The 57,671-nt window shown below is 46.0% G+C and carries 38 protein-coding genes (2 of these 38 cut by a window edge); 27 read left to right on the top strand and 11 right to left on the bottom strand.

The window, feature by feature from the left end:
* The 3 genes from F569_RS0105300 to F569_RS0105285 all read right to left on the bottom strand — a co-directional run.
* Positions 1–254, bottom strand: partial view of a relaxase/mobilization nuclease domain-containing protein gene (locus tag F569_RS0105300; RefSeq protein ID WP_026941357.1) — the 5' portion only. The gene continues 745 nt to the left of window position 1, outside the view; the window shows 254 of its 999 coding nt (coding positions 1–254); the start codon lies at positions 252–254; the stop codon falls past the left edge of the window.
* Positions 244–834, bottom strand: coding sequence for a MobC domain-containing protein (locus F569_RS0105295; protein WP_026941356.1), 591 nt, complete (start codon positions 832–834; stop codon positions 244–246). Before F569_RS0105295 ends, F569_RS0105300 begins: the two co-directional genes overlap by 11 nt.
* 347 nt (positions 835–1,181) lie before the next feature.
* Complete coding sequence (locus F569_RS0105285; RefSeq protein WP_084168805.1) at positions 1,182–1,559, bottom strand: DUF3768 domain-containing protein; 378 nt, start codon at positions 1,557–1,559, stop codon at positions 1,182–1,184.
* A 299-nt stretch (positions 1,560–1,858) separates the two neighbouring features.
* On the opposite strand from F569_RS0105285, the gene F569_RS0105280 reads away from it, so the two are divergent.
* From F569_RS0105280 to F569_RS0105270, 3 genes are all read left to right on the top strand, one after another.
* Positions 1,859–2,962 (top strand): toprim domain-containing protein, encoded by a 1,104-nt coding sequence (locus tag F569_RS0105280; RefSeq protein ID WP_026941353.1) that lies wholly within the window; start codon positions 1,859–1,861, stop codon positions 2,960–2,962.
* A 51-nt stretch (positions 2,963–3,013) separates the two neighbouring features.
* Positions 3,014–3,490 carry a hypothetical protein gene (locus tag F569_RS0105275; RefSeq protein ID WP_026941352.1) on the top strand — a complete coding sequence of 159 codons (477 nt, stop codon included), beginning with the start codon at positions 3,014–3,016 and terminating at the stop codon, positions 3,488–3,490.
* A gap of 86 nt (positions 3,491–3,576) precedes the next feature.
* Complete coding sequence (locus F569_RS0105270) at positions 3,577–6,882, top strand: SEL1-like repeat protein (protein ID WP_026941351.1); 3,306 nt, start codon at positions 3,577–3,579, stop codon at positions 6,880–6,882.
* Positions 6,883–7,231: 349 nt separating this feature from the next.
* Here F569_RS0105270 and F569_RS0105265 read toward each other — a convergent pair whose 3' ends face one another.
* From F569_RS0105265 to F569_RS16600, 3 genes are read right to left on the bottom strand one after another with little or no spacing between them, the layout of a single operon-like run.
* Positions 7,232–9,892, bottom strand: coding sequence for a toll/interleukin-1 receptor domain-containing protein (locus F569_RS0105265; protein WP_233353599.1), 2,661 nt, complete (start codon positions 9,890–9,892; stop codon positions 7,232–7,234).
* Between the two features lie 28 nt (positions 9,893–9,920).
* Positions 9,921–10,382, bottom strand: coding sequence for a hypothetical protein (locus F569_RS16605; RefSeq protein WP_051279345.1), 462 nt, complete (start codon positions 10,380–10,382; stop codon positions 9,921–9,923).
* Positions 10,379–11,458, bottom strand: a complete 1,080-nt coding sequence (locus F569_RS16600; protein WP_051279343.1) for a DUF2235 domain-containing protein — start codon at positions 11,456–11,458, stop codon at positions 10,379–10,381. Before F569_RS16600 ends, F569_RS16605 begins: the two co-directional genes overlap by 4 nt.
* Positions 11,459–11,693: 235 nt before the next feature.
* Here F569_RS16600 and F569_RS0105245 point away from each other — a divergent pair, with 235 nt between their 5' ends.
* Positions 11,694–12,854, top strand: coding sequence for a toll/interleukin-1 receptor domain-containing protein (locus F569_RS0105245; RefSeq protein WP_026941349.1), 1,161 nt, complete (start codon positions 11,694–11,696; stop codon positions 12,852–12,854).
* An 11-nt stretch (positions 12,855–12,865) separates the two neighbouring features.
* Here F569_RS0105245 and F569_RS0105240 read toward each other — a convergent pair whose 3' ends face one another.
* Entirely contained in the window at positions 12,866–15,205 is a 2,340-nt protein-coding gene (locus F569_RS0105240) for a toll/interleukin-1 receptor domain-containing protein (RefSeq protein ID WP_026941348.1), read from the bottom strand.
* Between the two features lie 220 nt (positions 15,206–15,425).
* Complete coding sequence (locus F569_RS16595; RefSeq protein ID WP_084168802.1) at positions 15,426–17,666, bottom strand: peptidase domain-containing ABC transporter; 2,241 nt, start codon at positions 17,664–17,666, stop codon at positions 15,426–15,428.
* A gap of 378 nt (positions 17,667–18,044) precedes the next feature.
* Between F569_RS16595 and F569_RS0105225 the strand changes: the two genes are divergently transcribed.
* The 6 genes from F569_RS0105225 (at position 18,045) to F569_RS16590 (ending at position 22,951) form a co-directional block, all read left to right on the top strand.
* The gene (locus tag F569_RS0105225) at positions 18,045–18,419 is read left to right on the top strand and encodes a hypothetical protein (RefSeq protein WP_026941347.1); all 375 of its coding nucleotides are present in this window, start codon (positions 18,045–18,047) and stop codon (positions 18,417–18,419) included.
* Positions 18,420–18,615: 196 nt separating this feature from the next.
* Positions 18,616–19,074, top strand: coding sequence for a hypothetical protein (locus tag F569_RS0105220; protein WP_026941346.1), 459 nt, complete (start codon positions 18,616–18,618; stop codon positions 19,072–19,074).
* A gap of 57 nt (positions 19,075–19,131) precedes the next feature.
* The gene (locus F569_RS0105215) at positions 19,132–19,872 is read left to right on the top strand and encodes a hypothetical protein (RefSeq protein ID WP_026941345.1); all 741 of its coding nucleotides are present in this window, start codon (positions 19,132–19,134) and stop codon (positions 19,870–19,872) included.
* A gap of 305 nt (positions 19,873–20,177) precedes the next feature.
* Positions 20,178–21,413 carry an HlyD family secretion protein gene (locus F569_RS0105205; RefSeq protein ID WP_026941343.1) on the top strand — a complete coding sequence of 412 codons (1,236 nt, stop codon included), beginning with the start codon at positions 20,178–20,180 and terminating at the stop codon, positions 21,411–21,413.
* A gap of 267 nt (positions 21,414–21,680) precedes the next feature.
* Entirely contained in the window at positions 21,681–21,917 is a 237-nt protein-coding gene (locus tag F569_RS19495) for a hypothetical protein (RefSeq protein ID WP_154813642.1), read from the top strand.
* A gap of 311 nt (positions 21,918–22,228) precedes the next feature.
* The gene (locus F569_RS16590; RefSeq protein WP_026941341.1) at positions 22,229–22,951 is read left to right on the top strand and encodes a site-specific integrase; all 723 of its coding nucleotides are present in this window, start codon (positions 22,229–22,231) and stop codon (positions 22,949–22,951) included.
* A 6-nt stretch (positions 22,952–22,957) separates the two neighbouring features.
* Here F569_RS16590 and F569_RS0105190 read toward each other — a convergent pair whose 3' ends face one another.
* Positions 22,958–23,152 carry a hypothetical protein gene (locus tag F569_RS0105190; RefSeq protein WP_026941340.1) on the bottom strand — a complete coding sequence of 65 codons (195 nt, stop codon included), beginning with the start codon at positions 23,150–23,152 and terminating at the stop codon, positions 22,958–22,960.
* A 45-nt stretch (positions 23,153–23,197) separates the two neighbouring features.
* Between F569_RS0105190 and F569_RS0105185 the strand changes: the two genes are divergently transcribed.
* Positions 23,198–23,383 (top strand): DUF3363 domain-containing protein, encoded by a 186-nt coding sequence (locus F569_RS0105185; RefSeq protein ID WP_026941339.1) that lies wholly within the window; start codon positions 23,198–23,200, stop codon positions 23,381–23,383.
* Positions 23,384–23,661: 278 nt separating this feature from the next.
* Entirely contained in the window at positions 23,662–25,809 is a 2,148-nt protein-coding gene (locus F569_RS0105180; protein WP_026941338.1) for a hypothetical protein, read from the top strand.
* A gap of 17 nt (positions 25,810–25,826) precedes the next feature.
* Here F569_RS0105180 and F569_RS0105175 read toward each other — a convergent pair whose 3' ends face one another.
* Complete coding sequence (locus tag F569_RS0105175; protein ID WP_026941337.1) at positions 25,827–27,545, bottom strand: alpha/beta fold hydrolase; 1,719 nt, start codon at positions 27,543–27,545, stop codon at positions 25,827–25,829.
* A gap of 168 nt (positions 27,546–27,713) precedes the next feature.
* Between F569_RS0105175 and F569_RS0105170 the strand changes: the two genes are divergently transcribed.
* The 3 genes from F569_RS0105170 to F569_RS19840 all read left to right on the top strand — a co-directional run bounded on the left by F569_RS0105170 (position 27,714) and on the right by F569_RS19840 (position 39,255).
* The gene (locus tag F569_RS0105170; RefSeq protein ID WP_084168800.1) at positions 27,714–29,063 is read left to right on the top strand and encodes an MFS transporter; all 1,350 of its coding nucleotides are present in this window, start codon (positions 27,714–27,716) and stop codon (positions 29,061–29,063) included.
* Between the two features lie 196 nt (positions 29,064–29,259).
* On the top strand, positions 29,260–32,445 hold the full coding sequence (locus F569_RS0105165; RefSeq protein WP_026941335.1) for a YadA-like family protein: 3,186 nt from the start codon (positions 29,260–29,262) through the stop codon (positions 32,443–32,445).
* A 147-nt stretch (positions 32,446–32,592) separates the two neighbouring features.
* Positions 32,593–39,255, top strand: a complete 6,663-nt coding sequence (locus tag F569_RS19840) for a calcium-binding protein (RefSeq protein WP_026941334.1) — start codon at positions 32,593–32,595, stop codon at positions 39,253–39,255.
* 213 nt (positions 39,256–39,468) lie between these two features.
* Here the strand turns inward: F569_RS19840 and F569_RS0105155 are convergent, their stop codons facing one another.
* Positions 39,469–40,266 carry an enoyl-CoA hydratase gene (locus F569_RS0105155; RefSeq protein WP_026941333.1) on the bottom strand — a complete coding sequence of 266 codons (798 nt, stop codon included), beginning with the start codon at positions 40,264–40,266 and terminating at the stop codon, positions 39,469–39,471.
* A 369-nt stretch (positions 40,267–40,635) separates the two neighbouring features.
* Between F569_RS0105155 and F569_RS0105150 the strand changes: the two genes are divergently transcribed.
* The 12 genes from F569_RS0105150 to F569_RS0105095 form a co-directional block, all read left to right on the top strand.
* A complete protein-coding gene (locus F569_RS0105150) occupies positions 40,636–43,272 on the top strand; it encodes a TonB-dependent receptor (RefSeq protein ID WP_026941332.1) in 2,637 nt (878 codons plus the stop codon).
* An 89-nt stretch (positions 43,273–43,361) separates the two neighbouring features.
* Positions 43,362–45,359 (top strand): tetratricopeptide repeat-containing sulfotransferase family protein, encoded by a 1,998-nt coding sequence (locus F569_RS0105145; protein WP_026941331.1) that lies wholly within the window; start codon positions 43,362–43,364, stop codon positions 45,357–45,359.
* Positions 45,359–45,994, top strand: a complete 636-nt coding sequence (locus F569_RS16585) for a class I SAM-dependent DNA methyltransferase (protein WP_051279341.1) — start codon at positions 45,359–45,361, stop codon at positions 45,992–45,994. The genes F569_RS0105145 and F569_RS16585 overlap by 1 nt, the downstream gene beginning before the upstream one ends.
* A gap of 9 nt (positions 45,995–46,003) precedes the next feature.
* Complete coding sequence (locus tag F569_RS0105135) at positions 46,004–47,005, top strand: Ldh family oxidoreductase (protein ID WP_026941330.1); 1,002 nt, start codon at positions 46,004–46,006, stop codon at positions 47,003–47,005.
* A 50-nt stretch (positions 47,006–47,055) separates the two neighbouring features.
* On the top strand, positions 47,056–48,489 hold the full coding sequence (locus F569_RS0105130; RefSeq protein ID WP_026941329.1) for an aldehyde dehydrogenase family protein: 1,434 nt from the start codon (positions 47,056–47,058) through the stop codon (positions 48,487–48,489).
* A gap of 4 nt (positions 48,490–48,493) precedes the next feature.
* The gene (locus tag F569_RS0105125) at positions 48,494–49,468 is read left to right on the top strand and encodes a dipeptidase (RefSeq protein WP_026941328.1); all 975 of its coding nucleotides are present in this window, start codon (positions 48,494–48,496) and stop codon (positions 49,466–49,468) included.
* Positions 49,468–51,177: a hypothetical protein gene (locus F569_RS0105120; RefSeq protein WP_051279339.1), complete on the top strand. Its 1,710-nt coding sequence runs from the start codon at positions 49,468–49,470 to the stop codon at positions 51,175–51,177. The genes F569_RS0105125 and F569_RS0105120 overlap by 1 nt, the downstream gene beginning before the upstream one ends.
* A gap of 47 nt (positions 51,178–51,224) precedes the next feature.
* Positions 51,225–51,929: a hypothetical protein gene (locus F569_RS0105115; RefSeq protein WP_162143742.1), complete on the top strand. Its 705-nt coding sequence runs from the start codon at positions 51,225–51,227 to the stop codon at positions 51,927–51,929.
* A 134-nt stretch (positions 51,930–52,063) separates the two neighbouring features.
* Positions 52,064–54,502, top strand: a complete 2,439-nt coding sequence (locus F569_RS0105110; RefSeq protein WP_026941325.1) for a GcvT family protein — start codon at positions 52,064–52,066, stop codon at positions 54,500–54,502.
* The gene (locus F569_RS0105105) at positions 54,503–55,753 is read left to right on the top strand and encodes a sarcosine oxidase subunit beta family protein (protein WP_026941324.1); all 1,251 of its coding nucleotides are present in this window, start codon (positions 54,503–54,505) and stop codon (positions 55,751–55,753) included.
* Positions 55,754–55,763: 10 nt separating this feature from the next.
* Positions 55,764–56,099, top strand: coding sequence for a sarcosine oxidase subunit delta (locus F569_RS0105100; protein ID WP_026941323.1), 336 nt, complete (start codon positions 55,764–55,766; stop codon positions 56,097–56,099).
* Positions 56,096–57,671, top strand: the 5' portion of a protein-coding gene (locus F569_RS0105095) for a sarcosine oxidase subunit alpha family protein (protein WP_026941322.1). Its footprint extends 1,385 nt past the window's final position; the window shows 1,576 of its 2,961 coding nt (coding positions 1–1,576); it begins with the start codon at positions 56,096–56,098; its stop codon lies off the right edge, out of view. Before F569_RS0105100 ends, F569_RS0105095 begins: the two co-directional genes overlap by 4 nt.

Below are 57,671 nucleotides of genomic sequence, written 5' to 3'. Positions count from 1 at the left end.
ATTTGTCTGTCCTTCGGCAAATGCGGTTGCGGTTCTAGGACGATGATTTCGTGATACAGCGCATTCCCGTTTTTACGTGGCGGAAGATGTCTATAATTATCTAAAAACAGACCTGAGACGACCTTCTGGTTATCACCAGTGTAATAAAGATTACGCGCAAAACAGCGCTGACTCCCGCCAGACCCGTCTTGCCCAATATACCCTGCTAATTGGGAAAAGGTTGGGGCTTTGCGCGACATGGATTTAACAATCATGGGACGGCTTTGATAAGGACTCTGGACGCGAAGAATGTGGTGAATGTGAAGGCGTAAGCGTTTTAACGTCGGTCTCGAACTGACAGAGACGATGTTCTAAACGCTCAAATGTAGACAAAAGGCTTTGTCCAATCGCGTCATCACTGTTGGCATAAAGCGTCCCATCCCTATGGGCCTTGATGTGACCAAGGCGTACCGCTTGGTTGAGGTTATTGCCGATACGCCGCAACTCAGCCACAAGCTCTGTCTGTACGGTCAGGACATCAGCGGACGCTAGCTGTCGTCCTGAAAGATAGGCACACGCACAAGCATAGATGTGCCCCCATACGGTGCGGCCCTGTTCTGCGGCCAATGTCTCCCACTGAGCATAGTCTCGGGGATCAATCGTTCCAAACACCCGCTTAATATGGCGCTTGTAATTCTGCCAATAATCACGGCGGTATTGCGTGAGCTTTACGGCATCTTCACGCTCTGCTGATTGCTGTTCAGGACTGGCAGCAAATAGACGCCTCCCACTGACATTCGGGAGCGAGGCATCTTTGAGCGAAGAGGGTTTGCGAGGGCGCGGTGTTTTTTCCATGTGACGAGTTCCAGTTTAAGAATGGGATTTTACGTCACAAGTTTTGTGCAAAAACATCCCTTGCTCATAGAGACGGTTATCCGTCGTCAATGCCAGCGTTTCAAAAGGCTTTGCCGCAAAGGGGTTCAAAGGGGCTTGCCCCTTGCAAGTTGCATGTCGCCAAATAAGAGCTGTGCTCGACATTTGTGCTGACATGCAAACTTGCGCCCCCGAAATCGGGGGCTGTCTCAGCTTTGCTGCTTAAACGCGGCGTCTCGCTCTGCGAGTTAAATGGCATTGCCAAAAAACCTGCTGTGCAGGTCGTTTGGCGTTTTGAGATATTGAAAGGGGCGTACACTCCAGAAAATTTAATATTCCTCTGGCAACATGAGCGTCATAACTCTTTTACTGACAGCCGCATCGCTCGGATCAGGCGAACGATATTGTAGAGTAAGGTCGTACACGTCGATCTTAAACCAGACACGCACGCCGTCTATAGTGACTTCGCCGAAGTCGTGTTCGCCGTAGGGGTCATTGTCTGGAGTGAAAGCACTGAAGCTCTGAATGGCAGGCATAAGCTGGTTGAGGGTTTTATCCTCCAAGGCTCGAACGCCTTGCGTGGCGACGATGGTGCCGCCTGTAAAGGTCGTACGAAGACGGTCATTTAGGGTGCGGCAAAGTTCGGTTTGACGGTCTTGCGAGTCCAGATTTGTGGCATCTGAATTGGGAGTGTTTGAAAGGCTCATAGTAAAAGGGGTTAAAGGATAAGAGCAATGTGGGCAGAGCTGATAGCCGAGGTGAAGCGTCCAGCAGAAATCCCGCTTGCGGGTTCAAATGCTTGATGATGAACGGCTCAGCTAAAACCAGACATTAGCTTATATTTAAGCCGTTTTATGCGTGTTACCCAAATACTTTCACGGATTGCACAAGATTTGGATTTGCACAAAACCTGCTTTTACTTTGCCAATTTATGAGCCGCTTTAGCCTATGAACAGTACGCGTTGTTTTAAGCGTTTCTATTTTTAAAACCTGTAACTTCCTCTTCATGCCTGCTCCTGAAAAGAAGCCCTCTAATGTATACCTTGCCCCCGCTCACTTAAACCACATACGGGCAACAATCGACTGGCAAGGTCTGTTTAACGGGCTGGGGTTGAGGCAAGACGTTCGTAAATCCAAGCCCAATGATTGGTGGGCTTTCTCGCCATTCAAGGAAGAAAAAACCGCCAGTTTCCATATGGGCGCGGGAGGCATTTGGTATGACTTCTCCGCCGGACAAGGCGGAGGTCCCATTGAGCTCATACAGCAGATGAATGGATGGAATTGCTATGAAGCGGCGCATTACATCTTGGAGCAGGGTTGGGCATCCAATGTAGCCACAATACATGAGACGGAAAAGACAGTTCGAAAAAAGGTGAAAGCGGCTCAAAACGCGCCGCAGAACGAACCGATACGACAAGATCTTTTACCCCTCTGTCGTTATCATGAATATTTGGAAAGTCGCGGCATATCAGAGGACACCTGCAAAGCGCTAGGTATTGGTTACCTAGCTCAAGGTCGCTCCCCGTTACGCGGACGTGTAGTTTTTCAGATAAGAGATGCACGAATAAGCCCTAAAACAGGTCAGCGAGAACAAGTTATCCTGTCTCATATGGGCCGCGCCATCGATAATCACAAAAAGTACAAATATCTCTTCTATGAGGGGTTTCGGAAATCAAATGAGCTTTACGGCCAAGACATCATTTGGACTGACGCAGAAGCAAAACGGCAAATTCAAGACACAGGATATATTGTTTTGACGGAAGGGCCGTTTGATGTGGCTAAAGCCTATGAAGCAGGTTTGCGGAACGTCGTTGGAAGTTTTGGCGCTCACTTGTCTGATCATCAAGTAAGTGCATTGAAAAATATATGCGAGCATTTTGAAATCAATGATATCAAAATCGTCTACGATAGAGACAGTGCAGGACAAAAAGCCACGCTCAAAACAATTAAAACGATAGAAAATATGAATTTAAAAGCGAGTGCATTCGACTGGTGCATAAGCTTTGCAAGTGAGGATAAAGCGCCCGTTGTTTTACCAGATAAAATAACTGACCTAGCGGGATTTAATCCAAAACAGATTGTTTGGCTTCGTAAGTGTGGATTGCTTTAATTTGGAAAAATGGAAGAAATTTGGTATAATTAACCATCATAACTCTCAAACATGGCCAAGCCCAAAAATAACCCGTACGAATGTTTACCTCAGATTGACCTTGTAGCAACCCAAGTCCCTGACGGGATGGTAGCTCATACAGAATACGGAATTACCAAGAATTTAGCTGAAGCTGAAGCAATCGCTGTCAGTTTGAAAACCGACGGAATTATCAATTCATATGAGTTTAAGGCGGCATCCGAAGTTGGTTTAGAATGGAGAACAGTAGACGGACAAAAACTACCTCAAAGCGCCAAGTGGTCAGAAGGTGCTTTCATTCTTCTTTCCAATCTGACTGGAGATGAGAGAGTAGGCAAACATGGTCAAGTTTTGACCCGTGCGGGGCAGTCACAGGAAAGGATCAATGCAGATTTTAGAGACTTAACCTTGACGTCTAAAGTAAATTCAAAAGAATGGCTTGATCATCTAGAAAAATGCCACAAAATCTGGGAATGTATAAAGAACGGGGATACAGACTTTATGACTTAGGGCGACCAATTGACTCTTTCATTTTTCTAACATTTAGCTAACAATTACGTAATCAAATCAACAAGAGTTAATGGGGAGGATTTTGAGTGAAAAAAGATAACCTTAATCCTCGTGCCGCTACTGACTCAGGTGATATAAGGCAAAATGAAGTGGAAGTCGGTGATTTTCATTTATTGGCGGTAGGCATAAATCTATACGACCATGTCGGATGGAATGATCTAAAATCTGCCAATAATGACGTGGCGGCACTGTGCGCCCTCATGGAGTTACGCTATGGTTTTAAAGAAGAAAACATAGTTTTAATTCCAGAGGCTGAAGCAACTAAAGGCGCTATTTTTTCGGCTTTGCGAAATTTCTCTCCATTAAGAAAATCAACTAGGAAGCTTGGGCCAAATGACTCATTGCTGATATGGTTGGCAGGGCATGGAGAGAAAGATGTCTATGAGCCCGAAGAGGAAGAAAATGATATAAATGGAAATTTGAAAAGGTTAAGCTACTTCATTCCAAAAAATGCTCCTCCTGAGTATTGTGGAGAAACATGGATTAATTACACAGACTTTGTTTCGCACCTTGAACCAATACGTGCGCGTCATATCTTGGTTGTTTCAGATAGTTGTTTTTCTGCGGGCATTTTTGAACGAAATAAAAATAATTTAGGGGCTGACGACTCAACTGTAGAGGCGGCTAAAGGAGAAATGCGTTTTGCAAGCCGCCGAGCGCTCACCAGCGACGCTGACATGAGAACAGTTATTGATTGGGGCGCATACCAAAATCATTCTGTCTTTGCATACCCCGCACTTAATTTCTTGACACGAAATCGACAATCACATTTATCTTCAAGCGGTTTTGCTTGGAATATTAAGAAAGATATGTCGTCGAAACACCAGAGTTTTCAGCGACCACGTGAAGGAAAACTAGATATTGATGGCAATAAGGGTGGGCAATTTGCTTTTATTCTGGAATCTTCGATTTATGAGTTTTCTGAAAGTGAGTTTAAGGAACGAAAGAGTCACTATCTGAACATTGTAGCCACTCCAGTTGTCGAGAGGCAAATAAAAGAGACTGAAAAGCCAAAAGTGGCTTTGAACAAAAAACCTAAGAAAGACGCTAACGCTGAATTTAAGAAAATTCTTCGGAGTCCTTCAGTTGATCTGCTTCAAGAGTTTATTTTCGAATTTCCAACTAACGAAAACTCTCCAGAAGCTTACTATCAAATAGGCCTTTTATCATGTGCGAATAAGAAATTTGTCGAAGGGCATAATGCTTTTCTTAAGGCCGCGACAAGAAGCCATTCCCGTGCGATGATGGCAATTGGACATCAATACAAGGATGGGCATGGCGTTATTGAGAATCCCGAAGCGGCGTGGGAGTGGTATTCTAAGGCCGCTGAGCACGGAGATTTAGATGCAAAGCATCTGTTAGAGCTTGCAGAGAAGAAAAGGTCTGAGGAGGCCAAGGATCAGCTCAAATCTGAGTTTGAGGAAACCCCAATCACGAAGGCTCAAGAAACAAACGAACATTCTTCTGAAAACCATCTTCTTGAAGGTAATGATAAGAAAGTCTCGGATGAAACTGAGGCGGCAGAATTCACTAATGATAAACAGGTAGCAAAAGTTAGTAAGCGATCTAAAAAGAACCTTGCATACATTTTTAGTGCAATAGTTTTAACAGGTATTTTAACGACTCCATTAGTTCGAGATAACATTCAAAAACGTGAATTTCAGACGGCTAAACAGCAAGCTATTTCACTGAACACCATCGCAGGGTTTGAAAGCTTAGAAGAGTTTTTCCCCGAACATGCTGAATATGTGAAAACTGAAATTTTGAGGCTAAATTCGGAAGAGACTGACCGTAAAGATAAGGAGGCTTACGAGAGTGCTGCATCAGAGAATACTTTGGCTTCATACAAACACTACCTAGGTAATAATCCTGACGGAAGTTTTCGTTCCGAAGTTGAAGTAAAAATTCTTGAACTTACCGAAACTGCAAATAGAGCAAAAGCTCAAGCTCAAATTGAGAAGGATAATGCTGATTGGCTTAAAGCTCAAAACGCGAACACAGTAAGAAGTATGGATAAGTATTTGGCTAATCATCCAAGTGGCCAATTTGTCAGCGAAGCAAAAGCAAAACGCGTCATATTGTTAGATGATGAAGATTTTGATCGGATAAAAAATATTGAAAATATGGCGTCGCTGTCTGCACATGTCGATAGATTTTCGTATTGCACTCATTTCGGGTCTCTGGATGATCGAGCATTTGCTTTAGCGGTGCAACGGGATACAAGTTTTTCTTACAAAGAATATGAGAGATATTTCAAGTCGGGCAGATATTTGGGTAAATCCAAATTAGCAAGTTCCATGGCATTAGAGCGCGAACTTTTCGAAAGTGCTGTTCGTAGCTTGGAGCGAAAAACCAGTAAGGTCGATCTAACCGTAGTAAAATCTTACATCAAAGAATATAGAAATGGAAAATATCGAGGTGAATTGGAAAGCAAGACACACGATGCTGTTCAGGTCGGACTTGAAAAAGGGTATGAACAAAATGTAGCAGCGGCATTTGAATATGCTAACTGGTTTTATGATTTTGAATATATTGATGAAATTAATTTAAAATACGTTTCTCTCTATGGCATAGACAATTTCTGGAATAGTTTCGGTGAGCAAAAGATAGAGTCGATAGTATTAGCGGCAAGAAATGGTGACCCAAAAGCTCAAAATAAGTTAGGAACTTCCGTTAACTCCAACAGAGTTCCAGCAAGTTTGAATGTTGAAGGTTCTGCGTATGATTGGTGGATTAAAGCTGCAAACCAAAATGACTCCGATGCTCAAGTGAATATTGGAAACTATCTGCTAGGAAATGCTAAAAATCGGAACGATGAGCTAATAGCTGCTGAGTGGTATGTAAAAGCATATCAGTCAATTGTGATGGATTCTAGAAGGAGCAGCGCTAACTATTACGCAGGACTTCGTGCTGCAAAAATATATATAAAGGACTCTTCAACAATTTCTAAGGGAACTGCGATATTGGATAAAATTGCTTTATTGAATGATAATAGAGGCAAAACGGCAAGGGTTATTTTATCCCAACTGATACTCAATAACATGTATAGGAATGGTGATTATGATCAAGCAGCAAACTGGCTTGAAGAAGCATTACTTATCCGTGACGTGGAATATGATAATTCAAACGTCGATATTTTAGATAATATAGCTCGTTATAGCTTGGCGAAGATATATCTAATTGGTTTGGGGGGGCAGAAGAATGTTCAAATTGGTAATGTTAGATTGGCTGAGATCAAAAAAATTGATGGCACGGGAAAAGAGCTAAGTGCTGAACTCTCGGGCACCGCTACAAGGCTCTTGAAAGTGACCATTGGGGAAACCCGTTATTGAACTAGCATGTATGATTAATACATATTGAGGGACAAGAGAACGCAAAGATGTAATGAGCTTTTAGGACGGATTGCCGTCCCTTTAATCCGAGTACAAAAGTGAGTACAGCATACTCATGAGTTTTGAACCACATCACAGTTATTGTATTGAATTTCTTAGATATTTTTGCTAAATAATGAGCAAGTGAAAACAAATTCTTTAGCGCCTCGGCAGCACCAGTTTATGCCTTTAGATCCGACCTGCCATTGTAGAATTTCTCGCAATGTGGACATATTAAATGTGTGTGTCTCTACTTTCATTGTCTAGAAAGGCCAAAAGAAAAACATAACTGCTGCGTGACGAGAGGAATTTATTTAGAATTCGACGCATCGATCCAACTATTAATTGTTTCATCATCAGGCTTCCAGATCAAATCATCATAAAGCTCTATAAGTTTTTCAATATCCAATGGAATAAATTGTATATCGCAATCACGTGCTCCAAGTGCTTGATCCCGGCACTTTATGTATGAGGCCCATTTTGCGTTGGGTACTCGGCGCAGACCGGCGCTTCTATAGCGGAATAGATTGCCTACATTCCATCCCTCAACCGCTTTCTCGGTTAAACTATCTTCAAGGTTTTCATAATCCTTTTCGACAAAAGGAGATAAACGTTCTAAGAATTTAGGTACCTCGCTGGCTAGGCTTATAACATATTCAAATTCGTCATCGGAATTATTCATATAATTTGAGCCAAGTACGTGTGCGCGCACCTTTGTGTTTGAAACAATAATATTGAAATACTGACGGTCTTTTTCTATCAATGCAAATTTATGAGCATTCCACAAGTTGGTGTCATAGATCCAAATGTTGTCTGTAGACTGCAATACTAACCACTTTGAGTTAGGCGAAAAAACGATGTTCATTGGTGAGTCTGGCGGGGCTTCGAGTTGTATAACTTTTCCATTAATTATCTCACGAACCTCTATTCCATTTTTGTCTTGTTCACGAAAAGGGACTGCTATCCAATTCCAATTAGCTGAAACTGCACCAGTGGCACCGAAAGTACGTTCGGCCTTCGACACGAATGTCCAGTGTTTAGAGGGGTTAGCTCTGCCATCCCATACTCTAAAGTCCTGGTCACTTGTCGAGTATACGCCGTAAGAGCTGCTGTATAGCTGACCTACATTCGGATGAGCACCTTTGCCGAGTAATGCTCCTGTGTTTACATCAATATGGCGCATCACCCCATTTCTATCTCCTAACAATATCCCATTGTCATCGGGCATGAAGGCTATAGAGCGAGCTGGTACGTCATCAGATAAAATAATACGTCTCGACGATTTAGGAAATTTTGCGTCTAGTATTTCCAAAGTTACATCAACGTTGTTTTCGGTCCTACCAGAAAATGCAAGCGTATGATTTCTATTGCTCCAAGCGTGTTGATCGACTACCCAGCCGTTCGGATCTAGCCAATGAAAGGTCTTTCTCGCGGGATTCCATATTCCGAGGCGCTTACGATCGAAATAGTTTAAGGCAAGAAAAAGATCATCATGTGACCATAGCGCTGACGAGTAGAAGGATGCTGGATCAAAAGACACTTGTGTGTATGTATCGTCTAGGATTTGTCCAGTGGTATCCATAAGCGCAAGCCCGTCACTTTCGTAAACAGCAGATTTTCCATCACTTCGAACATCCAGTGCCCCATATATACTCCGGAAATACCCAGGTCCAAACTTTGTTCGTTCAGGTTCAATGTTTTCACGTGTATCGTTTAGGAGATCCCACTTAATGAATCCTCCATCTTCAGACCGGACTAAAACATCGGAGACAGTTAAGAACTGAAGAGTGGAAAGTGGTTTCGAAACAATCTTATTCCCTATCTTCTGACCTTTATCATTGTGAAGCTGAAATGTAGGGGCGGCATCAAGTCCGTCACCCGCCCAATTTTTAGATACTGTTCTCCAACCGTCAGGAGTCGGAATAATCCAGGCTTGACTCCCGCTGAATCCGCCTTCGGTTATCGCGCCATCACGCATGTCATAAATGAAAAATCTGTTTTGGTTTTCGTCACTTTCCTTCAATAAGATCAGAGGACTTTTTACGTCTTCGATGACAAGGCCCTCTAAGCGAACTTGATAAGCTAAATCGATTGCCGAGAGTGCTTGGCGGACAACTTTTCGATAGCTTTCATTTGGATTTTGTTTGTATGCCTTCTCGGCTAGCCGATATGAAAGCACAGGATCTTCGCTTAACCAATTTATTGCTGCATTTCGCGTGGTAAGCGCCTGTCTTTCTTGTTCTAATTCAGCAGTTTGTTCTTGGGTGACGCTTAGCTCATTTTGCGCCGAAGAAAGCCTTTTCAATGTATTGTAAAGGTACCCTGATGTTCCCAGTATAGTTGCGGCCAAAACAATCCCTGAAATCAATATTGCAGCGAAGAATCTAAGCCATGATCGTAAGAAAGAGCTAGATCTAACGATTTTTTGAACCACTAGATCGCTAGGAATACCCTGTTTGACCGCTAGTTTTGTATCGGCGACAAAAACAAAGTCGGAAAGATGCTGCCAAATTTTAGGTTCCTCTGGAGCACGTTCGATTGCACGGTCAACATTGACGGGTATTACCCTTGAGAAAGGCCGCAAATTCCATCGTCCTAAGCGAACAATAAGGTAAGCCGAAAACTCTTCAAATACGCTTGATGATTCATAAACATTATCGGTAACCAAAATAACAAAAGTTCTAGCTGAGCATGCGCGTTTGATGAATGTGTCTAATGAAGTCCCGACATCTTCGTCAGATTCATCACGAAAAACCAATAAGCCTTTAGCTTTTAAACGTCGTTCCAACTCTAATGCATATAACAAATTCCCTGTATGTCGATATGAAATGAAAACATCATACCCTCCAATATTAGACGCCGCTCTCCTGATGGTTCGAGACCGAGACGATTCGGAAAGTTCAGTTCTATTCTGTTTCAGGCCATGGCTTTTTGAGAGCCGTTGCGTTCTTGTTTTCAAAAAATTATTCACAGTATTGTGCGCAATCCATGATGACGGATTAGATTTTTAGGCCGTCATCAATTCCCATAAGCTCTAAAAGTGCTTCGCTGTAACCTCTCATGCTTTTTTGTAACTCTTTGAGCTCTGCACGAAATTGTTCCTTTGTTTTTTCATCATATGGGCCATCTTGAGTGATCTTGTGCCACTTAGCCAAGAATGGGCGCATAACGCGGTTCATAACAAATATTCCAAGTTTGGCGGCTTCTCTAGCTTCGGGCCCTCCCTCGCGAATAATGCCTCGCATTTTTTGAAAAAGCCCATGAAGCGAATTTAATGCAGCTTCTTCAACACCTTCGTCATCATGTAATGGTTCTAAAGAAATACGGGTTGCAAGTTCGATGTAAATTTTCCAAGCAACGGAATGGTCGGCATCTTTAAATATAATGTCCTTTCCTCTCCGACCCCGTGAAAGGCTAAAACTTGGAGACACATTTAAAACAAACTGTCCGAGTGTAATCATTTTGTGTTACCTCCATTCAATACTCCCAATAAGTTCTTGGGTTGGTACTCTGTCTTGCCCTCATACCTGCTTACTACTGTGTGATGAAGATCACATGTATTGCGTATCCCATAACGATAAGAAAATCCACCCAACGAATATGGCATCCCAGAAAGCGCCCCCCTTTTGTAGGTGATTTCTTTGGTATCAAACAGACCCTCCGGTTCTCTTTGTCGTCTAATATTTGCAATTTTTGTAGAGTTGAACCCCAGGCATAATTTAGATGCAGCCTCAAGAATCCATTCTAACGAAATGTTGGAGAGGCCGGGGTTATTTGTTCCCCCTCCCACATTCCCATGATCGCCAGCAAACCAAAGTTGCTCGAATGCAGGAGATAATTCCAACTGGTTCTGACTGTTCCTTTTCTCGATTTCATTTTGTTCCCAAAGCTCAACAGGGAACATGTTTCGTATTTCGTCTATCGAGACTGCGTGGCGAGCAGTTTGTATGTTGTCAGTAAGATTGATGTCATGAAACTTATATTTGACGTTATATCTTTTTGACAACTTAAAGGCTTCCGGTAAACCGAGTGCACACACAGTGTCCCAAACACCAAGGTATTTTATCTTTGGGGACATACCGTAATTAAAGCAATTCGATTTTTTTATGTTTTTAAATTCTAGAATGTTTGTGGATCTAGATCTGTATTCCATGATCATAAAGTCTTCATATGACAACGCGTCCCGCTTCAAAAGACCGCAATGCTGCAAAAGTCCGCAAAAACTACGCGCCGTAAATGCACCCCTTGAGAAGCCAAACACAAAAATTTCATCGCCAGTCCGATAATTCAGACAAAGAAATCTATAGGCCTCTCGGATATCATCTTCGAGGCCGGTTCCAAAGGCGCCGCCTAACTTGGACGATAGAGCAGGCCAGACGCCTCGCGCATTGCCTATACCTTCATCATAGTAAACAAGCTGCCCAATACCATGGGCGTCTTCTGTTAAGACCGCACCTGCAGTTAAAGCGACATTCGTTGTGAAGCGTTGGGAAAGATTCTGCCATGTTCCATCAAAACAAAATATAATACGCTTCATTGTATTCACCTTCTTATTCACAGATGTAATGAGAGAAAATCAGTTTAGTAAAATAGCCTCCGCTCGTTTGCATTACAGTTAGTTGACTTTTCTTGCAATGTTAGATCTATTTCCAACAGTCGATCAATTGGCAGTGGAAGTCATGGCAAAGAAGCTTCTGATGGATTTAGATGATAATATCGAAGCCAATCAAGGAGAGAAGAAGTTTTGATAAAGGTAAGCATTTGGGTGGATTGTGGCAAGCTCTGAGCACATTAAACTACTTCATGCTGGGCCAGAAAAATGGAATATCTGGCGGCGTGAGAACCCCGGAATTTTACCTGATTTATCTGGACTCGATCGACCAAAAGATTCACCAACCTACACTGGATATGATTTTTCTAAAACAAGTTTTGCGCGGGCGGCGCTGCATGGATCTGCTTTTATAGATTGTAATTTCTCTAACAGCGATTTCAGGGGCATCCAAGCTCAAGGAACATATTGGCGAAATTCAAATTTCGCTAATGCACATATTTCCGGGGACCTGATTTTATCTTCATTTTATGGCGCAGATTTTACCGGGGCAACCATTGAAAATTGTGGTTTAATAGATGCCGAATTACGTTTTGTTCGGCTTTGCAATACGACATTTTCCGCTTATCTGGGTGATACGCACATAAATTCTTGGAGTATAATCCGTTCCGATTTATCTGGAATTGTAAATGCTGAAGAGGGGATTCATGAGTACCCGTCGAATATTGATATAGCCACCTTGAATCGGACGGCCAAGCAAATAAGAGAAAATAAAAAATGCCCAGATGTATGGGTTAAATTTTTTGATGATGCTGGGGTGCCTAAAGAAATTTTGGATGTTTTTTTATCCTGGTCACTACAACCGGTTACGGGCATGGAAAATGCAAAAGTTGGAAAAAATTACTTTTCGTGTTTCATTAGCTATAGTTGGCAGGATCGCGAATTTGCCAAAAGATTGCATGATGAATTGAATGCGCAAGGTATACATTGTTGGTTAGATAGCCATCAAATTATTCCTGGTGCAAATATTTTGGATGAAATCGATCGTGGCATCCGTAAGTGGGATAAAGTTCTCCTATGTTGTTCTTCGCATGCTTTACAAAGCCCATGGGTTGATAGAGAATTGGATAAAGCGTTTCAAAAAGAGGAAGCGCTTTGGAAGGAAAGGGGCGAGAAAACCCTCGTTGTAATTCCATTGAACTTAGATAATTACATGTTCGAATGGAATGGTTCTAAAGCATCAATCTTAAAGTCACGTCGAGCAGCCGACTTTACGCGTTGGGATAAAGAGAATTCGCAATTCAAAGAAACGTTCAGAGAAATTCTTGACGCTTTGCAAGCTGACAAAAGCCGCCATCGATTCGAACCCTCCGAAAAACTCTAGCCTACATAGGCCTATTTTACCCAATTTCTAGATATGTCTGGGTAGTGCTTTTGCTGAACTGTTTTGGCATTGAATGCCCACGGGCCAGCGCTTTCGGGCCAACTTCGCCAGTCGGTTACTGGCGGCAATATGTGTTTGCATGGATCGACGACTTCGCGCCCTGTAGTATCGAGTGAAAGAAACGGAAATTCATTAATTGCATTTTCCTCAAATTTCGACTGGTTCATCGCTCGCAACTGATCGCAAGCGACGGAAACTTGCTCTTTTACAGAAAGAAAAATGAATGGGTGAATGCGCCAACTATTAGGAATGTCGTCATAAAATTGGGTCACAACATTGGTCGTGTCAGAAATGAACGCAGCTTTTTCGACTGCTCCCCAGTGACCTGCTCCGAACTTTTGCAAAACTATATTGGAATTTGCTCGGTAAAGTTTTGCTGCGTCAGGTAAATCATAGGCTCGAACGAAATATTTATGTTCATGTTCGAGTTCGTCTGCCAGTCGAAGTGATTCCTTGCTTAATACAGGCTCTGGAATAGGTTCACGAACATCCCATAGTTTAACATTATTATAGTCAGTATTATACCCTGACAATAAAAAGCTGCTCGAGTCCAGAAAGTCCAAATTGACATGAGCTTCTACATGTTTTCCGTTTAATTCCAAAAACCGGTAAGCGATCATCGGGGAATTTGAACTTCCGATGTGAATTTGGCCGTCATTTGTGGCAAATGCGTAAATTGATGCATCATTTGATTGTGCTGCGGCGTAGTACCGTTTGGAATTGCTGCTATCTCTCTCAGTTGTAAACTTAAGGAATTGTCCTTCTTCGACGGAATTGACTCGCGCAACAATCAAGTTGTTGTCGCGCAAGCTTAAATCGTTAACTACGATTTTGTTCCGCGAGACACCACTATGATCGGCAAACTCACGACGTTCTCCGTTTTGGAGATTAATTCCAAAAACAGACGTACCAATGTTAGCGATAAGCCAACTACCATGTGTGTCAAAAACTAAGCCATCGACTCTAGAGGACATGCCGATAAGACCTTTTATCTGAGGCGAAAGTTCTTGGATTTTGTTTCCAGAGTAATCCATTAGAAATAATTCACTATCGCCTGTTCCAATAGCAATTAAATCCTTTGTTGGGTGAGCAGCGACAATTGGTGACGGCCGCGTCGAGTCTAAAACTTCGGGGTTCCCACCTTTCACAGGTATCATTATTATTTTACCACTGTAACTGCCACCAAATATCGTGCTACCGTCTCTTGATATTGCCAATGAGCGCACGCCTCCCCAAGGGCCAGACCATTCTCTCTTGGGTTCGGCGCTACCAATTTCCCACAATCTGACGGTGTTGTTGTGTCCTGTTACGAAAAAGCCATCTCGGCTAGAAACTAGGCCATTCGTTGCATTAGGATTGTTCCATTGACCACGTAATCGATTATGCGTGACCGCTGCAATCAACTCATCGCGGGCATTAATGTACTCTGACTTCCCAGAGATACGGTCGAATAATGTGGCCTGTGCGGAAGGGTCCGCAATGAGTGCCATTATCATTGCGTCAGCGTGCCGACGGTCTTCGTTCAAACGGTTGGCTGCTTGTGCATAAACGGTACTTCGCGTTTCTCTTGTCTGAATGTTTCCGACAATAGCCTGCCAAATTCCAATGATCGCAATTGTAGACAACGCTATACCACCTGCGAATAACGCCTGACTACGTCTGCGGACGGATTTTTGTCGAAGTACTTCTCGTTGTTTGATGGCATCGTATTCACAGTCCAACACCCCTGAGATTAATTTAAGTTTGGCATCATCTCGACCAAACTTTCGAACATCTATCGCCAAAGGTTCTGTAAATTTGCCTGTAAAATTGCCGGTTGCATCAAACTGCTTTTTTAAGGCATCAGGAAAGCACTCGTGCATGCCACCGTGCGGTTCGCCGTCGACGATTAAAGCAAACACCCTGTGAGCACGACCACTTGCTTTGAATTCAGTGATTTCTTCGTTAACCCAATTAGATTGCGCAGAATTTATCGAACAAATTGCTACCAATGCATCGGATGTGTGAAGAGCTGATTTAATTTTGGGGCCAATTTCAGCTAATGCACCCAGTTCTTCATCCTCTCGAAAGCAACGGCCGAATCTTTGTGCTGGGCTTTCTTCATCCAGTAAATGTTTCGGAATACGGTATTTCTCAAGAGCTTGATGAAGCCATTTACCCCAAGTTCGATCCTTGTGAGAGTAGGAGATGAAAACTCTATACGTAAAATCTGAAATGTTTGCCCCCAACTCTAAACTGATATGAAGATATTTAGTTATATCAATAGTCGCTGCAATAGAAAACGAAAGCATGGACTTTCCGTCTCTACAATGTGTGTACAAAAGTGAGTACAAATTCCTCTTGAAATTAGACGTAACAAACAACTATTGTATTGATTTATATAGATATTTGTCTTATGTAAAAGGACATAAGGAAACAAACACCTTAGCGTCTCAGCCGCACCAAGATTCATCACCTCTCTGGAATTCTAACCTGATTTGTAAGCATTGTTGAGGGACGGAAATCCGTCATTTACTCCGCCACAAAATTCCCGCCTTGCCATGTAGCTTCGATTTGAACAGGTGGTTCTTCAGCTTCTGTTGCCAAATTCGCTGGCTTTTCGACTTCTTGGACTATGCCATTCTCAACATGAAAAACCCGATTACAGGTCTCAATAGCAGCTGGCCTGTGAGCGACAATGACTTGCGTAATTGGGAGTTTAGCCAAGAGCTGCACAATATTGCGTTCCGACTGAGGATCAAGATTCGCCGTACCTTCATCAAGGAATAATATCTTAGGCCCATTATATAAAGCTCTTGCCAGCAAGACACGCTGCTTTTGTCCGCCTGATAAGATCGACCCCATATCCCCGACAAGGCTCTGAAAGCCCATAGGCATGGCCATGATATCATCATAGACAAAGGCAGCACGGGCACAGTGCTCTACTTTCTCCATATCCATTTCAGGGTCAAAGAAGCTGATATTGTCATAGAGAGAGCCGGAGAGCAGACGATCATCTTGCATAACAACCCCGATTTGGCTTCGAATGGCTCTTACGCCTGTTGAGGCCAGTGAACGGTCATCATAAAGGACTTCCCCTTCAACGGGATTATGCAGACCAATAAGTTGCTTAAGCAGTGTTGTCTTACCCCCACCCGATGGCCCAACCAAAGCAATACGGTCTTTGGGGTTTATGGTTATATTCACGCCATCGAGCACCCAAGGCTCATTATCCCCATAACGGAAGCGGAGTTTCTTGACTTCGATTTTACCCGAAAGCGTCTTGCCCACCATAAGAGGGGCATCAATGCCCTTTTCTTGATCGGCATAAACAATATCTGCTAAGCGTTCGAGATGAAGCCCAACAGTCCGGAATGAGAAGTAGAGCCCAATCAGAGAATTAATCCGCCCTATGAACTGCCCACGATAGGATTGAAATGCGAAGAACATGCCTAGGGTTAGCGATTGATTGATGACGAGCATAGCGCCGAGATAATAAATACCCAGCTCAAGCAGTCCAAAAATAATCCCGCTACCCGCACCCGCGCTTATCCCAAAGCGCTGTAAACGTAGTCCCACATTAACACTATCGGCATAAGCATTTTGCCAATGCGCATGGCGCTCTTGCTCACGCCCAAAGATTTTAACAGCCCGTGCCCCACGTATAGTCTCTAGCATAATCGTCTGAAGGTCAGCATCTTTCTGTATCTGCTCTTCCGTTATCCGGATGACATAAGGAAAGGTTGCAAGGCGCGTAATGAAAGATAGCAAAATAATACCGCAAACAACACCTGCCAGCATAGGTGAGTAGAGGAACATAATCACGCCCATGGCCACAGCCATAATACCGTCGAGCAATACTGTTACGAAAGCCGATGTAAACAGGTTTTGCACAGGCCCCAATGAGCCCATGCGAGACATAATATCCCCGATATGACGCTTCTCAAAAAACTCCGCTTCTAGCCGCATGACATGGCGCAGCATATTAGACCGCATTTGAAAGTTCAGCAGCGTCCCAAAATACATAGAGATGTAAGAGCGAAGCACCCCAATAGCCGTTTGCACAAAGAGAAGCATGGCAAAGCCTGCAATGATGACTTTGAGAAAATTGGCATCCCCTTTGGCAATAGCTTCATCGACAACCAATTGATTCACCAAGGGCGAGAGCACCGCGAAGACCTGTAAGATGACCGTAATAGCTATGATCTGAAGAATCACGGGAATGAACCCCGTCATCTTTGACCATAAGTCCATAATACGGACGCGCTCTTTCTCTTCCTTTTTCTCAAAATTCGGTGTGGGTGTTAACTCCAGCGCAACACCCGTAAAATGCTTGGAGACTTCGGACAACATCAAAACGCGTTTGCCCTTGGCAGGATCATGGATAGTGACTTTCTTACGGCCCGCTTTCTTCAAGACAACAAAATGGTTTAGGCCCCAATGGAGAATACAAGGCATTTTAAGCTGCCTTAAATCTTCCAAATCACATCGCAGACCACGTCCTGATAGACCTAACTGATCCGCAGCCACAGTCAGAGACTTCAAGTTCACACCTTTAAGTGAAACCGTGAACTTACGCCGGAGTTCCGTCAGGCTGGTTTGATAGCCATGATACCCCGCCACCATAGCGAGGCACGCCATGCCGCATTCAGCGGCTTCAGCTTGAAGGATAACAGGCAGTTTATTCCAGCGAAAGAGGTGGAGCTTGTCTGCGCCTTCAACCTTATCCGTCAGCGTCTCTGCCCTGTTTCTGCTCTTACGGGTAGCTGTCATCAGATTACCCTATGCTCGTAAATAGAGTAAGGCGATAAGATAAACGCTATCTATAGTATTAATAAAAAATAACTCCCCTAACTGGAGAATTCTCTTCACGATTGATTGGATATGGTTAACGCTCAACTCACAAAAGAAATTGGGGAAATCATATGCAAAGCTATAATGTTCAGAATAGCTGTTCCAAATATACCAATATACCGCCTCGTAAATCTCGCTCATTATATACTCCTTTATCTTTGCCCTCACATCCGGAGAGACTGTGAATAAGTTTTTTCAAATTCATGTTGACAATAGGAATATAATCCTTATAAAAGAACATAACAAGAACAAATATCATCTATCTCATACTTTATTTGAGAACGTTAGGAGACGAACATGATACGGAATTTAGAAGAGGAAGAGCTTGAGTATGCCTCTGGCGGTTTTAATCTCGGGGAATATACCGGCCTTCCAAATGGACATCGCGTCAATTTTGAGTCGTCTGCATATGCGTTAAGTTTGGGCGCGTCAGTAGGTCAAAGGGCTAACCTTTCTAATCTAGTTGGAATGGCACCACCTGAACCTCAACCGCGGATTGAACCAGCTGAAGTAATGCCTCAAAGCACACCTGAAATAGAGAGCCTGTCTTTGCCAATTTGTCGGGATAGGCGTGGCCGTTATGCTATCTGTCAAACCGATGGCATGAATGAACGTTGGGAAAGCTATCGTCCGCAACAACCCTCTTTCCGCTCACGATTCATCAATCGGTGAGAAACGCAATAAGTATAACAGAATTAGCACAGACTGTGCTGATAAACAGGTTATCTCAATGGTGAGGTAATTTGAAAAGCGAGAGGCTGCGTCACTGTTTCGACGCAAGACACAGCCCCTCATCAACCCGCAAGCGGGTAGCAGGCTAATAACGGTTTTGCCACTCACTTGCAAACATGTTAAGAAAGGAAACAACATGTTACGTGAACTCAATACAAATGAAATGGAAAACGTCTCAGGAGGGAGTGATTTACCGCCAGATGGGTTTGGTGGACTACAATGGGAATGGGACTGGGCTCAGAGGGATCCACTTGTTATGGAGCAAATGCTTGGTGGAGCAGGCAATGAAGGTAGTGGTGGCTTTTATGGTGGTGGTTCGCTCACACTTGGGCTCGGCGTGAATGCCTATTCCTCCGGATCAGGCGAAAATGACTCCGGCCTTGGAGGCGCGACTGTAGGACTTGGCTATAGTATTACAATTGGTCAATCAGATAATACTGACGATGCAGTAACCGATGTTCAAAACGACCCACAAGTCTGCCTAGGTCTGTGTGCTAACCCTGCTCCGGGAGGTGTAACATTAGGAGTAGGTGTTCAAATACCGTTAAGTGCCATCCCGGGAGCCCCAGATGTTAATGGCGGTAAATCTAAATAAAGTATAATTCTAACTATATGGGAAGGTTACCAATGTAAATTTGGTAACCTTTACAAAATGAAACGCATTGCAATAATTTTCCTTACTGTATTTTCTATTGCTGGATGCAATCCTAAAAAAATAGAAACTAAACATAGCGTTAACGGTCAGATTACAAAAGAGTTTGTATCGCAAATTATGGTCGAATATCAGACTAACAAATTCAACACGTTAGTAATTTCTAGTTATGGAGGTTTGGAAGAAGCCGCTATTGAATTAGCGGATTTCATCCATGAAAATAAGATTAAAGTTACCGCAAAGAATGTTTGCATGTCTAGTTGCGCTATGTACATATTACCTTCAGGTAGTAGTTCATACGTTATGGATGACACTCTTGTAGCATTTCATCCAAGTGTCATTTCATTCGAAGAATTCATTGACATGAGTCAAGTGCCAACTTCTAGGCAATCATATCTGAAAAATTCATACGCTTCGATATATCGCTTTCATGAAATCCACTCCATTGACAATACACTCGTTAAAAGAGCTTTAGATGTTTTGACACCTCTATGCGTTAATGATGTCAGTAATCCGATGAATCTTAGACTCCAGTATAGTTTTTGGATTCCAGATAAAAAAAATTTGGAAAAACATGGATACATTTTTTTAGGTTATTGGCCTGAAAATCGTCAAGAAGCCGAAGCCTTAGTATCCTTACGTATAAAGCCAGGCGTAGAGTGGGTATTTGGACAAGGCGAAAAAAAAATAGAAAATAATGAAATCACTAAATTAGCATTTAGAAGCATATGTAATGAATAAAGATAGATATGAAGCTTACATTTAGAAGAAATGATTTTCTTTTCAGGGATATTTTTTCGTCTTTACTAATTCTGTTATGTATTTATTCTATTTACAGAGATGAATTTTTTAAAGATGAGGGCTTTTCCAACGCTATTTTTTTAATTTGGAACATACTGATTTCTGGTATCGTATTCACACTTTTCTACTTATATATTACACGAGTATGCAAAAATAAGCCTCTCAAATACCTCCTATCTATATTTTTCTACTTGGCTTGTTTCATATTTCTTATTAACGCCTTTTTTACTAGTTAAGCTAAATTTATGTCACTCTTTCGTAAAGAAGCCTTAGAATACAAACGCCGTAAACTGCATGGCGAGGTTATCCTTGTACAGCCTGTTGGCTTTTTAATCATGACGGTTGTATTCTTCGCTGTCACCCTTGGCTTGGTTGGCTTCCTTCTAAACGGTGAATATAAACGCAAAGAAACCGTTGTGGGTTATCTAGCCCCTGCCAATGGCCTATCGATTATACGAGCGGATCAGGGCGGTCGCCTGACACAAGTCTTCGTCAATGAAGGCGATTATGTCGAAGCAGGTGCCCCGCTGTTTGAAAGCCGTGTGGATGTTGAAACTGAGGGCGGCTTTATTGGTGAGCGCCGTCTTGAAAGCACAGACGTTCGTCTCTCTGAGCTTCGCGAGCAGTTAATAAATACACAAAAGCGCTTTGCTGGAGATAGAGCCCGCCTAACCTCACAAGCCTTGAATTATGAGCGTGAACTAGACGGCTTATTGAGGCGTCGAGTATTACAAAATCAAGCGGTTGAACTAGCTGCCGCTCAATTTGAAAAGATAGAACGCTTAACGGCTCAAGAAGTCACCTCACAACTTGAGCTGGATAATGCTCGCTCTAATGATATTAATCAGCGTCTCGCACTGGAAAGCATTGATCAGCAAATCGTATCGCGTGAAGGCACGCTCTCTGAAGTCCGCTTTGCTATTTCAGGCCTTAAAGCCAATGAAGACCGAGAACTCTCACAAACCCGAGTACAAATTAGTCAATTAGAGGAAAGCCGTGCCAGCCTTGAAGCTTCTTCAAGCTATATGGTACGCAGTCCCATTGCAGGAACAGTAACAGCCTTGCAGGGCATGGCAGGGCAAACCGTACCGCCAAATGCTCCGCTTGTGATGATTATTCCTGAAGGTTCCGGCTTACAAGCTACACTTCTAGCTCCAACACGCTCAGCTGGCTTCCTAAAAGCAGGCCAAGATGTGAACCTACTCGTAGATGCATTCCCATATCAAAAGTTTGGCGTCCAGCACGGCATAATCAAAGAGATATCAGCAACGCCTTACCGTCCCGGAGAACTCGACGCCCCTATCCCCTATGAACAAGCCGTCTACCGCGTTGTTGTTGACCTCAACAAACAAACCGTCTCAGCATATGGCAATGAAGTCGACCTTAAAGCAGGCATGACCCTACAAGGTGACCTCATCACAGACCGTCGCACCCTCATGCAATGGATGCTAGACCCGCTCATGACAATGAAACGGAGTTGATAGGGCTAAGACAAAGCAGGCAAGAAGCTAATTTCCGTTTCTAAAATGTGAGTACAAAAGTGAGTACAATTTATGCATGATTTTAAAACTGGATGATAACTATTCCATTGATTTATATAGATATTTACGGTATAGGACAGGTGAGAAGGAATAAACATCCTAGCCTCTCAGCCGCACCACATTCCTGACATTGCAAAGAGCGTAAGCCTTTGAAAAGTCTCGGAAAACCCCTCTTTCCTTTACTTTCCATACGAAAAGTCGCGCGATTTGCCTAACGTCTTGCCTTACAATTGGGCAGATAAAGCCTTGGCAGGAGATGGCTATATGAGGTCGGTTCAGCGTCCAGATCAGTATCTAAAACTACGCAATGACATATGGTATTATATGCGCCGCGTCTCAAAAGCGGCTCGCCATATAGATAAGCGTGTTCTGATTTACCGAACTCTTGAATCGGATAGCCGGAAAGTCGCGCGGCAACGCCGTGATAGATATCCGTCTCGGTAATCGTGACCAAATTGAACGGTGAAAAGATTATGGAACGCATGATAGCGCTTGACCCAATTCATGTCCTTCTATCACCAAAGCTCCAAAGGGAAAAATAAGCCAAGCCTTAGAGCTATATTTAAGTGAGATTGCTCTGGAGGAGCAGATAGGCAAATCACATGAATGGCTCAAGAATTATTCCAAAGTCAAACGCCGTACCGTTGCAAGCTTCATCAAGCTCAATGGAGTTATATTAGCTAGGCCGCGATGAGGCTCGAAATGTTTACCGCTATTGGGCAGACCGCGTTCAGCCCAAGGGCGACCAAAAGCCTATGAGCGGGAGCAGTGCTAATCGAGACTTGGGCAACTTGCGCAAATTATATCGCCGATATTTTGAACATATCGGGGATGAGAACCGCCAAAACCCATTTCTCAATTTACGCTTTGCCTCGCCAAAGCTACAGCAAGTGCAGCCATTTAGTGATGATTGGGTTAGGTCTAAAATTCTCGCGTCTAATATGTTCAAAGGCCTAAACCGAGAGGCAGCTTTGCTTTGTTTGGCCATGATAGAAACAGGATGCAGACCGAACGACTTTGCCAATATCGAGCCTGAGAACATCCGTTTAGACGATGAAATTCCCTATATCCGTATCAGATCAAGCTCCAAGCAGCCGTTAAAATCGACAGCGTCGGTGCGCGAAATTCCGCTTATAGGGGTATCGCTTGAAGCAATGAAATGCGCGCCAAATGGCTTCCCGCACTATCAAGACAGAGGCTATCTTCTGTCCCAAACGCTCCTTAAAGGTTTTAAAGTCATAGAGCTTTTGCCGACAACGAGCCACCGAATTTACAGTTTCAGAAACAGTTTTGAAAAGCGTATGCTGGAGGGCGGTCTTGATTGGGGGCTACGCTGCACCCTTATGGGACACCGCAACCCCCGCCCTGAATATCGCGATGGAGGCTCGCTGAAATACCGCAGAGATGAGATGATGAAGATTGTGCATCCCGTAACTCAGAAGCTTAAAAAGACCTTTCCTTTCAATGATTTTGCGTAATGTTAACTATTTATCAAATTTGCTCAGTTGATGCTGGTAATCTGCCGGTTTTGGAAAATCGCCCGATTCTGCTTGAAAGGCTTTCAGATATTCTTCGCTAATATTGCTGAAGCCCTTAATTACAGTATTAAAATATTTTTCCCTACGCGTTACCTGCATGTATGCTTGTAGCTCTTTTATGAGCGCCTGCAGTGCCAACATAGGTCCACACCTTCGAGCCTGTCCGACCCCTTCCAACGCGGCTATATGAAAGCCTTAGAAACGGAAGGGTTCAATGCCTCCGCCGAAAAGCTTGAGGGCATGACGGGCAAGGCGCATGTTGCAGCGCAGACGTGGCGATTGATTGAAGGCACAGTCGCGCAGAAATACGAACTCCCTCACGGCCCCCACGCGATGATTGAGACGCAACGCGCTTTCTACCTCGTCCCGTAGGAGAGCCATTACGCGCAAAAGTGGGGCAAGCGCATCAAAGGTCGTGAGCTTAGCGGCGGCAGTATTGATTGAGATAAAGGGCGGACGAGAGGGATTGGACGGTGAGTTTAACTGAAGGGATAAAATGCAGCTTAGTTTGAAGCTTACCGAGTGAATTCGTTAAATTGATTTAGAGTCGTTTATGGGGCTAACAGTAATATGAGATATTGGGGAGTTACTCTTACCTTGGCATAGGGATTTAGAAATGGCACCATCTTAAATAAGATGGGAAGCGCGTCATGAGTAAAGATAAGAAACTGAAAAACGTTCACGCTATTCCAGCTTATGTCGCTGAGAATAATTTTGGAGATTATGTTACTGTAGCTGCAAGAATTCTGCGTAATATATATCAATATATCGTGAATGAAAACCAGTCCGAAATATCCAACGGAATCTTGACATTTGAAATTACTGAAAACCAAACTTGGTTGGAGATATTAAGGTTGCCATCTGACCGGCGAAGCTTAGCAAGCATAATTATAAACCATAGCGGAGTTCGCGCGCTAATATTGGATAGCCGACCAGCAAATATCCATCATGAATTGGCAAGTGAAGCCATCGACGAATTGATAAACCTGTTTAATCTTAGTCGAGAAGAGTTAAATCAACTTGCCGCCCGCACAAGTTCGCAAGGGGACATTGGTAATGACCTCATGCAAATCCTTAATAGTGCGATTGTACCTATCGCGCTCGGCCTGCATGAATTTTTTGATGCGTTGTTAGGATTTAGGTTTGAAGGGTTTAATATTTCTGCGCCTGAGGAGGAGCTTGAAATCGGTTCAGCTCGCGTTGCATTGTCGATAAACCCTAAAGACGTAATAAAAAGAACTAAGCGTTTTGGCCTGCGCTTTCATTTCGCACAGATTTATTTCCCCAATATACTTTTAGTTGACCGAGGTTGGAATGTTGCGCCAGTTCCGATTGAAAAGCTGAGACTTAAAGTATTGACAGATATTAGTCAGCCAGTTGCCACAAGATCATCTCGTCCATTTGATCATTCTGTCTTAAGGGGTCGCGCCTTAAAGCTAGCCTTAGAGCTTAACCCCAGAGAAGCTCTGGCAATGCCTTATGATTTTTCTGAGGTGCCCAGGTATGCCAAACGGCAAGTTGAAGAGGATGTTGCAGAGGCGGTGGCTAACGTCATTGATCCATTTTTAAATGATGGGTTAGAGGCTCTGGCTACTGTCTTGGAAAATATTTTACCTGAAAAGCTTGTGCAGTATTTTGGGGCTCAGACTTATGATGTTACGCGTCTTAAGAAGCGCACAGGGAACAATATTCATGCGGAAAGTGGAAATCCGAAAGCTATTTACCCAGAGATAAAGACAAGCTGGAAAGCCGGAAAGTTGCGCTTGGAGAGTCTTGTCCCGCATCCTGGTGGCGAGGGTCAGTTTGATCGTGGACCTATTGAGGGATTCACCCCTGACGCTCAATTACTTCGTCCGCCGCCACGCCCATATGACACGATTGAGTCTGCACAGGAAGATGTCTTTGACATGTGGAATGCAACGACACCTGATTGGCCAGAATTTCCTTTCGACCGAAAATTTCCAGGGCGTGTTCGTTTAGCCAGCAATGCTGTTGGCCCTACAATTTTCGCTCGCCATATTATTCGAGATGCCGATATTATAAAGAGGTTGAAAGTTGGAGACGACTTCATGGTAAATATTAGGGACCTTGCGGATATTGCCTTAGATTTTCAGGGCAGGATAACGCCCGTCAAACAATTTGCGGATAAACCAGCGCTTTTAGTCAGGGGTCTCAGATGTGAATTCAACCTTGATGGAAAAGTGTCAGATGTGTCAATCGATGCTCGCATTCGATTGCGCCCCGTATTGCTTTCGCATGGCTCAGTTAAAAACATGTCGCCAACATTGCGGCGTGAGCTCGCGGAAAGATATAGTGAAAAATCAAGCCTTACCGAACTTGTTGAAGATGTTCACTTTAGAAACTTTGTGTTTTTACATCAGTCATATTTGCCGAGTGAAATTGAGATTTTTCTATCGTCAAATATCCCAGACGCAGTGCCCAAATCTGATGTTAGAAAGTTTTGTGAAAAGTGGGCGCGTGCCATCCCCGCCATTCCGTTGATGCTAGACCCTTGGTTTTCTGTGCATCCAAGTTCCGTAGCGCTGAAGACCTCCAGGCAAAGTCGATCACAAGGTGAGGTGTTGCCTCTCATAAAAATGCCTGACCCCCTCGGTTTCCATTCAGCCGCTAAACAACTTGCCCTATCAGAGGGGGTTTTAAATTTATTTGGTGAATGGATAATCGATACACAACCTTTGGACTCAACTCAAAACATAGTATCAACTTTTAAAAATGTAAGCGTCAGAAACGGGTGGCTTGTGATGGATCGAAATCAATCTATTTTAGATGCTTTTTAGTATAGAGAGACGAAGGTTTAATTTTCCAAAACCGTATCAATAATGACTTTTGGATGCGTTAAAATGAGGAGTTCTCCGCCGTCTTTTGCGCTGACAATATTTAATTTAATACCGGCTTCCAAAAGACTATTCGCGCGATCAAATCTTGTATTTTGATCCTTCTCTCCAATGATAAGAGACATGGGTACTTTTATTTTTCTTATCTTTTCTTCTGAATTTGGTACCAAATGTTTCCAGCCCGCGGCATATGGTCTGTAGGCGTTGGGTTCGCCAAATTTGAGGCCGTGGCATAGGTTTTTCATATAGGCTGGATTATCAAGCGTCGCTTTGTCAACAGGGGCACTCGCGAAGGTTTGCCTTAGGAATTTTTCAGGACCATCTCGAAGATAAAAGGCATATCCTGCTCGGGCAACAAATTCGACCATCCATGGCGCGCTTAACATCAGCGTTGAAATGAATCTGTGCAAAGGCGGCATATTGCTTTGCTGCTCTTGGGTCGCAAAAGGCAGAATGGGGGATATTGTGGTGAGACTCTGAACTTTTTCGGGGTACAGATCCGTAAACTCTAAAGCGAACATGCCTCCTAGCGTTTGGGACAATATTTTTGCCGAAGGGATGTTTAAATGCTCCAAAAGGTCTGAAAAATCTTTAGCTGTCTGCGTAGGGTGCTTGACGCCTTTGGGGTAACCCGAAGATCTACGGTAATAGGGCCGCGCAGGTAGAATGATTTTTAGCCCCTTTTGAGTCGCATAATGGGTTAGTTCTGTAGGCCATAAATCACCGAATAACTCATTATGAAAAAACAGGCACGGTATCCCATTAGGATGACCGAATACAGCATAATCCAATTTTCTTCCGTCGGGTAATTTTAAGAGGTGCCAATGCTCTTCTCTTGGATAAGGTGGTTCAAAAGTTTTATTTCCATCTGCATTAACTAAAGTTTTTCCAACCGAGTTTTCGTCAAATGTGAGAGAGGCCAGGCTGACAGCAAGGCGGATAAATTGAAGCTGACTATTCGTGCTGGTCTTGGCGTAAATATCTCGAATTTGTGTTCTGACAGTCGTGATTGAGGTTTGCCGCCGGTTCGCAATGTCATTTACAGAAACACCATCCGAGATGAGGCGGAACACTTCTATCTCTGAATTTGTCAGGTTAAACGTTTTCTTGAGCAGCGGCGTCATATGATCAGGCCATCTGATATTGATGGCTTGAATCAAAAGGCAATGCGTGTTGCCGTCCAGTTTCCAAGGTGTCAGGCAAACAAAATATGTTTGTTCTGGGTTTTCTCGTTCTAGTTCAATCAGGTCTATAAAATTTGACGTAGGCTCAAAATGTTGGACCGAAATTTTGTTTAGATATGCTTTAAGGTCATTTTGACTTTTTTCGGTAAAATTATATTGAAATGGGACGTCGTCTCTGGTCAGAGAGAAGACTGATTTCGCAATATCATTAATTTCCAAAACCTGTCCGTGGCTGTCTAGGGCGACCATTGGATGGTTCGCACGATTGACAGAATGTCTAAGGGACTGGGATTTAGAGGTTTCTTTATCGATAAAAAGATCAGCAACCTCGATGGCTTTTAAGACATCATCTTCTTTCAGAGCCCTTCTTATTCCGTCGTCACCCTCTGAAAGATCGAGATAAGAATTAAATATATGTGCAAACTCATAAAAACGGTCAGGGGACAGCGCGATCGAAAAAAGCTCATTCGAAAAATTTCTATCCGTCTTTGTCATTAGGTTCCCAATTATTTGCGCCGCGAGTCACTCTACCGTCTCCTACGTGTGATTTCATCCTCAAATTTAAGTATGGAGGGTCAATTTCCTGTGACAATGTCAAGTTTAACCTAATAAAAGTTAGACATTTTGACAGTACTCGTAAATAGGTGAAGTCGAGGGGGCTTCATGGACATTATTAGTAACAAACGTTTTGTTCAACGATCTCAAGACCTATCTAGGTTACAAGTCATCATTTATGGCATGCCCATGCTGCCTCTGGCGATGGGGTTTTCAATCCTCATTATGTTCATGCCGAGCTATTACGGCCTGAATATGGGCCTTGGCTTGGGAGTGGTGGGGCTAGTATTTGCGGTGGGGCGCATTTTTGATTTCATCACTGATCCGATTATCGGCGTTGCCACAGATAAAACGCAGAGCCGTTTTGGCGCGCGAAAACCTTGGATTACGCTCGGTTTATGTCTCTTTTGCTTGGCGACATATCTCTTGTTCTTGCCGCCGGAATCGCCAAGCCTCGCTTACCTGTTCTTCGCAGCATGTCTCTATTTTTTAGGATTCACAATAAGCGACATTCCCTTGGCCGCCATGGGGCTCGAAATATCTGATGACCTAAATGAACGGACGCGGCTGGCGGCGAGTAAATCAGTCTTTTTTGTTTCTGGCGGCATTGCAGGTGCAGCTATCCCCGCAATCTGGAATGATAATCTTGAGCAGGCCTTTGGATATTCTGTGACGGCAATCGTCATCGCGACACTCGTTATTTTACCGCTCTTTTCATACTTCATGCCGTCCGAGGCAAAAAGTAGAATTCAGGATAAATCTTCTATTTTAGAGCAGTATGCCCGCTTATTGCGCGATAAAAATGTGCGGCGCATAATTGCTGTGTTTTTCACATTGATGATAGGGGCCTCGATGTCAGGCTCACTAAGTCTTTTATATGTCAGCTATATTTTAGAACGCCCCGATATCATTGGCATTGCCTGGATGGCCAGTGGCTTGGGTATTTTTTGCGGCCTTCCAATTTGGTATAGATTTTCAAAAAAAAGAGGCAAATTGAAAGCCTGGCGTTTAGCCATACTCCTTGGCATAGGGTTTGGGTGGCCGTTATTGATATTAAGCGAAGGTGATGAAGCTATTTTAGTCGTCATCAGTTTTTGCTTAGGGATTTGCGCAGCGTGCCAAACGATTATGCCGATTTCAATGTTGGCCGATCACGTTTCTGCTACGCAGCAAAGCGGGAAAGCAGGGCAAGCAGGCGGCATTACAGGGCTGAAAAATGCCATGTCTAAGTTTTCTGTTATTCTGCCGCTGATGATTGCATTCCCGATATTGAGCGCATTGGGTCTGGAAAAAACAGCCCCGGAAATCGCGGCGACGGAGGTTTCATTGGATGGCCCGCAGAGACTGGCGCTCATTACATTCTATGCCGGGGTGCCGCTATTATTGCGCGCCTTTGCCTATATGCTGACCCGTCGTCTCTGGACGACGTCAGAAAATAAAGTGCCATCCGCCCTATAAAAGAAATTTCTTTTTATACCTAAATGTGAGTATGCGCATTTTTTCTCCGCCCTGTAGCGTTCCTACAAAGCTAGCGATTTAGCTTTGGACTGTAAGGGTGCTGCAGGTCCTTAGGACGTTTCACCCTGACTAAAGTGATAATATGGCCGCTCATATGGGATGGGCGGTCTGACATCATCATTGTGAGGGGACTGTCATGTCAGCAATTAAATTAAACAATTTGAAAAAATATCTTTTATCGGGCGCCGCCTTGGCCTTGACGGCGGGCGGGCCTCATGCGGCCTTTGCCAATGATGTCAGTGCCTCTGACCTTGCCGCAATGCAGGCTCAAATTGAGGCGTTGCGCCAACAGGTGCAAACCTTGAAATCTGCGGCGCAAGTGAATCAACGTAGTGCAGCGACAGGATTTGGCTCTATTTCTCTAGATAATGGTAATCCATTTGCGGGAAATAATCGGAATAGCGGAAATGGTTGTAATGCTGGAGATGAAAGCTTTTATTCTCTTCAATGTGGATATCAGGCAGACGCAAGTGATGATGACTCAACTGCAATTGGTGCCAGAGCAGTGGCAAATAATAGAGGCTCTGTCGCCTTAGGCTCTTTCGCATTCGCAGATGTAAATGGAACTGTGGCGTTGGGGTCCAGTACCGATGCTACCGCTCTTGGCGCTATTGCAATTGGAAGCGGGACGAATGGCACAGTTTCAAATCTATTATCAAGTGTTTCGGGGGCTAAAGCGACAGGCATAGCTTCAATTGCGATCGGTAGTGCGGTTGTCGATAATACAGCTACCACACTATTTTCATCAGCACGTGCTACAGATGATTTCACTATTAGTTTTGGGACAAGTTCAGAAGCTACCGCTGAAGGTGCTATCGCTTTTGGGCACAATTCTGAAGCGCTTGGACGTTACTCCACAGCTATGGGCTTTCAAGCCGAGGCGGATAATCGCTCTGCTGTGGCAGTGGGCTCGGAAAGCTTTGCCGATTCCAGCGGCTCTGTGGCCATTGGCGGCGGTAAGCCTGTCGGAACAGGTGTGTTAGCCGAAGACGGGGCCACGGCCTCTGGCGACGGCGCGATAGCGATTGGCGGCGTTGTAACAGACTCTGCCCTCGCAACACTTGCTGTCGCTGCGGAAGCTGATGGCACAGGCGCAATCGCAATCGGTAGTGCCTCTGTTGCCAATACAACGGGGGCCGTAGCCTTGGGCCGTAATGCAAATGCCTTCACGACTTTCACAACAGCGATAGGCGGCGACGCCGAAGCCACTGCTGACCGCGCTGTGGCTCTTGGGAATAACAGTAAAGCAACGGGCGTGCGTTCAACGAGTGTCGGGACCTCGGCGGATGCTACAGGTTTAAGGGCATCGGCTTTCGGGAATGACGCGCAGGCCGCAAGTTCATCCTCTGCTTTTGGTGCTGGCGCTGAGGCTATTGGAGGAAATTCAACAGCAATTGGTGCTTTCGCAGAAGCAACAATGAGCAATAGTGTTGCTGTCGGTAACAGTGCAGATGCATTAGGAAGTTCGTCAACGGCCATTGGGGTTGCGTCCGATGCAATAGCTAGCAGGGCGACAGCTTTGGGACATACCTCTGTTGCCAATGCTAGCGACTCCACCGCTATTGGAGCATCTTCGGATGCAACAGCTGCTAGAGCAACAGCTGTTGGTTTTAGTGCTCAAGCGACGGGCCAAGAAGCAGTAGCTTTGGGCACTGGCAGTGATGCGAGTGGTGGCTTTTCAACAGCCTTGGGCAGCTCTTCATCTGCAGTATTTAATGCTACAGCTATTGGGCATTCAGCTGTGGCCTCAGGAACTTTTTCAACAGCTATTGGCCGAAGCACAAATGCGACAATGAGAAATGCCTCGGCTTTGGGTGCGCAGGCACAAGCCACTGCAGAGGGGGCAACCGCTTTGGGAGCAGGGTTAGCCAGCACTTCGGCAAACGCGTCGGGAGATGGGTCCGTAGCCATTGGCGGCGCTAATGGATCTATTATAGGTGCAAATGCGAGCGGGGCAGGCGCGATTGCGATGGGTGGCAATTCAGGGGCTTCAGGACTTAATTCCGTCGCGATGGGTGTTGCGACTGTGGCTAATCAGAATTTCGCTATTGCCATCGGTAACTCTGCGGACGCCACAGGTATCGGGTCAACAGCCATTGGCTCGGCTTCTAACGCCTCTGCGACCAATAGTTTTGCGTTAGGCGCAAATAGTGTGGCTTCAGGCCTGCAATCCACAGCTTTAGGGCGTCAGGCGGATGCCGGCGGCGCGCAAGCTGCGGCCATTGGTTTCCAAGCTAACGCATCGGGGAATTTCGGCTTTGCTTTGGGGCCGCGCTCTGACGCTGGCGGTGCAAATGCGGTGTCACTCGGATTGGATAGTGAAGCCACGGGAACCAATAGCTTCGCCATGGGCGTAAATGCCTCTTCAACACATGCCAATGCCATGGCGATAGGCGCCAATACGGCGACGACATTGGCGAACCAAATATCACTAGGTAGCTCGACGAATATCTATACCTTAGCTGGGATTACCTCAGCGGCCTCACTGGCCAATCAGGGAGCTGTCACAGGCGTCATCACAACGGATGCCAATGGGAATTTGGCCTCTGACGGAGGGGCGCTGCAAACCTCTCTGGATGATCATGAGACGCGGATTACAGCGCTTGAAGGCACGGCGGCACAAGGGCTGAAAGATACAGCGGCAACCATGGGAGAGCAAGCGAAAGCCGTAGCACCACATGTGAATAGCGCGGTTCAGTCTGAACTTTTAGCGGCTGAGGGTGCGCCGACGCAAGAGAAGGCTGCATCTCCATCCGGCACAATCAAGACTGATGCATCCTTGGGTCGTTCCTTAAGCTCATCCATATCCAGCACGGCATCCCTACCGATGTCTTCGCCGGATAATGCTGTCATTGGTACAAATATGATGATGGAAGACCCGCAAACAGCGACGAATACGACAAATATCGCAACAAATGCTGGGAATATCGCCACGAATGCGACGAATATCTCCCTCAATGCGGAGCGTATTAATGTCAATTCCACACGCATTGCGTCAAATGCCAATAATATCACAGCCAATGCGGCTGCGATTGACCTGAACCGTCAAAGTATCAGTAGTAATACGGATAACATCCTGCGCAATATTGACGATATTGACGACATTAAAGGCGGATTAGCGACTGTGGCGGCGCTGCCGACCGTGGTGCTGCCCCAAGGATCAACACTCGGTATGTCCGGCGGTTTTGGCTTTTATGGTGGCAAAACAGGTTTTGGTATCGGCATCGCCGCGCGGGCGAATGATAATATCGCTTTCGGCGCATCCCTCGGCGGCGGTGATGGGGAAACCTCCGGCAAAGTCAGCGTGACGTGGAATAATTAGGTCAAATTAGCCAATAAAATGCAGCGCATACTCAATTCTGAGTATGCGCGAAAATTCTCACTGCGATAGAAATTTTCAAAAAATTGGCTGCACAGGCAGTCGAAATCGGGGCGCTCAACAGAGCTTCCCCCTGTCTTGGAGGGACGCATGTATAAGTTACGGGATAATCTAGATTTTTTTGATGCGCTTGATTTGGATGTGAGCGGGGTTGCGGTTCCACTACGACTTGAAGGTATCGCTGAGAATGACTTTGTCTTTGCGCCGCAATCTCCTACGACACCCCTTGAGATGACGGCTAACGCGCCTGTGACTCCGACACTTTGGCAAAGCGTTATTCCTCTGCCTGGTCCTTTTGAAGCACCAGGAAATTTTGGGGCTCAATTTGACAGTGTATTCTTGAGTAATGGAAATATTCTCATGTATCGCGAAGTTGTTGACCCCGGACAACCAACGGATTTATATGGTTTTATCATGAATAGTTTTGGCAATGTTGTGGTTGCTGATAGCTTGATTCAGGCTGACATTGGGCGTCCCGTTAATGTTGAAATAACATTAAATGGTGGGTTTGTCGTGGTTGAACCCGGGACTACGCCTACGCTAATATTTTTTGATGCGTCAGGCATTCAGACATCGACCTTAAATCTAGGCACGGGGCCGCTTGCCTCTAACGGAGACGTTCTCTTAAGTCGTAATGACGCTGGCGTGTTGTTCATTACGAGTAGACTGGAAGACCCGAATGTCGTGGATGGAGATAATAGTACTTATGGTTGGACTGTAGATGCTTCAAATGTCGTTACAGGGCCTTTTGTCGTGGCGGATGATGGAAATGTACTAGGGGGTGCCAATACGGAAAACCCATTTTCGTATGATATTGTTGATGTAAATTTCGGGCGTTTTGCTGTTCTTGTAAACGAAAGAGACTCTTTTGGTTTAGCGTTGCGGGAAACTCTGCATATCGAAGTCATTAACACAAATGGTACAAATCATCAGTCTATAGAATTGACGGCGGCTTCAGATGGAGCCGTAGGCCTTGCAGGTGCTTCGATTGCTTATGTAGGGGGCAATACGGTTGCCGTCACATACCGCGAATCTAGTAGTCAGGGCGGTGATGGTTTATGGCATATTGGATTTGCGAATGTCGAAACGGGCGTATTGGGATCAAACTCACTCTTGCCCGTGGGAAGCGCAACATCTGCTTTATCGTCGGTAGAGATTACCGCCTTAGAAGACACAGCTGGTTTCCCAACAGGTGAGTATTTATTGAGTTTCATTTCCAACATTGGTGGCAATGATCAACTTCATATTCAACGTTATAGCGCCGCAAGTACAGCTCTTGGGGCTGAAATCATTTTAGATACCTCTAACACGGATCCTGATTATCGTATTGAACACATTGATGTCTCACGTTTTGCTGTCATCTATGATGATTTTAATGGCGATAACCAATATGCCATTTACTCCTACGCCTCCGAAGGCAATATCGGCGATACGGGTGCCTATATTGGGAGCGCCGGTGATGAGACGTTAAATAATCTGAACCTATCGGATGAATATTACCTCGGCAGCGGGAATGACGTCGTAACCGAATCCTCTAACAACGTTACAATCGTAGATTTAGGAGTGGGTGATGATAGCTTTATTGCGGCAGCCCCTTCATCCAATCCGGGGCTAATTGTTGAAGGCGGTAGCGGTATTGATAGTTTTAGCTTTTCTACGTCCTTTTTTACCGAGCAAGTTATTGTCGACCTCGCAACAGATGGACATCTCTTTTTCGCGATTAACCCCAGTAATTTTTATGTTCTGTCGGGAATAGAAAATATTGAAGGCAGTGACGGCGATGACGATATTCGCGGTGATAGTAGTAATAATGTTTTCCTCGGAAATTCAGGGGATGACTTGATCTCTGGCCGTGGCGGTAATGACAGCATTGTGGGCGGAAATGGAGACGATATCCTTTTTGGAGGTGATGGGACTGATAATATAGGCGGTGGTAATGATGATGACATTATTATCGGCGGCCGAGGAAATGACATTCTTGCCGGCGGAGCTGGTGATGACACATTTTACCAATGGAACCATGAGCCCGGAGGCTTTACCGATACCATAGATGGCGGCGCAGACACAGATACGCTGCGGATGCAGGTCTATGACGCAAATGGCGCGCAAGGTATTTCAGGCACAGCTTATAGCTATGTTCTGACGGGCACATCAGGCGTTGTGACAGGCGGGGGTGAGACCTTAAACCTAAACAATATTGAAATTATTTATGACGGTAATGGCGCGGCAGATTATTCCGGTAGTAGCGGAGCAGATACATTTTTCGGTCTTGGCGGGAATGATGTTATTTTCGGCAATGGCGGAGATGATTATATTGATGGTGGTGATGGTGATGATATTATTAGCGGCGGTACGGGAGGCGGAGATACGCTCATCGGCGGCAATGGCATTGATACGGCTGATTATACTTACACGAACGGAAACCTTACCGTCAGCCTTTTACAAGGAACGGCTTTTGTAACGGCTAATGGCTCGGGAGCAGAAACGCTCACAGGGATTGAAAATCTAGTTTTGGGCAATGGTGATGACATTGTTGAAGGCGATGACAGTGATAATGTACTAGATGGTGGTAATGGCGATAATATGATTTCCGGCTTTGACGGGAATGATACGCTGATTGGCGGTACAGGGGCTGACACACTTTTGGGCGGTCTTGGTGATGATATCTTAAGCGGTAATCTGGGCACAGACATCCTCAATGGCGGAGCTGGTATAGATACGGGCGATTTCAGCTATTCTACAATTGATTTGACCATCGATTTGGAAAATGGAACGGCTTACGGCACAGCATTCGGGCCAGGCGGAGAGCAGCTCATTTCAATTGAGAACATTGTTGGCGGTTCGGGCGATGATATGATTATCGGTGATTCTCAGACAAATAATCTTGATGGCGGGGCAGGCGATGATAGCTTTAGCTATAGTGACGGTGATGATCATTATAATGGCGGCGTAGGGGTTGATACGTTGAATTTATCAAGCTTTGATATTCAAGCCTCAAACGACAGCTCAGGTTTTAGGATTAATACAGCCATACCTGAAATTACGGCACGATCTTCGTCTTCTGGATTCACTATCAATCAAACATTTAGCAATATTGAACGCTTCATTGGCACAGATTTAGCTGACTCCTTTTTGTCAATTGTAATGTCGGGTTTTCATTTTGACGGTGGAGGAAACGGACTGTTAGGTGATAGTTTGAGTTTAGACAGTAATGCCATGGGCGCCACAGTTGATGTCGTCAATCAACTTGCCTTCATCACATCATTGGGGGCCGGGCAAGGGTCTGTGACTTTTGAAAATATTGAGACTTTCGGAACCTCACTTGGCGACGATATATTGCTAGCCGATGATGGTGTTATAGCGCTGGATACAGCAGTGTTTTTTAGTGGGGGGGCGGGCAATGACACACTGATTGGTGGCAGTGGTGATGACATTTTATCTGCTAGTACAGGTAATGACACAATCCGCGGAGGTCTCGGCGCAGACAATATTACGGCTGGAGCTGGAGACGATACGATTATATATCAAAACGCTGATGAAATTTCTACGGATGAAGTGATATTTGGCGAAGAAGGCACCGACCGTATCGTTGTAGAGCTTGGTGACGGAGAGGAAATCGATTTTCGGGACTTGAGTAGATTAGTTTCTATTGAAGAGCTACAATTTGAAAGTTCCGACCAAAATGGAGAAACTTTCGTCGTCTTTAGTGCAGATCATTTTTTTGCGGATCAATTTGGCGGTGTTGGCCTTGCAAACAATCTCAGTGTTATTGGGACAAGTTCTAAAAATGCTGGCGCGAATGACTTTCTGTCATTCATCATGGATGTTGAAACCACGCTTAACCTTTCATCTTTGACCTTTATAGATTGGGATGGCGGAAACGAAATTAGCATTAGAGGCGATGAAGATGCTGAAGTCATAGGTGGAACGTCCCAAGACGATGTGATTAGCAGTTTTGGCGGGAACGATTTTATTGAAGGGTTTGCTGGTGATGATGTTCTTGATGGTGGAGATGGGAGCGACAATCTAGACGGCGGGGCTGGCGATGATACGCTTATCGGAGGAACTGGCGATGATTTCCTCTTAGGCAATTCTGGTGATGATAACTATAATGGCGGCGACGGGGTCGACACCGTCCTGCTTAACCACAGTAGCGAAAATTGGAGTATTGACTTGGCGGCGGGCACAGCAAGTTCAGCCAATGAAACGGAAACCCTTATAAGTATAGAAAGCATTATCGGGTCCATCGGAAATGATGTAATTCTAGGCGATGCGAATGATAATACGCTAGATGGGAATTCAGGAAATGATATCATTACAGGTGGGTTAGGCGCTGATCTATTGAATGGCGATTCGGGTGATGACAGCTTCATTTATATGAGTAGCGCCGAAAATGCCGTCGGCGAAAGCATAGATGGCGGCACAGGATTAGACCGTATTATTGTCGAGCTAAATAATGGCAGCGAAATCGATTTTTCTTATACCGTCATCAACTTAATTGAAATTCTCGAATTTGCCGCGGTCGGGCAAAGCGGCGTTGAAAACAGCGTAAATATTGACGCGTCACAAATTGGCGGAATGGCTTTCTCTGATAGCCTGCAAATCATCGGTAGCCAGACACCTGCTATCGCGATTGATTTGTTTAGTATCTTCATGGCGGGCGAAACATTGCTTGATATTTCAAGCTTTACATTCTCCAATTGGGGCGGTGATAGCCAAGAACTGACCATTATTGGTAATGGCAATGATGAAACTATAATCGGCTCAGGCGCCGCTGATCTCATCAATGGGAATGCCGGTAATGACAATCTGACGGGCGGCGCGGGTGATGACGTGATTAATGGCGGTAGCGGAACCGATATGGCGAGCTTTAGCGGAGATTGGGCGGATTATACAATCACAGCCATCGCGGGTGGATTCACCATCTCTGATAATGTCGGCACAGATGGGACAGACACCGTTCTTGGGTTTGAGACCTTTGTCTTTGCAGATCAGACACTCACCGAGGCAAATCTTTTAACGGGCGGCGCAGGCAATACTATTATTAACGGCACAGCTGGTAATGATATTCTTCTGGGCACGGTTGATAATGACACCATAAATGGATTAGCGGGTAATGACCGTCTCAACGGCGCGGAGGGTGATGACATCCTCAATGGCGGCGAGGGGGCAGATACACTGCTCGGCAGTGCTGGGGCTGACGCTAATAATGGTGGGGATGGCTTTGATAGCGTTGATTACCGCGCAGCAACGTCACGCGTCGCTTTTAATGTCGATACAGGCGGCACAGTCGGCGACGCCGCAGGGGATAGTTTTAATGGCGTAGAGCGTTTTTATGCTTCCGACTCCAACGACACCATTACAGGATCCGATGCCAATGAGTTCTTCTTTGGTGAAGGCGGTAATGACACCATCAATGCGGGCGGCGGCATAGACCGCGTCTATGGCGGTGACGGGAATGATATTCAGCGCGGGGATGCAGGCAATGATCAACTTTACGGCTCTGCCGGCGCTGACCAGCTCAATGGCGGTATAGGCTTTGATATTGCCAATTACACAGGCGCAGCCTCTGCGGTCATCGTAAACATTGCCACAGGCGGGACCGGCGGTGACGCGGCAGGCGATACTTATTTCGGTTTAGAGGCGATTTACGGCTCTGACTTTAATGACAGCCTGACAGGTAATAATAGCTCCAATGAGCTGCGCGGCTTTGACGGCGATGACGTACTTGACGGTTCAGGGGGCGGAGACCGCCTCTTTGGCGGCGCGGGCGCAGATACGCTCATTGGCGGCACAGGTATTGATATTGCGGTCTATACGGATGTTGATGCTGGCGTCACGCTTGACCTAGCTACAGGCGGGACGGGCGGTGAAGCGGCAGGTGATATCTTTAACGGCATTGAGTGGGTCTTTGGCTCAGACTTTGATGATGATATTATCGGTGATGGCGGTAATAACCGCCTCACAGGGAATGACGGTAACGATACCCTAAATGGAGCGGGCGGTAATGACCGCCTCCTTGGCGGCGATGGTGATGACACGATTAGCGGCGGTGACGGCGTTGATACGATCTTTGGCCAAGCGGGTGACGACATCATGAGCGGCGGCGCAGGGAATGACTTCTTCTTTGGTGATAGCGGTGCTGATAGCCATGATGGCGGCACGGGAACTGATACGGTGTCTTACCTCGCTTCATCATCAGGCGTGACTGTTAATATTCAAACAGGCGGCACTGGCGGCGATGCTGCGGGCGATACTTACATCAGTATTGAACGTATCTTTGGCTCTGGCCAAGCCGATAGTCTAACGGGCTCGGATGGTAATGATACGCTAATTGGTAATGGCGGGAATGACTTCCTGACAGGAGGTTTGGGTAATGACAGCCTCAATGGCGGCGCTGGTGTCGATAGTTTTGCTTATAATACGATGCAGGATGATGCGGATGTTATCCAAGGCTTCACAACAAATGAAGTCATCGACATTCTTTACACAGATCCGGCCTTTGACAGCTTTGCTGAGATTATGGCGGTGGCCACAGATGCGGGCGCGAATACGCTGATCAACTTTGGCAGCGGAAACACCCTGACCATTGTTGGGCAGAACATTGCCGATCTAAGCGAAAGTAACTTCACCTTTACAGAACTCGTCATGGCCGAGACTTTAGGAGATGGGGAAGTCTTTGTTGGAGAAGCATTAGAGCCAGATGTATTCACGCAAGATATGGCGATGGTTGAGATGCATGCGCTGATTTAGATTTTCTTTTTGAGTTACAAATTTGCAAAATTCAACAATACACATTTTCTATTAATCTCGGAAGATTGCATTACAATTGTCTAACTTGTTGCCTCAAAAATGACTTGCGAGGCATTTTATGTTATTGTATTTATTGCCTTAATGGAAAGCGCTAAGCCCTCTCAGCCGCACCATTTTCCTTTTGCACGTAAATAATTATACAGCGTTCAGCTATTATGTCCATTTAGGTGGACGTTTTTCTATGAAGGCTTCTATACCTTCTTTGGCATCATGTCTGAGCATGTTTTTGACCATTACCTCTGATGTGTAAGCGTAGGCTTCTGCCAGGTTCAGCTCTTTTTGGGCATAAAAAGCTGCTTTGCCTGTTGCGAGCGTTAGGGATGATTTTGCCGCGATTTTTTCGGCCAGTTCTGAGACGGTTGCGCGCAGCTCATCTTGAGTCACGGCGCGGTTGATCAAGCCTATTTCTGCGGCTTTCTCTGCTGAGACTCTATCTCCGGTCAAGAGCATCTCCATGGCCTGTTTAGAGCCTATATTTCTGGAAAGTGCAACCATAGGAGTTGAGCAGAAGAGCCCGATGTCAACGCCCGGCGTGCTAAAGACCGCTGTATCAGAAGCTATGGCAAGGTCACAACTCCCCACTAATTGACATCCTGCGGCTGTGGCGGTGCCCTCGACCTCCGCTATGACGGGCTTAGAACAATTTACAACGTTTTGCATAAGCTCAGAACAGAGCTGCATGAGTTTTGAGAAAAAAGTCTGTCCTTCATCAGGGTCGTTTCGATGCTGCGTGATCTCTTTTAAATCATGACCTGAGCAGAATGCGGGGCCATCTGAGGCGATAATGATAACGCGAATGGCGGGTGCCTGATCCGCCTCGATAATGGCGCGACTCAACGCTATCAACATGGCTTCAGATAAAGCATTGCGCCGACGATTGTCATTTAATATTAGCCGCAGAACGCCGTGAGGGCCCAATTCGGATTGTAGAATATCAGTCTTTTGGGGCATCAATTTGGTCTCACATTCCTGGAATTTGATAAGATTATTGAAATGACATTCGGTTGAAAAAAAATTGGGCCGTCTGCATGTTTGAGCATTCTATACGGCTTACCCTTTTATAGAATCTTTAAATAGAAGTGTCGTTAAATGCCTCATACGGATAATTTTTAGTGATACGCATGATAAGATAAATTAATTCCAACCCCACAATTGGCGAATTACTGTGACATTTATATCGCAATATAAAGTTTTTCACAGCTATTTCTTATAATTTGAGGCCAACTACATCACCTCAACATTTGTAATTTCTAATAATGTTGTTACACAACGCCCTTACAAAAAAGACTCCGCGCCTGGAGTTGATACAAAGGGAATCCAATGCAAAAAAAAAATTTATTAGGCTGTAGTGCGATAAGTCTCATTGTGGCCGGTAGTTTGGCGGCTCCAGCTTACGCCCAACTTGAAGACGAAGTTATTGTCACGGCGACGAAAAGAGCCGAGACAGCTCAAGATGTTCCGATTGCTGTTGCGGCTTTGGGGGAAAGCACACTTGAAGAACTCCGCGTTGATGTCTTTACAGATTACCTTGTACAGCTTCCTGGCGTTACGGCCGGCGGGGCAGGTCCAGGTAATAATACAATTTATATTCGCGGCTTGGCTTCGACGACTCCAGCGACTTCGATTGCGGGCGTTGCAGGTCTTGCGCCAAACGTTGCCTTTTACCTGGACGAGCAGCCACTTGTTCAGCCCGGTCGTAACCTAGATGTTTACGCGGCTGACCTAGAGCGCGTTGAAGTGCTCTCCGGCCCTCAAGGTACGCTATTCGGGGCCAGCTCTCAGGCTGGTACCGTTCGTATGATTACGAATAAGCCTAAGATCGGCGTTGAAGAGGCGAATTTCACAGTCGGAACGTCCTTCACCAAAGGCGGAGATGCCAGCTTTAAAGGTGAAGCTGTCTATAACGTACCTGTCAGTGATAATTTAGCGCTTCGCGCCGTTGTTTATGGTGATCGCCAAGGCGGCTGGACCGATGCTGTGGCTGGACAACTTGATGTGACTTCTGCTGCACGTTACCGTTCTGCTGACGCTGTTCGGGATAATGGTACATTGGTTGGCTCTCGCGCAGGTTTTGATGCGGGTGCAGATACATCAGGTATCAACGCAATCCCGGCGATTGCGATTGAGGAAAAGAACCAAAATGATGCAACTTATTTTGGGTTCCGGACATCAGCCCTCTTCCAAGCGACGGATGATTGGTCGCTTTTGGTGGGTTATGCTCATCAACAACTGCAAACAGACGGTATTTTCTTGGCTAACCCAGATTTGGGAAGCCACAAAATTCAGACATACGAGCAGAGCGAGCTTGATGATGAATATGATAACCTAAGCTGGACACTCAAAGGCCGCTTAGGCGCTCTAGAAGCCGTATATACAGGAGCTTACACGGATCGTAAGGCAGAACAACGTATCGATTACTCTGAATATGTTTACGTATCCCAATATCTTCCTTATTATATCTGTGATTACTCTACTTATTCATCCGCTTATTCAGATGCAGAGCCAACAGGGACATGTCAGGCGCCGAATCTTTATGGCGATGTAGAGTCTAATCTTGAAGTCCAAACACATGAGCTTCGCTTTAACACGCCTGCTGAGAAACGCATAAGAGCGACTGTTGGTGGTTTTTACAGCGACACAGTTTTGGAAGAGCTTGTTGACTTTAACTATCCCGGCAACAAATTTATATTCGATGCGGATGGTGACGGACAGCCCGATGGTTACCCGCTCAATTTCCGCTTCCCGGGACCCGGTTTTAGTTCTGATGATACGGCTTTCCCCGAAGATACAATTTTCAGGAATGATGTGAGACGGACTGACAAGCAGCTCGGCGTATTTGGTGAAGGTAGCTTTGATCTGACGGATCAATTCTCTATCACGCTTGGCGCCCGTTATTATGATAACTCTGTCGATCTTGAGGGTACGGCCAACTCATCTTTCTGTAACTTGTTCTCACAAGAAGACAGAAATGCCTTTGGTACAGACATTAACGATCTTTATGATGGAGACGGGTCTTATACCTTCACACGCGATTGTAATCCAGATAACCAAATTACGTTTACATTGGCTGACAGTGTCGATGATATTCGCAATGCGCTTCCGGCAAACCGTCAAGGACAAGCGCAGCGTATCTTCAACGAATTGCGCGCGCCTGATAAAGCAGAAGCAGATGGCCTCATCAAAAAGGCGACTCTGACATATACGCCAAATGAAGAAATGCTTTTCTACGGAACATATTCCGAAGGCTATCGTCCGGGACTTCTGAACCGTCCTGGAGGCGCTGTTTCAGGTAACTTTACAGTTCCATTTGAGCTTGAAACAGATGATGTGACGAACTTTGAACTCGGTTGGAAAACACGCCTGATGGATAATCAGCTACAGTTTAACGGGTCTGCATTCTTCGTTGATATTGAGAATTTGCAAGCGACAATTTTTGATACATCAATTGTCAACCTGTTCTTTAATGCCAATGTGGGTGACGCTGAAATTAAAGGCGTTGAAGGCGAGATCACATATGCGCCGTTTAGCATGGAAGGCCTCACAATCACAGGCGCTTACAGTTTCTTAGACACTGAAATCACGAAAGTGGATATTCCGACTGATGATGTGCGTGAAGGTGACTCCCTCTCATTTGCGCCGAAATACCAGTTCAATGTCCGCGCCCGTTATGAATGGGATACAGCAAGTGGCCTGACAGCACACGTTATGCCGCAACTGGTTCACTCTGCGAAATCCTTCTCAGATATTATTGTGAAGAATCGCGATGAGATCCAAGGCTGGACAAAACTAAGTGTCTCAGCAGGTCTTACGGCTGATGCCTGGACCGGCGAAATCTTTGTTGATAATATCTTGGATGCAGATATTGAGCTTAACCGTCAGCACATCAATGATGTGTCTCGTGTTAGCTATGCTCGCCCGCTAAATGCAGGTGCGCGTCTCTCTGTGAAATTCAGATAGATATTTCTGATTATCGACACCGGTAACACTCTATGATTATAACTAAGCGCGTCCCATAACAGGGGCGCGCTTTTTCATATCAGGCTATTATGACCGACACTCAAGACGCCCATATGGCAATACAGACTCTGATGCAGCAAGGCCGCTTTGCACAGGCCGTGGCGCAGTCAGATAAATTGCTCAAGGACTCTCCAAAAGACATTGAGGGCCTTTATATGAAAGCGGTATCTGCACGCTATTTGAAAGACTATTCCCTTGCAGAAAAGACCTTGGCGGAGTTGAAAACTATTCAGCCAAATTTCGGACGTGCGCTGCAAGAAGAGGGGCATCTTTCGCGAGACCAAGGTTTATTCGATGCGGCTTTGTCAGCCTATCAAAAAGCGTGCCGCGCTAATCCGGCACTGATGGCCAGTTGGAAATCGCAGGCTGATATTTTATCCCGCAAGGGTTTGAGACAAGAAGCTTATAAAGCCAATTTCCAGGCTGAGCATTTATCGAAATTACCACAGGAATTATTGACAGTTACGCATCTTATCCACGAAGGTAAATTACTCAAAGCCGAAGAATTATGCCGTTTCTTTCTTCAGAAAAAACCGCACCATATTGAAGCCATGCGTTTGCTGGCAGATATTGGCTCAAGGTTCGGTGTCTTTAATGATGCCGATTTTTTATTGGAAAGCGCGATTGAATTTGCACCTGATAATATTCAGCTTCATCTAGATTATATTCAAATTCTGCGAAAACGCCAAAAGTTCGCCGCAGCCTTAGAGCAAGCGGAAGGCTTATATAAACGTGACCCTGAAAATCCTGTGTTCCAATCCCATCTTGCGATTGAGAGTATGCAAACGGGTGACCATGAACGTGCCTTTGCTCTATTCGAAGATGTGTTGGAGAGAATTCCAAATGATCCGGTAACGCTGACCTCACGTGGTCATGCCTTTAAGACTTTTGGCAAACATGATGATGCGGTGGAAAGTTACCGCGCCGCTTATCGCGCCAAAGCCGATCACGGTGATGCTTACTTTGGTCTCGCGAACCTTAAAACATATGAGTTTACAGACGGCGAAGTGGATCAAATGAGAACTTTGACAGAGCGCACAGGCACAGGTTTCATGGATCGCGTAAATTTGTTCTTCTCACTTGGGAAAGCTTTAGAAGACCGCAAAGATTACGCCGCGGCTTTTGAGCAATATAAGCAAGGCAATGATCTGAAATCTTTTGAATCGCGTTATAAAGCTGCTGACATGACGGAAGAGTTAGAGGGTCAAGCGAGGATTTGCACAGCTGAGCTTTTTGAAAAGCAAGGCGGAAAGGGCTTTGCTGCGCCGGATCCGATTTTTATCGTAGGCTTACCCCGCGCCGGCTCAACCCTATTAGAGCAAATAATCGCATCCCACAGCCAGGTTGATGGTACGCTCGAGCTGCCCAATATCCTCTCGCTGTCATATCATCTACGTGGACGGGAACGGGCTAAAATCAATGGGCGCTATCCAGGCATCTTGCATGATCTGACAGAAGACCAGCTTAAGACTTTTGGGGAGCGTTTCATTGAGGATACGCGCATACACCGCAAAGACGCGCCGTTCTTTATCGATAAAATGCCGAATAACTTTCGTCATATCGGCTTGATTAAGTTGATACTGCCAAATGCAAAAATCATTGATGCCCGGCGGCATCCCATGGCGTGTTGTTTCTCCGGTTTCAAACAGCACTTTGCAGAGGGGCAGGAATTTACATATGGCCTTGAGAATGTCGGGACTTATTACAAAGACTATGTTGCATTGATGGACCATTGGGATTCGGTTTTACCGGGCGAAATTTTGCGTGTTCAATATGAAGATGTTGTGGGTGATACTGAAAACCAAGTGCGCCGCATATTGGATTACCTTGGACTGCCATTCGAACAATCTTGTTTGGAATTTCATAAGACCAAACGCTCCGTACGTACCGCAAGCTCAGAGCAGGTAAGGCAGCCGATTTTTAAATCGGGTCTTGAGCAATGGCGCAATTTTGAACCATGGCTTGACCCTCTGAAAGAGGCGTTGGGCCCTGAAATATTGACCCGCTACCCGATTGAGCCCTGCTAATGGCCTATAGCAAAAATAATAAGCTTGAAAAAGTCTATGCGGCTCGAAGTCATGAGGAACGCCGCGATGCGTATGATGATTGGTCAACGACATATGATCAGGATGTAACATCCTTTGGTATTCAGCTGCCCTATGTCGGCGCGAGCGTTTTTGCGCGCTATGTTAAGATGGGCGAGAGCCGTATTTTAGATGCGGGTTGCGGGACTGGCATGCATAGTCTTCCACTCAAGCTGATGGGCTATACTAATTTCCACGGAATAGATTTATCAAGCGGTATGTTAGAGATAGCGAAGTCACGGCACATTTATGATAGTCTTAAGCAAATGGCTTTGGGAGAAAGGCTTGATTTTGCGGATGATGAATTTGACGTGACCTATTCCATTGGTTGCCTCGCCCCGGGTAATGCCCCGCCTCATAGCTTGGACGAATTTGTAAGGGTCACGAAACCGGGCGGTCTCATTATATGGTCAACCCATGCTCACATTAACGAACAGACTCAACTTTTTCATAAGCATAGAGACGCATTGACCCGCGCAAGAGACTGGGAAATAGAATTTGAAACGGCCCCCTTTGTGTCTATGCCAAATGGGGATCAAAATATAAAACATGCGGTCTATGTTTACCGCGTTAATTAGGGGAAAATCATGAGTCATCAGACTATGAGTGTTGAGGCTATCCGGAGCTTGGCTGAAGGCACATTGATGAAATTCGGCGCGGATGAAACTAATGCCAAAGCTGTTGCGGATGTCGTGACGATGGCAGAACGTGACGGCTGTGTGTCGCACGGTTTGTTTCGTCTTCCGGGATATGTGGCGACGCTAAAAAGCGGTAAAGTGAACGGAAAGGCAAAGCCGACAGTCACAAAGCTTGCGGGTGCCGTTGTGCAAGTGAACGGCCATAATTCATTCGCCCCGACGGCATTAGAGGCGGGGCGGCCCGCTTTGATTGAGGCCGCCAAGACATGCGGAATTGCCGTTATGCCGCTGATCGGCGTGCATCACTTTGCGGCTCTGTGGACCGAGTTGGAACCCATTTGTGAGGCCGGATTGGCGGCCTTTGCTTGCACGTCTTATAAGCCGTCAGTCATTCCTGCGGGGGGTAAGAAGGCTCTCTTCGGCACAAACCCGATTGCTTTTGGTTGGCCGCGACCAGGCAAGTCGCCCATGATATTTGATATGGCGACAGCTGTTATGGCGCGCGGAGAAGTTGGCTTAGCAGCCCGCGATGGTCATACTCTCCCGGAAGGCGTAGGTGTGGATGCGGATGGCAATCCCACAACAGACCCCAATGAGATCTTAAAAGGGGCTCTGATGACGTTTGGAGGATATAAAGGGTCGTCTTTGTCAATGATGGTTGAGCTTCTGGCTGGCGCGATGGTGGGTGAAAGCTTTAGCTTTGAAGCGGCGGCACGCGACAATAATGATGGCGGCCCGCCACAAGGCGGTGAGTTCCTAATGGCGATTGACCCGACCCTTGTGCGCGGAAATGATGGCTGGAATGATCATGCGGAAGGCTTTTTTGATAAAATATATGAGCAAGACGGCACGCGACTTCCCGGGGACCGCCGTATCTCAAACCGAGCCAAGCATGACAAAGAGGGCGTAGAGGTCTCGCAAATCATTCTCGACAAGATAAGCGCCCTTTAACATTTAACATAAGAACAGCCTGACCTAACGGTGAGCTCAAAGGATAAATTATGACTGATATTTATGGCCAGCTTATAAATGGCGAATGGGATAATAGCGGCCCGCAAAGTGCCAATATCAATCCGTCTGACGTGAGCGATACGATTGGTCACTTGGCGAGTGCGACGGCCTCGCAAGTCGAAGATGCGATTTCGGCGGCGCGCGCCGCGCAACCAGGGTGGGAAGCGGTTAAGCTCGAAGAAAAGAAGAATATCCTACATGCCATTGGCCAAGAGCTTATCGACCGCTGTGATGAAATTGGTCAGACATTATCCCGAGAAGAGGGCAAACCTTTTGGCGAAGGCCGCGGCGAAACATTCCGGGCGGGTGAGTTTTATCAATATTATGCGGCAGAATGTCTTCGTCAAATTGGCGAGAGCGCGGCATCTGTGCGTCCGGGTATCAATATAGATATTTCCCGCGAAGCTATTGGCGTTGCTGGCCTTATTACGCCATGGAATTTTCCGATCGCTATTGCGGCGTGGAAAATGGGTCCTGCTTTGGCTTATGGAAACACGGTTGTCTTAAAGCCTTCTGAGGTGACGCCAGCTACTGCTCATATTTTAGCCGAAGTGCTTAATAAGCATTTACCCAAAGGTGTTTTCAATATGGTGCAGGGCGGCGGAGACGTTGGCGCGGCATTATCTTCGGGTAAAATTGATGCGGTGTCTTTTACGGGCTCTGTGCCCACAGGCCGCAAAATTGCCCAAGCCGCCATACAGAATATGGCGCGTGTTCAATGTGAAATGGGTAGTAAAAACCCTATTGTTGTCATGGATAATGCGGATATGGATATCGCAATCGCGCAATCTATTCATGGCGCTTTCGGCGCGTCGGGACAAAAATGCACAGCCTCTTCACGCTTAATCGTGCACGAAGCTATCCATGATGAATTTGTTGCAAAGCTTGCTGCAGCCGCTGAGGCTAAAAAGGTTGGCCATGCGCTGGAAGAAGGCACGGAATTGGGGCCTGTCGTTTCAGAAACGCAGATGGATAAAATTTTGGGCTATATGGATCTTGCCAGAGAAGAAGGCGGGGAGCTTGTGACAGGCGGAAATCGTCTGGATCGCGAAACTGAAGGGTATTATCTGGCGCCTACCATATTTACGGGCACAACAAATGATATGCGTGTAAATCGTGAAGAAATTTTCGGACCTATGACCTGTGTGCAAAAAATCAGCACTTATGAAGAAGGCCTGGCAATTGCTAATGATACGGATTTTGGTCTTGCCGCCTCTATCATGACGAGCAATCTCAAGCAGGCAGAACATTTCAAACGCAATGCCAAATATGGCAGCGTCTTGGTCAATCTCGCAACAGCTGGCCTGGATTACCATGTCCCATTTGGTGGACGTAACAGCTCGTCATATGGCCCGCGCGAGCAAGGTGAGCATGCTAAAGATTTCTACACAATTATGAAAACGGCTTACACAAACCCCGGTTAAATCCATGCTGATTATTGATGCTCTACAATATGTAAATTGGACGCGTGCCTTATTTGAAGAGGCTAAGGCGGGCGGCGTGAATGCTATCCACGTAACAATTGCTTATTGGGAAAATACGAGGGATGCGCTTGAAAATATCGGCGACTGGCGACAGCGTTTTCGCGATCATGAAGACATTATCATGCCCGTGCATAAGGCCTCTGATATTTTAGACGCTCAAAAACTTGGTAAAATTGGGATCATATTCGGCTTTCAAAATTGCTCGCCTATAGAAGATGATTTGCGCATGGTCGAAACGCTTTACGATCAAGGCGTTCGTATCATGCAGCTAACTTATAATAATCAAAGCCTTCTTGCGACAGGGTGCTATGAAGAGGGAGATAGTGGTGTTACGCGCTTTGGCCGCGAAGTCATAAAGGAAATGAACCGCGTCGGCATGGTGATTGATATGTCACACAGCGCGGAGCATTCTACGCTCCAAACCATCGAGCTCTCACAACGTCCTATCGCGATTACTCATGCAAATCCATCGCGCTGGCATGAGGCGCTGCGTAATAAGTCAGATGATGTTTTGAAAGCTCTTGGGCAGAGCGGCGGTATGCTCGGCTTTTCGATGTATCCGTTTCACCTCAATGATGGTCCAGACTGTAGCCTTGATGATTTTTGCGGCATGATTATGGATACAGCAGAGCTAATGGGGATTGATAATATCGGGATCGGCTCTGACCTGTGCCAAAATTGGGGCTATGAGACTTTGGAATGGATGCGCTCTGGGAAATGGACATTTAAACCTGATTACGGCGAAGGCAGCGCTTCGAACGCGGATTGGCCGCGTCAGCCTGATTGGTTTGAAAGTTCTAAAGACTTTGGAAATATTGCTGAAGGCCTGTCGGATAAAGGTATGGCCCAAAGAGATATTGAAAAAGTCATGGGCGGTAATTGGTACCGCTTTTTTGAAGCGTCTTTTGAGCCGCTCTAATGGTCATGGCAGAGCCGCATATCTGTGATGAGAGGCTGGATTACCGTCCTGCGAATGTCGTCATGGATATCAACCGGCTCGGAACGCTTTATCCCTATCCCCTAAGTTTTATGCGCTCACTTGTGCGTCGTATCTTGCGCGAAAAATGGGATATAAAGCGCTCTCATATTGATTTATGTAATGAGGGTTATGGCGAAGTGATTTACAGCATCACGACGCCAAACGACCTTTTCAGCTATGTTGTTTTCTCTAAAAATTTGGATCCAAATATCCGCAGCGACCGCGTTATTGCCGAAGATTGGGATATGACGGTCACGCTCTGTCAGGGCGAAGTGGATGCAGAGCGGCTCGATTTTTTGCGGCAAAATGTTCCCCTCCAGGAGAAAGGCCGGATGGATAGCCGCTGCATCGTCCTCTCCCGTGCTAATAAATCTGCCCGCAATTTTAATTATGTCGTGGACCGACTTTCATCAGGACTACAGCCTGATCTGGATGTAATGGCCAAGGTCGGCTATCTCTACCGCACCACTGCTGTTTACGGGTCCGGTAAATTTGGAATGGCTGATTGGGATAAAGTCAAAACGCAATACCCTGATTTTGCTAGCCCCTTCGCGGCCGAGATGTTTTCCTGCTTCCTCATCCGTGACTTCAGCCTATTCCAAGCGGACCGTGTCGCTGCAAACCGGACAGCTGATAAAGCTGTAAAAATGACTGATGCGATAAGACGCTATGTCGGTATTGGTAATGCGACAGGACTGGGTATGGCGCCATATCTTATCAACCATCCCTTGCTGGTGAATAACTGGATTGAAGTGAGAGAAACCGCTTTAGCGCGTATTCAGCGTGACGGGGCTATATGCGATGTTAAGCGCGGGGACTTTTTGTGCTTAGCCCAGAAAGCCATGCAGCATCTTGATGAAATTTCGACGGATAATGCGGATCAAAATACGATAAACAGCAAAGCTAAAGCTGATATGTCGATTTTGGTGGATTGGTTTGAAGATGTGCAAATCTCAGCGTGGTATCAGCTCACTGAATATGCTGAATCTCATTTAAGTGTCGAAGCGCAGGAACTTCTCAATGTGCTGCTACTGGAGCTTTATCCAGATTTAATGACTGATTTAGAAGATAGCCTGTCTCTTGATGAGGTCTATGCGTTACAGGCGGATATGCCTGTTGGAGATTTAAAGGCACTCATAGAAACACATTATGATTGGGCGCTGAATATTGATTATACTGATCCAAAAACACAGGGCATTTTTTGGTACAGGTCTGAGGAAAAAATGGAGCCGCGACTTGGACAACGCTTTGAAGAACCGGGAGCCGCAAATGAAATGCTCTTGGGCATAGGCTGGTATGTATGCGAAAGCTATCGTGATTTATGCACCTTTATTGAAGATCGGGGACGGGAGACAACTACGGCGCGTTTCGTTTTTGAAAACCCTCAACACAGATATATTACGCGCCGTATGCAAACCATGGCGAAAACGCGTTACGGCGAGATACGGATCAATGCGATAGACCTGGACGTACTGCCGATACATTTATTGCGCTGTAAGCTCTCATTTTTTGGTGTGGGCAAGTTTGATCCCCGTTCACGCATGTGGGTAAGGAATACCATGTTTCAGGGTGCGCCTCTTATCTCTGATATTGGCGAAAGTACTGCCGATACCTGGTGTTTTCCAATCCGCCCCGCCGTTAGCGGATGACGGATAAGGCCGATTTATACCTTTCGCTAAATGAGCTAAGAGCGCTTATGCGGCGCACTTACGAAGCGCTCTATCACCATGGTTATGATTTTGCGGTAATGGCCCGCTCATGTCTCTGGCTCGAAGCACATGGTTTGGACGGTATTGGCCTCATTATACGCAGCCTACCGGATTTGGAAACACCTGCTCGTGAAATCAAACTTTCAGAGCCTACTTATAACCATTTTCTGCTAGAGGGCTATGGACGCTGCTTAATTCCCTTTGTAAATGCCTCGGCTGATCTCGCCATTGCCGGTGCCCAGACAAACGGCTTTGGCCGCATAGATTTTTTGAATATATTTGGCCGCTTAAATATTTTTGCAGCGCTTAAAAAATCCGCACGATTTAACTTATATGCGGCGGCTATCTGGTATGATGCCACAGAGGGCCGAACTCATATTTTATGGCTTAAATCGTCAAAAGACCTACCGGATTATTACATACTAAATGAAGTGCATCACGGCCCTTGGGGAGAGTCAGGTCTAAGTTTTTTGTGCTCAACAACAGCAGATGTTATCACGAAGGCAGTGAGTGCAATTCTACCAGAGGGCCATGCTCCTTATAAGACGGGTAGACAATTTTCTCAGGCATATTCTGCTGCCTTGGACAGCGGAATTGCTGTTTCACATCAGACATACGCGCAATTAAATAAAATTGCGGATAGGTTGCTCGTGCCCTCAACTGATGCTTCACGGCGGGGTGCGGGAGAGTAATCCCCACAGTCTTAATTCAAGGGCTGTTTTATAACATTAATAGAGCTAATAACTGTTTGGCGGAATTGACGCATTCCTGCACGGTGGATAGGGGCTAAAACATAAGAAAATATAAGGTAGACGCCATGAGCGACATTCAAAAAACAGCGAAAGCCGTCATTATTGGCGGGGGTGTTGTAGGCGTTTCAACGCTTTATCACCTGGTAAAAAAAGGCTGGTCTGATTGTGTTTTATTTGAGCGTAAAGAGCTGACATCGGGCTCAACCTGGCATGCTGCAGGCCTATTGCCGCTCTTTAATATGAGCTATTCTGTGGGGCAGCTACATAAATACTCTGTTGAGCTTTACAAATCTCTTCAGGCTGAAACTGGCCAAGATGTCGGTATTCGTCCTGTCTCTAATATTCGCCTTGCCACAAACCAAGACCGCATGGATGAGTATCACCAATATGCGGGTGTTGCGCAGACAATTGGCGTGCAGGTGGATTTCCTCACAGCGGAAGAGGTTGTGGAGATTTGGCCTTTTGCGAAGAAAGATGGCATTGTCGGCGCTATTCGTCATCCAGAAGATGGCTATGTGCAGCCAGCAGACCTAACGCAAGCTTTTGCAATTGGCGCGCGGGCCGGCGGCGGTAAAATCCACCGGAACACCACTGTTCTAGCCATTGAACAACTCTCTGATGATCGCTGGAAAGTGACCACGGATAAGGGTGAAATTATTGCTGAGCATGTCATTTCTTGCACGGGCTCATTCGCGCGCAAAACAGGCGAAATGATTGGTCTCGATATCCCTGTTGTACCCGTCGAGCATCAATACATCGTCACAGAGTCCCACCCTGATATTGTGCAGCGCCGAAAAGACGGTTTGCCCGAACTCGGCGTGCTGCGCGAATCAGACGGTAGTTGGTATATGCGCGAAGAAGCGGGCGGTCTTATTTTGGGGCCTTATGAGCATGGCGCGCCGGCCTGTTATCTCGACGGCCCTGATGCTCAGTCTGAATATGAGCTGTTCCAAGAGGATATTGACCGCCTTATGCCGCATATTGAGAGCGCCATTAACCGGGTCCCAATATTTGAGGATTTGGGCATTAAGAAAGTTTACAATGGCGCGATCGCTTATACGCCTGATGGGAACCCGATTGTTGGCCCGGCTTGGGATAAGAAAAACTTCTGGCTGAATGAAGGTCATAGCTTTGGTATCACAGCCGCTGGCGGAGCGGGGTGGCAACTCGCCGAGTGGATTGTCGAAGGAGAGCCCACCGTGGATATGCTCGGTGTCGATCCGCGGCGTTTCGGCCCCTATGCGACTAAGAGTTATCTCATTGAGAAAAATGAAGAGGCTTATGCCGATGTCTTCACCATTCACTATCCGGATGAAGAGCGCATGGCGGCACGTCCATTGCGAACGTCTCCTTGCTATGACCGCATGAAAGAAAAGGGCGCCGTCTTTGGACAGCTCTTTGGGTGGGAGCGCCCGAATTGGTTTGCGCCTGAGGGCGTTGAGCAAAAAGATGATTGGTCGTTCCGACGCTCTTCCTATTTTGAACATGTCGGGAATGAATGTAAAAATGTAGCTGAGAATGTTGGCCTCCTTGATATGACGGCTTTTGCCAAATGCCGTATCGAAGGGAAGGGCGCCGCGAAGTGGCTCAACACAATGCTTGCGCAGAAAATGCCCGTACGTCCTGGGAAATTGGCTTTGGCTCACGGCTTGACGTCAAAGGGCGGGGTTCATTCTGAATTTACAGTTCAGCGTGAAAGTAAGACGAGTTTCTATCTCGTCTCTGCGGGCGCTAACCATCGTCTGGATCACGATTGGCTTCGTAAGCATCTGCCGGGTGACGGGTCGGTGCATATGACTGACTTGACCAATTCCATGGGTGTCTTTGTTGTAGCAGGGCCAAAGGCGCGGGACCTCTTACAGCCTATCACGGGATCCAATCTTTCTAATGAAGACTTCCCATGGCTGACAGGGCAAGAGACGTATGTCGGACATGCGCCTGTTAAGCTTCTGCGGGTGAACTTTGTTGGTGAACTTGGCTGGGAAATCCACCACCCTATTGAATATCAAAACCATATATTTGATGCGCTGTTTAAACATGGCGAGAAACACGGACTCAAGCCCTTTGGTATTCGCGCCATGAACTCCATGCGACTTGAAAAGTCTTACCGTTTGGTTGGAACAGAAATGTCGATTGAGTATGCGGCTTATGAATCTGGGCTTCACCGTTTTGTGAACATGAATAAGAAAGAAAATTTCTTAGGTAAAGACGCTCTTTTGGCGTGGGAGAAAAAGGGTTTCGAGAATGCCTTTGTAACACTGGGCGTGAGTGATGTTGATGATGCAGACGTTATTGGCAATAATCCTATTTATCATGATGGTAAAGTCATTGGGCGCGCGACAGGCGGCGGCTATGGATGGCGTATGCAAACGTCTTTGGCGCTTGCGATGGTGCATCCCTCAGTCTCAGAAATTGGAACCAAGCTAGAGATTGAAATTCTTGGTAAACGGTATAAGTGCCAAGTCCTCGAAGACAGCCCGCATGATCCTACAAATGAGAAGCTGAGATCGTAAGTGAAATATTCTGCCATAAGCCTATTCGCGAATGCGCTATCGGGTCATAAAAAATGGCCTGTTCAATTTCCGGATAAGGAACCCAAAAAAGAATATGATGCCATCATTGTTGGTGGCGGTGGGCATGGTCTTGGCGCGGCTTATTATCTGGCCAAGCGTTACGGCATTACCAATGTCGCGGTTCTTGAAAAAGGGTGGATTGGCGGCGGCAATACGGGGCGCAACACAACCATTATCCGTTCGAATTATTTGTTTGATGAAAGCGCGGCTATGTATGACCATGCCGTCGATCTTTGGGATGGCTTGGGACAAGAGTTGAACTATAATTTGATGTTCTCAAAGCGGGGCGTGCTCATGCTCGCTCATAATGTGCATGATGTGCAGAGCTTTCAGCGCCATGTTCATGCCAACCGCCTAAACGGTGTTGATAATAAGTGGCTTAGCCCTGAAGAGTGCAAAGCCTTTTGCCCTCCGCTCGATATTTCGCCGCATCGCCGTTATCCCGTGATGGGCGGAGCTTTACAGATGAGGGCGGGTACCGCGCGTCATGACAGTGTGGCCTGGGGCTATGCAAGAGCCGCGTCAAAGCTTGGCGTGGATATTATTCAAAACTGCAAGGTCATAGGCATCCGCCGCGATCCGGACGGAGCTGTAGAAGGCGTTGAGACTGAAAAGGGCTATATCGCCTCTAAAAAAATCGGTGTCTCTGCTGCGGGAAATACCTCTGTAGTTATGGAGATGGCAGGTCTGCGCTTTCCGCTTGAAAGCTATCCCTTGCAAGCTTTGGTCTCTGAACCTGTTAAGCCCGTTATGCCCTGTGTTGTGATGTCAAATGCAGTCCATGCCTATATAAGTCAGTCTGATAAAGGTGAGCTTGTGATTGGCGCGGGAACAGATCAATATACGAGTTATAGTCAGCGTGGACCTCTGCACCTTCAAGAGCATAATGTCGCCGCGATTTGCGAAATTTTCCCAATTTTTAAACGCCAGCGTATGCTGCGCTCTTGGGGCGGGATTGTTGACGTCACGCCAGATCGTTCCCCGATTGTCGGCAAGACCCCTGTAAAAGGGCTTTACGTCAATTGCGGTTGGGGAACAGGCGGGTTCAAAGCCACACCAGGTGCGGCGGATATGCTAGCCTATACTGTGGCCCATGACGCGCCGCATAAAATAAACGCGCCATTCAATCTAGATCGTTTTGTTGGGGGTCGCCTTATTGACGAAGCCGCCGCCGCAGCAGTTGCGCATTAAAGGATAAAAGATGTTTGAAATTCATTGTCCTTATTGCAATGAGAAGCGGTCTGAGATCGAATTCGCTTATGCGGGTGAGGCGCATTACGTGCGCCCGACAGCACAAGAACAAACCGAAATGTCAGATGAGGACTGGTCACGCTATATGTTTATTCGCGACAATATTCGCGGCGAGCATGCTGAGCGTTGGTGGCATAATTCCGGATGCAATATGTTTTTTAATGCCATTCGCGACACGGTCACCGATAAATTTGTGATGACATATAAAATGGGTCAACCTCGCCGAACAGAAACACAGATCGAGGCGGCTCGCAAGAATAACGCTGAACAAAAGGCAAAGTCATGAGCCTCTTTCGCAAAACAGGGCGAGGCGTTGTTGATGACTCCAAGGTGATTAATTTCACCTTTGACGGCAAAGCCTATCAAGGGCTGGAGGGCGACACGGTAGCTTCAGCTTTGCTAGCCAATGGCAATCATCTGATGGGCCGCAGTTTTAAATATCACCGCCCACGCGGCGTATTAGGAGCGGGCTGGGAAGAACCAAATGCGCTTATAGCTGTGGACAGAGGTAAGGGACGCGTCACGCCGAATGTTCGCGCGACAACGCAAGAGATATATGAGGGGCTGAAAGCTGAGAGTCAGAACCGCTCGCCGAATTTGAAATTCGACATGGGGGCTTTCAATAATGCCTTTTCTATGTTTTTCCCCGCAGGGTTTTACAACAAGACCTTCATGTGGCCGAAGAGCTTTTGGGATAAGGTTTATGAGCCCTTTATTCGAAATATGGCGGGCCTTGGCCCCGCGCCTGATGCTGACGATCCTGATGTTTATGCGAGTACATATGGGCATTGCGAGACGCTGATTATCGGTGCAGGCCCTGCCGGGATAGCGGCGGCGCTTTCGGCATCTAAAAGCGGGGAGCGTATCATATTAGTTGATGAGAATGCTCATATGGGCGGAAGCTTACGCTCGACTCCTAACATCGAAATTGGTGGTAAACCCGCAAGCAAATGGCTGGAAGCCTCACTTAAGGCTTTAACCAAGGCTGAGAATGTGACGCTGATGACGCGCACAACCGCGACAGGCTATTATCACGATAATTTCGTCGCGCTGGCCGAGCGCGTAAAGCACCATATTCCAAATGCAAAAATTGGGAAGGTGCGCGAGGCACTACATCGTATTCGCGCAGGGAAAGTTATTCTTGCGCAAGGTGGTATTGAACGTCCCCTTGTCTTTAACGGTAATGATCGACCGGGTATAATGCTCGCCTCTGCGGCTCAGACTTATCTGGGCCAATATGGCGTTGCGGTGGGTAATGAGGTGGCCGTGTTTACCAGTCATGATAGCGCCTATCAGGCTGCTTTTGATGTGGCTGATGCGAACACTCGAATTGCCGCTATTATTGATGTGCGCAGTACTATTCGGGATGATCTTATCATGGGCGCGACACAGCGCGGCATAAAAATCATAAAGTCCGCAGCAATCACAAAAACTTTTGGTAAGCTCCGCGTTAACGCTTGTGAGGTTTATGAGCCTGAGAGTGGAAAGAAAACGAAAATAAATTGCGACGCTATATTGATGTGTGGTGGCTGGACGCCGAGTCTTCATCTCTGGTCTCATTCAAAGGGCGGAATTAAATGGGACGCTGATCTCGCTGCCTATATTCCTGATATGCCAAATGAGAATGCTGTCTGTATTGGCGCATGTAATGGTGATTTTGGTGTCGCAGCTGCCTTAAGTGCAGGACATAAAGCAGGCGGGGGACGTAAGGCCTATAAAACGAACGAAATTGAGTTTGGATCAGGCGTCGTCCTGAGCAGTCTTCCGAGCTATCTGGATAGCTCTAAACAAAAAGCCTTTGTCGATTTCCAAAATGATGTGACCGAAAAAGATATTAAACTCGCTGTTAGCGAGGGCT

It is taken from the genome of Hellea balneolensis DSM 19091, assembly GCF_000428525.1.
Classification (GTDB): Bacteria; Pseudomonadota; Alphaproteobacteria; order Caulobacterales; family Maricaulaceae; genus Hellea; species Hellea balneolensis.
Note: the sequence above shows the minus strand (reverse complement) of the source record. Positions and strands in the feature narration are given on the sequence as shown.

Coding starts and splice junctions, on each gene's coding strand:
- F569_RS0105295 (WP_026941356.1), bottom strand. CDS start 834: ATGGAAAAAACACCGCGCCCTCGCAAACCCTCTTCGCTCAAAGATGCC.
- F569_RS0105285 (WP_084168805.1), bottom strand. CDS start 1,559: ATGAGCCTTTCAAACACTCCCAATTCAGATGCCACAAATCTGGACTCG.
- F569_RS0105280 (WP_026941353.1), top strand. CDS start 1,859: ATGCCTGCTCCTGAAAAGAAGCCCTCTAATGTATACCTTGCCCCCGCT.
- F569_RS0105275 (WP_026941352.1), top strand. CDS start 3,014: ATGGCCAAGCCCAAAAATAACCCGTACGAATGTTTACCTCAGATTGAC.
- F569_RS16605 (WP_051279345.1), bottom strand. CDS start 10,382: ATGATTACACTCGGACAGTTTGTTTTAAATGTGTCTCCAAGTTTTAGC.
- F569_RS16600 (WP_051279343.1), bottom strand. CDS start 11,458: ATGAAGCGTATTATATTTTGTTTTGATGGAACATGGCAGAATCTTTCC.
- F569_RS0105240 (WP_026941348.1), bottom strand. CDS start 15,205: ATGCTTTCGTTTTCTATTGCAGCGACTATTGATATAACTAAATATCTT.
- F569_RS16595 (WP_084168802.1), bottom strand. CDS start 17,666: ATGACAGCTACCCGTAAGAGCAGAAACAGGGCAGAGACGCTGACGGAT.
- F569_RS0105225 (WP_026941347.1), top strand. CDS start 18,045: ATGATACGGAATTTAGAAGAGGAAGAGCTTGAGTATGCCTCTGGCGGT.
- F569_RS0105220 (WP_026941346.1), top strand. CDS start 18,616: ATGTTACGTGAACTCAATACAAATGAAATGGAAAACGTCTCAGGAGGG.
- F569_RS0105215 (WP_026941345.1), top strand. CDS start 19,132: ATGAAACGCATTGCAATAATTTTCCTTACTGTATTTTCTATTGCTGGA.
- F569_RS0105205 (WP_026941343.1), top strand. CDS start 20,178: ATGTCACTCTTTCGTAAAGAAGCCTTAGAATACAAACGCCGTAAACTG.
- F569_RS16590 (WP_026941341.1), top strand. CDS start 22,229: ATGAGCGGGAGCAGTGCTAATCGAGACTTGGGCAACTTGCGCAAATTA.
- F569_RS0105190 (WP_026941340.1), bottom strand. CDS start 23,152: ATGTTGGCACTGCAGGCGCTCATAAAAGAGCTACAAGCATACATGCAG.
- F569_RS0105185 (WP_026941339.1), top strand. CDS start 23,198: ATGAAAGCCTTAGAAACGGAAGGGTTCAATGCCTCCGCCGAAAAGCTT.
- F569_RS0105180 (WP_026941338.1), top strand. CDS start 23,662: ATGAGTAAAGATAAGAAACTGAAAAACGTTCACGCTATTCCAGCTTAT.
- F569_RS0105175 (WP_026941337.1), bottom strand. CDS start 27,545: ATGACAAAGACGGATAGAAATTTTTCGAATGAGCTTTTTTCGATCGCG.
- F569_RS0105170 (WP_084168800.1), top strand. CDS start 27,714: ATGGACATTATTAGTAACAAACGTTTTGTTCAACGATCTCAAGACCTA.
- F569_RS0105165 (WP_026941335.1), top strand. CDS start 29,260: ATGTCAGCAATTAAATTAAACAATTTGAAAAAATATCTTTTATCGGGC.
- F569_RS19840 (WP_026941334.1), top strand. CDS start 32,593: ATGTATAAGTTACGGGATAATCTAGATTTTTTTGATGCGCTTGATTTG.
- F569_RS0105155 (WP_026941333.1), bottom strand. CDS start 40,266: ATGCCCCAAAAGACTGATATTCTACAATCCGAATTGGGCCCTCACGGC.
- F569_RS0105150 (WP_026941332.1), top strand. CDS start 40,636: ATGCAAAAAAAAAATTTATTAGGCTGTAGTGCGATAAGTCTCATTGTG.
- F569_RS0105145 (WP_026941331.1), top strand. CDS start 43,362: ATGACCGACACTCAAGACGCCCATATGGCAATACAGACTCTGATGCAG.
- F569_RS16585 (WP_051279341.1), top strand. CDS start 45,359: ATGGCCTATAGCAAAAATAATAAGCTTGAAAAAGTCTATGCGGCTCGA.
- F569_RS0105135 (WP_026941330.1), top strand. CDS start 46,004: ATGAGTCATCAGACTATGAGTGTTGAGGCTATCCGGAGCTTGGCTGAA.
- F569_RS0105130 (WP_026941329.1), top strand. CDS start 47,056: ATGACTGATATTTATGGCCAGCTTATAAATGGCGAATGGGATAATAGC.
- F569_RS0105125 (WP_026941328.1), top strand. CDS start 48,494: ATGCTGATTATTGATGCTCTACAATATGTAAATTGGACGCGTGCCTTA.
- F569_RS0105120 (WP_051279339.1), top strand. CDS start 49,468: ATGGTCATGGCAGAGCCGCATATCTGTGATGAGAGGCTGGATTACCGT.
- F569_RS0105115 (WP_162143742.1), top strand. CDS start 51,225: ATGCGGCGCACTTACGAAGCGCTCTATCACCATGGTTATGATTTTGCG.
- F569_RS0105100 (WP_026941323.1), top strand. CDS start 55,764: ATGTTTGAAATTCATTGTCCTTATTGCAATGAGAAGCGGTCTGAGATC.